Source organism: Pseudoalteromonas sp. P1-26, assembly GCF_001401795.1.
Taxonomy (GTDB): domain Bacteria; phylum Pseudomonadota; class Gammaproteobacteria; order Enterobacterales; family Alteromonadaceae; genus Pseudoalteromonas.
Genome location: NZ_LKDX01000013.1, coordinates 57672 through 99978, shown reverse-complemented (window position 1 = coordinate 99978; position 42307 = coordinate 57672). Strand labels below are relative to the sequence as shown.

Annotated in this window: 39 protein-coding genes (1 of these 39 running past the window's edge); 26 read left to right on the top strand and 13 right to left on the bottom strand. The window is 40.4% G+C overall.

Annotation, left to right across the window (positions count from 1 at the left end; translation table 11 throughout):
• The first annotated feature begins 356 nt into the window (after window positions 1–356).
• The 6 genes from AN394_RS09020 to AN394_RS08990 all read left to right on the top strand — a co-directional run bounded on the left by AN394_RS09020 (window position 357) and on the right by AN394_RS08990 (window position 7556).
• Window positions 357–1223 (top strand): hypothetical protein, encoded by an 867-nt coding sequence (locus AN394_RS09020; RefSeq protein ID WP_054560749.1) that lies wholly within the window; start codon window positions 357–359, stop codon window positions 1221–1223.
• A gap of 9 nt (window positions 1224–1232) precedes the next feature.
• Window positions 1233–2315, top strand: coding sequence for a DUF4785 domain-containing protein (locus AN394_RS09015; RefSeq protein WP_055021318.1), 1083 nt, complete (start codon window positions 1233–1235; stop codon window positions 2313–2315).
• 379 nt (window positions 2316–2694) lie between these two features.
• Window positions 2695–3441 carry a type II CAAX prenyl endopeptidase Rce1 family protein gene (locus AN394_RS09010; RefSeq protein WP_054560747.1) on the top strand — a complete coding sequence of 249 codons (747 nt, stop codon included), beginning with the start codon at window positions 2695–2697 and terminating at the stop codon, window positions 3439–3441.
• Window positions 3442–3536: 95 nt separating this feature from the next.
• Window positions 3537–4259, top strand: a complete 723-nt coding sequence (locus AN394_RS09005) for a hypothetical protein (protein WP_054560746.1) — start codon at window positions 3537–3539, stop codon at window positions 4257–4259.
• A 368-nt stretch (window positions 4260–4627) separates the two neighbouring features.
• Entirely contained in the window at window positions 4628–5212 is a 585-nt protein-coding gene (locus AN394_RS08995; protein WP_055021316.1) for an ACP phosphodiesterase, read from the top strand.
• An 805-nt stretch (window positions 5213–6017) separates the two neighbouring features.
• The gene (locus tag AN394_RS08990) at window positions 6018–7556 is read left to right on the top strand and encodes a glutamate synthase-related protein (protein ID WP_054560744.1); all 1539 of its coding nucleotides are present in this window, start codon (window positions 6018–6020) and stop codon (window positions 7554–7556) included.
• A gap of 382 nt (window positions 7557–7938) precedes the next feature.
• On the opposite strand, the gene AN394_RS08985 is transcribed toward AN394_RS08990, so the two are convergent.
• Together AN394_RS08985 and AN394_RS08980 are read right to left on the bottom strand one after the other, a co-directional pair.
• On the bottom strand, window positions 7939–8247 hold the full coding sequence (locus AN394_RS08985; RefSeq protein ID WP_054560743.1) for a hypothetical protein: 309 nt from the start codon (window positions 8245–8247) through the stop codon (window positions 7939–7941).
• 43 nt (window positions 8248–8290) lie between these two features.
• Entirely contained in the window at window positions 8291–9238 is a 948-nt protein-coding gene (locus AN394_RS08980; RefSeq protein WP_055021315.1) for a GlxA family transcriptional regulator, read from the bottom strand.
• Window positions 9239–9357: 119 nt separating this feature from the next.
• Between AN394_RS08980 and AN394_RS08975 the strand changes: the two genes are divergently transcribed.
• Window positions 9358–9894, top strand: coding sequence for a cysteine hydrolase family protein (locus AN394_RS08975; RefSeq protein WP_055021314.1), 537 nt, complete (start codon window positions 9358–9360; stop codon window positions 9892–9894).
• Here AN394_RS08975 and AN394_RS08970 read toward each other — a convergent pair.
• Window positions 9875–10774, bottom strand: coding sequence for a LysR family transcriptional regulator (locus AN394_RS08970; protein ID WP_055021313.1), 900 nt, complete (start codon window positions 10772–10774; stop codon window positions 9875–9877). The two genes, AN394_RS08975 and AN394_RS08970, sit on opposite strands and share 20 nt — an antisense overlap.
• A 106-nt stretch (window positions 10775–10880) precedes the next feature.
• Between AN394_RS08970 and AN394_RS08965 the strand changes: the two genes are divergently transcribed.
• Window positions 10881–11714 carry a type 1 glutamine amidotransferase domain-containing protein gene (locus AN394_RS08965; protein ID WP_055021312.1) on the top strand — a complete coding sequence of 278 codons (834 nt, stop codon included), beginning with the start codon at window positions 10881–10883 and terminating at the stop codon, window positions 11712–11714.
• A 43-nt stretch (window positions 11715–11757) separates the two neighbouring features.
• A complete protein-coding gene (locus AN394_RS08960) occupies window positions 11758–12912 on the top strand; it encodes an iron-containing alcohol dehydrogenase (protein WP_055021311.1) in 1155 nt (384 codons plus the stop codon).
• 178 nt (window positions 12913–13090) lie between these two features.
• Here the strand turns inward: AN394_RS08960 and AN394_RS08955 are convergent, their stop codons facing one another.
• Complete coding sequence (locus AN394_RS08955; RefSeq protein WP_054560737.1) at window positions 13091–13564, bottom strand: YqhA family protein; 474 nt, start codon at window positions 13562–13564, stop codon at window positions 13091–13093.
• Between the two features lie 199 nt (window positions 13565–13763).
• Here AN394_RS08955 and AN394_RS08950 point away from each other — a divergent pair, with 199 nt between their 5' ends.
• Window positions 13764–14477: a hypothetical protein gene (locus AN394_RS08950; RefSeq protein WP_152968923.1), complete on the top strand. Its 714-nt coding sequence runs from the start codon at window positions 13764–13766 to the stop codon at window positions 14475–14477.
• Window positions 14478–14546: 69 nt separating this feature from the next.
• On the opposite strand, the gene AN394_RS08945 is transcribed toward AN394_RS08950, so the two are convergent.
• Together AN394_RS08945 and zigA are read right to left on the bottom strand one after the other, a co-directional pair.
• Window positions 14547–15215: a DUF1826 domain-containing protein gene (locus tag AN394_RS08945; protein ID WP_055021309.1), complete on the bottom strand. Its 669-nt coding sequence runs from the start codon at window positions 15213–15215 to the stop codon at window positions 14547–14549.
• Window positions 15215–16411: a zinc metallochaperone GTPase ZigA gene (gene zigA / locus AN394_RS08940; RefSeq protein ID WP_055021308.1), complete on the bottom strand. Its 1197-nt coding sequence runs from the start codon at window positions 16409–16411 to the stop codon at window positions 15215–15217. Before zigA ends, AN394_RS08945 begins: the two co-directional genes overlap by 1 nt.
• Before the next feature lie 171 nt (window positions 16412–16582).
• Here zigA and AN394_RS08935 point away from each other — a divergent pair, with 171 nt between their 5' ends.
• The 4 genes from AN394_RS08935 (at window position 16583) to AN394_RS08920 (ending at window position 25218) form a co-directional block, all read left to right on the top strand.
• A complete protein-coding gene (locus tag AN394_RS08935; protein WP_055021307.1) occupies window positions 16583–17581 on the top strand; it encodes a kelch repeat-containing protein in 999 nt (332 codons plus the stop codon).
• 365 nt (window positions 17582–17946) lie between these two features.
• Window positions 17947–22137, top strand: a complete 4191-nt coding sequence (locus tag AN394_RS08930; RefSeq protein WP_055021306.1) for a PKD domain-containing protein — start codon at window positions 17947–17949, stop codon at window positions 22135–22137.
• Between the two features lie 480 nt (window positions 22138–22617).
• Complete coding sequence (locus tag AN394_RS08925) at window positions 22618–23994, top strand: hypothetical protein (protein ID WP_055021305.1); 1377 nt, start codon at window positions 22618–22620, stop codon at window positions 23992–23994.
• 222 nt (window positions 23995–24216) lie between these two features.
• A complete protein-coding gene (locus AN394_RS08920; protein ID WP_054560730.1) occupies window positions 24217–25218 on the top strand; it encodes a family 43 glycosylhydrolase in 1002 nt (333 codons plus the stop codon).
• A 67-nt stretch (window positions 25219–25285) separates the two neighbouring features.
• Here AN394_RS08920 and AN394_RS08915 read toward each other — a convergent pair whose 3' ends face one another.
• On the bottom strand, window positions 25286–26098 hold the full coding sequence (locus AN394_RS08915) for a DUF2306 domain-containing protein (protein WP_235576252.1): 813 nt from the start codon (window positions 26096–26098) through the stop codon (window positions 25286–25288).
• Between the two features lie 224 nt (window positions 26099–26322).
• On the opposite strand from AN394_RS08915, the gene AN394_RS08910 reads away from it, so the two are divergent.
• Window positions 26323–27459, top strand: a complete 1137-nt coding sequence (locus AN394_RS08910; protein WP_235576251.1) for a helix-turn-helix transcriptional regulator — start codon at window positions 26323–26325, stop codon at window positions 27457–27459.
• 3 nt (window positions 27460–27462) lie between these two features.
• Here the strand turns inward: AN394_RS08910 and AN394_RS08905 are convergent, their stop codons facing one another.
• Complete coding sequence (locus tag AN394_RS08905; RefSeq protein ID WP_055021303.1) at window positions 27463–29190, bottom strand: response regulator; 1728 nt, start codon at window positions 29188–29190, stop codon at window positions 27463–27465.
• 1 nt (window position 29191) lies between these two features.
• On the bottom strand, window positions 29192–29731 hold the full coding sequence (locus AN394_RS08900; RefSeq protein WP_054560727.1) for a heme NO-binding domain-containing protein: 540 nt from the start codon (window positions 29729–29731) through the stop codon (window positions 29192–29194).
• Window positions 29732–29923: 192 nt separating this feature from the next.
• On the opposite strand from AN394_RS08900, the gene AN394_RS08895 reads away from it, so the two are divergent.
• Window positions 29924–31528 (top strand): diguanylate cyclase, encoded by a 1605-nt coding sequence (locus AN394_RS08895; RefSeq protein WP_055021302.1) that lies wholly within the window; start codon window positions 29924–29926, stop codon window positions 31526–31528.
• Between the two features lie 116 nt (window positions 31529–31644).
• Entirely contained in the window at window positions 31645–33231 is a 1587-nt protein-coding gene (locus tag AN394_RS08890) for an RICIN domain-containing protein (protein WP_055021301.1), read from the top strand.
• A gap of 57 nt (window positions 33232–33288) precedes the next feature.
• On the opposite strand, the gene AN394_RS08885 is transcribed toward AN394_RS08890, so the two are convergent.
• The gene (locus tag AN394_RS08885; RefSeq protein ID WP_055021300.1) at window positions 33289–34437 is read right to left on the bottom strand and encodes a hypothetical protein; all 1149 of its coding nucleotides are present in this window, start codon (window positions 34435–34437) and stop codon (window positions 33289–33291) included.
• Window positions 34438–34701: 264 nt separating this feature from the next.
• Between AN394_RS08885 and AN394_RS08880 the strand changes: the two genes are divergently transcribed.
• The 3 genes from AN394_RS08880 (at window position 34702) to AN394_RS08870 (ending at window position 36316) form a co-directional block, all read left to right on the top strand.
• Entirely contained in the window at window positions 34702–35556 is an 855-nt protein-coding gene (locus AN394_RS08880; RefSeq protein ID WP_235576250.1) for an alpha/beta hydrolase, read from the top strand.
• 134 nt (window positions 35557–35690) lie between these two features.
• Window positions 35691–36110: a DUF2975 domain-containing protein gene (locus AN394_RS08875; protein ID WP_235576249.1), complete on the top strand. Its 420-nt coding sequence runs from the start codon at window positions 35691–35693 to the stop codon at window positions 36108–36110.
• On the top strand, window positions 36110–36316 hold the full coding sequence (locus AN394_RS08870; protein WP_054560721.1) for a helix-turn-helix transcriptional regulator: 207 nt from the start codon (window positions 36110–36112) through the stop codon (window positions 36314–36316). The genes AN394_RS08875 and AN394_RS08870 overlap by 1 nt, the downstream gene beginning before the upstream one ends.
• Here AN394_RS08870 and AN394_RS08865 read toward each other — a convergent pair.
• A complete protein-coding gene (locus tag AN394_RS08865; protein WP_055021298.1) occupies window positions 36313–37083 on the bottom strand; it encodes an AraC family transcriptional regulator in 771 nt (256 codons plus the stop codon). The two genes, AN394_RS08870 and AN394_RS08865, sit on opposite strands and share 4 nt — an antisense overlap.
• Window positions 37084–37239: 156 nt before the next feature.
• Between AN394_RS08865 and AN394_RS08860 the strand changes: the two genes are divergently transcribed.
• Window positions 37240–37488: a hypothetical protein gene (locus AN394_RS08860; protein WP_054560719.1), complete on the top strand. Its 249-nt coding sequence runs from the start codon at window positions 37240–37242 to the stop codon at window positions 37486–37488.
• 44 nt (window positions 37489–37532) lie between these two features.
• Here the strand turns inward: AN394_RS08860 and AN394_RS08855 are convergent, their stop codons facing one another.
• Window positions 37533–38183, bottom strand: a complete 651-nt coding sequence (locus tag AN394_RS08855; RefSeq protein WP_055021297.1) for a tellurite resistance TerB family protein — start codon at window positions 38181–38183, stop codon at window positions 37533–37535.
• A 182-nt stretch (window positions 38184–38365) separates the two neighbouring features.
• On the opposite strand from AN394_RS08855, the gene AN394_RS08850 reads away from it, so the two are divergent.
• The 5 genes from AN394_RS08850 (at window position 38366) to corA (ending at window position 42111) form a co-directional block, all read left to right on the top strand.
• Window positions 38366–38749: a hypothetical protein gene (locus AN394_RS08850; RefSeq protein ID WP_055021296.1), complete on the top strand. Its 384-nt coding sequence runs from the start codon at window positions 38366–38368 to the stop codon at window positions 38747–38749.
• 167 nt (window positions 38750–38916) lie between these two features.
• Window positions 38917–39129 carry a helix-turn-helix transcriptional regulator gene (locus tag AN394_RS08845; protein WP_054560716.1) on the top strand — a complete coding sequence of 71 codons (213 nt, stop codon included), beginning with the start codon at window positions 38917–38919 and terminating at the stop codon, window positions 39127–39129.
• Between the two features lie 31 nt (window positions 39130–39160).
• Window positions 39161–39775, top strand: coding sequence for a hypothetical protein (locus tag AN394_RS08840; protein WP_054560715.1), 615 nt, complete (start codon window positions 39161–39163; stop codon window positions 39773–39775).
• Window positions 39776–39803: 28 nt separating this feature from the next.
• Entirely contained in the window at window positions 39804–41033 is a 1230-nt protein-coding gene (locus AN394_RS08835) for a serine hydrolase (protein WP_055021295.1), read from the top strand.
• Between the two features lie 121 nt (window positions 41034–41154).
• Entirely contained in the window at window positions 41155–42111 is a 957-nt protein-coding gene (gene corA, locus AN394_RS08830; RefSeq protein ID WP_055021294.1) for a magnesium/cobalt transporter CorA, read from the top strand.
• A gap of 78 nt (window positions 42112–42189) precedes the next feature.
• Here corA and dps read toward each other — a convergent pair whose 3' ends face one another.
• On the bottom strand, window positions 42190–42307 hold the final stretch of the coding sequence (gene dps, locus AN394_RS08825; protein WP_054551887.1) for a DNA starvation/stationary phase protection protein Dps. The gene runs 401 nt beyond the window's last position; 118 of the gene's 519 nt are visible here — the last part of the coding sequence; its start codon lies off the right edge, out of view; it ends in the stop codon at window positions 42190–42192.

The window sequence follows — 42307 nt, the reverse complement described above, 5'->3', positions numbered from 1 at the left end:
TCGCATCTCGCATCTCGCATCTCGCATCTCGCATCTCGCATCTCGCATCTCGCATCTCGCATCTCGCATCTCGCATCTCGCATCTCGCACCTCGCACCTCGCATCTCGCATCTCGCATCTCGCATCTCGCACCTCGCACCTCGCACCTCGCACCTCGCATCTCGCATCTCGCATCTCGCATCTCGCATCTCACCTCCTCTTTTTTCTCCTAAAATCTAATAATTTGTACTTAAAAAACACACAAAAGTTAAATTAATGTAAATTTATTCTTGCTTTCGTACCTGTTTGGTCTATGTTTTTGGTCGGAGGTCACTCCTCCAACCTGATAGATAAAATGACAATCAACAGGAACACACATGAAAATAAAAACACTCTCACTAGTGCCAGCTTTAATGTTGGCAGCGGGTATCAGCCACAGTGCTTTTGCTGCGCAAGGAGTCGCATTTGTGCACGGTACAGGCCAGCAAAGCGATGCGTATAATGACTATTGGACAGGCAGTTTTGTCGACACGGTTCGTCAAGGTTTACCAAACAGTAGTAATTACACGGTCATTAATTGTGACTTTGATCAATACATGTGGGCAGACGCGGCATCTGGCTGTTTAGCAGGGCAGCTCACTACATTTATCAATAATAAAAACATCACTGATTTAACTCTGATCACTCACTCTAACGGTGGCAATGTGGTGCGTTGGATTTTATCTAACCCAACATGGGATAGCCGTTATCCAAATATTATTAGCAAAGTCACGCGTACTATTGCTCTGGCTCCTTCAAGTGGTGGCACGCCGTTGGCTGATGCGGTTATTGCGGGTAATTCGTTCGAGCAAAGCTTGGGTTGGCTTTTAGGTTACGGCAGCGATGCAGTAAAACAACAGCAAGTATCTTGGATGGAATCGTATAACGCACAGTGGCTGTATGGCACACCGAACCGCCCAAGTTTACCATCTCGATTCGAAACCGTGGTGGGCAGTGATGTTGAATCAGCGGTATGGGATAGCGACAGCTATTGTGGCGGTTATCAAAATCAAGTGGGCCTTGAAGTAACGCAAAACTGGTTAGATAGCTGCTCAGATGGCTTTTTAAATTGCAGTTCTCAGTCGTTAGCTGGGGTGGTGTGGTTTACTGATAAATCACGAACCCAAGGTGGTGAGCCTTTGAGTCATCAGCAAAGTCGACGTAACTGTTTTGGCTTGCCAAACATGCTTAAAAACCGAATTTAGGAGCTCGCTATGATTAATAAGTTAACCACAATTGCAGCTACAATAGTGCTTGTAAGCACAGCAGCGAAAGCTAATGAGCAAACGGTTTATCAGTTTCCTCAAGTTCAACCAGCATCAAGCGCTCAACTGCAAACACTTGAAAAAAACAGTGTTGAATATTGGCAGAAAGTTTCGGGTAAAGAGCTTAAGCGCGGTGTGCCTGTCTTTGTAAACCAAGCTGATAACTTTATTCGCATTGCACCAAAAGCACGCTTTGATAGTGGCGAAGTATTTAAGCCTCATGGTTTACAGCTAGATAAGCTGTCGGTGCGAGATGACAACTTTAGACAAATGCCAATGCAAGCCATGGTTGCACGTGAGCAAATGGAAAATGCAGGATTTAGCGATGGTAGTGTTGGCTTAAAGCTAGGTCAGGTAAATGGCAAAGCAATGTTAAGAACAAGCCAAGCGCTTAACGATAATGACACCTACTTGCTGCATGTGATTGAAAAAGGCTCGAGCAATGCTTTGCATGCTAAATCGCAATTTAAAGTGAAAGATCAGCAACAACGTGTTGCTATACAGCTTAGTATGGGTAAAAAGCGCTTTAAAGATAGTGATGTGAAGTTAACGCTTTCAAGCCCTGATGGCGAAAAGCTAGATGTACGCTACGAAAATGGTGAAGCTGTATTTAATTACCCGCTTGAAACCTTAGGTGCAATAAATGGTTACTATGAGCTTGAGGCCAGTGTAGACACTAAAGTGAATGGCCAAACGGTAAAACGCTCTATAAAAATGCCATTTGTACATAGCTCACAAACCATCAGTATGGATAAAGCCAAAGTCACTTCGCTTGGCAATAATAAATACCAAGCCAAGGTGCCAGTGCAAGTGACCGACTCAGGCCGCTATGCTATTCGTGCAACCTTAACAGGCAAAGGTGATAAAGGTGAGCGCATCAAACTGGCAACGGTTGAAGTAGCAAAACAGATTGATAGTTACGGCAGTTTCACCATGCCTTTTGCGGTCACTCAAGCAGCCAAAGCTCCGTTCGAGCTGGTGGATATTGAGCTTACCGACCAAACGCGAATGTTAAAGTTTGCGGGGGAGTAAAGGATAGCTCTAATTGTATGTTGGGTGGAGCGAAGCGAAGCCCAACAAGTTAGTGAGTTGCTAGGGGGAAGGAGCTATCAGCTTTCAGTCGTCAGCTATCAGATTTTAAATACCCAAGTGAGCGAGTTTCGAGGGACGAGATACGAGGTGTTTTAACGCTGAACAGGTAGTTGCGGGTTTACCCCGCGTAATTTACAGTTTTTCTCTGCGTAGCGCGAAGCGCCTCTATGTACTCTGTGGTTCAATATACTTTGAAAATAAAAATATGCTCAATGTGAATTTGAACTCAAACAAATATCTGTTTAATAGGTTGTTTTTGTGTTTATTATAGAAATTAAACAATAATAAAGTTTGGGCTGCATGCTCACCAAGGACGGTTATGCCAGATATGTATTTTGGAATGCTTGCCAATTTAGGCGTTGTTCTATTCCTCGTTTTAATTTTAAAAGTATTCAATAAAGTAACTATAAACCTAACTTGGTTGCTTGCTACTCTGTTAATTCTATTTTGCTATTTCTTAGCTTTATTTAAAGGTAAAGAACTCATTTCCCTAGATTTAATCTTTACAGATCTCAAATGGAATTGGTCAGGGAAAATAGTCGCTATTTCTCTTTGGGCTTTGGTTTTGGCTTTATTAGCAGCATTTAAAAATGACTTTAAAATCAGGGATGCTGGTTTTACTTTTAGGCAAAATAAAAGCTCTATTAAGCCTGCACTCGTTGTTTTAACCCTGTTTGTTGTGTTGCAGATTATTGTAACGCTTAGCCTAGGCGATGGACCAAATTACGATTTTGAAACGCTACTCTATCAAGCTTTTATCCCAGGACTCGATGAAGAGCCAATGTTTAGAGGTGTTTTACTATTTTGTTTTTCATTGGCTGTTGTTTCATCGCGCATCAACTTTTTTGGCTCGCCAATAAACATTGCTGGGTTACTTTTAGTTTTATTATTTGGTCTAGTTCATGGGATTATGTATATCGATGGTGAGTGGCATTTGTCTGTATTCAGAATCGTATTAACTGGGAGTTATGGATTTATTTTGCTGTGGTTAAGAGAGCGGACTGGTAGCCTTGTGTTTCCAATTGTAGCGCACAATATGGTTAACTTTGTTGGGCAGTTAGTTTAGTGCTTGAAGGTATGAGAAATGTACCATTAAGTAGACAGGTTGGCTTAATGGGAAAGTAATGGCAAAATTGTGTTTTAAAAATGGAAACTTAAATAATGGATTATAATCAGCCACTTTCGAAGCACTCCCTAGATTTAAACCTGAGCGACCGAGTTTGGTTTAGGTATTCAACTTTCTATAAAAAGCCAGTATTGCAGGCTGATTCTAATACAAAACTAACGTCGCTACCGGGCCTAGCTGTGCTGTCGGGCGGAGCTGAATTTTTATTTTTCTTTATGACTATCGCTATTGCTGTAATGAGCCTAGTGCTTCAAGAAACGATGCAGCCGATACCTGCTTTTGTAACTTGTGTGAGTTGTTATCTCTGTGTATTTGTTATCAAGCGAATTGTGATTTATAACAAATTTGGATTTGGTCGTAAGTGGGTTATGAGTATATCTAAAGATTCACTCGAAATAGATAGGCAAGCAATAGAGGGCAAAGCTTCAAAAGTTTTGCAAATCGCTAAGGACGATATCCAAGAAATCATTTTTAATTATACTTTGCATGGCAGAACTGGCCATATTGTGAACGAAAAAACGGCCAATTTACACGCTTGTGAAATTCATCAAAAAAGTGGCGATGTTGTTACGCTAGATAGTATGCGAGTAGGTCTTTTTGATGTGCTGTATCTTTTAAAACTCTACGAATACCCACTACTATTCAGAGGTACAACTTCAGGCGGTGCAGGTAATATAGTTATTTTGATTATGCGGTTAATTTCTCTTTCTGCGATCATTTCGGCTCTTGTAATGTTGGCATTTAATTTAAAGTCATAAAGGTGAGTTATTTTTATGGCTAATAGCTGGTAGGTTGGTTAGAGCGGAGTGAAACTCAACGTTTGGAGCCATCAGCTATCAGACGAAAAAGTTAGCGAGATTCGAGTTGTAGGAGGCGTTTTAACGCCGATATTCCAACCCAAAACCATCGCTATGATGTTAGCACCTAGCACTGTAGGCGTGAAATTTATTTCGCGCGATGATCTATTTAAAACGGGCATGCAAGCATAACGCTTACGAGACATTTGATTACGCGATATAAAATCGCTGCTACAATCTTGCTAACTCGCAACTCGCAACCTGTGCCCCTAGACCCTCTCACCTGTATTCTTTTACAATGCATAAAATGACTTGATTTAGAGAATGCGTTGAACTACTTGGCTCACCTTTACTTAGCACAACCGACGGCTGATTCACACTTTGGTAATCTGCTGGGGGATTTTGGTGGGCGTCGGTATTCAGGACAGTTATCTGACGCAGTTAAAAATGGCCTTGAGAATCATTATCTGGTTGATAGGTTTACCGACTCACACTCCCTTGTAAAAGAAGCTAAGCAGTACTTTTCACCAGCACGTAAACGCTTTGCAAGTGTCGCCATTGATGTGGCGTTCGATCACTTTCTTATTCAGCATTGGCAGCGCTTTAATGACCAACCATTGGCTGATTTCAAACAGCACAGTTATGGCCTTTTAAATACGCGCCAAGCCATGATGCCTTCACGCATGCAGCAGGTTGTGACCAGTATGACCAACAATGATTGGTTTAAAGAATATGAAACACTGGATGGGGTCGGCCTTGCCCTTGATAATATCGCAAGGCGTATTCGTTTTGCTAATAACTTTGCAGGAGCCGCTGACGATATAGCCCGCCACTACCAACAGTTAGACGCAGTGTTTTTAGCTTTTTTCCCCGAGCTGGTTGAGCATGTGAAGCAAAAGGGGGTGGAAAAGTAAAAGCTTTCAGACATCAGCCGGTAGGTTGGCTAGAACGGAGTGAAATCCAACAAGTTAGCGAGTTACAAGGGGAAAGAGTAAAGGGGAAAGGGGAAAGGGTAAAGGGGAAAGGGTAAAGGGTAAAGGGTAAAGGGGAAAGGGGAAAGGGGAAAGAGTAAAGGGGAAAGAGTAAAGGGGAAAGATACGAGTTTCGAGATACGAGATGTAGGAGGCGTTTTAACGCAGAACAAAAATAGAGATATTAGATATCAGTCGTTAGAAATCAGATTAAATCAAAAGAGCTTTAAGCTATAAGTTTTAGATGATTGTGCGCCATATATAGCCATCAGCTATCAGATTTAAAATCCAACAAACAAGCTGAAACTTGCCCGTAGGCGTGAAATTTATTTCGCGCGATGGTTATTATCAAAGAGGTAATTTGTAAGTCGGGCTTCAGCCCGTGAGTGTTAACGGTTGCTTTTCGCCATAAATAACGATCTACAATGGGTTATATCTGTGAAGTTTGCTTTTAATAATTCCTCTTAAGCGCAGCGCCTCTTATCCTCTTTGTGAAAATCCCCCTCACTGTGGCTTACAAACCGATTTACCTCTTTCATTAAAATACGAAATGGCTGATATCTTGGCTGCTTGTTGCGGTTATATAGTCGATTAGTGATAGCTAAGTGAACTTCTAGGCGCTTAAAAGCTCGTTATTTAACTGAGCTGAACTACCCTTTGTAAAGCAAGTAAGCCTTGAATTAATACTTACCTCAATCGCAGTACCTTGAACATAGCAATGTAATGTAGCAACCGTGAGGGAACAATAATGAGCAAACCCATAATTGCAGCCGTTTCGCCGAAAAAAGTCACCTTAGAGCAGGGGCAAGAATACTATTTTTGTGCCTGTGGGCGTTCTAAAAACCAGCCATTTTGTGATGGCTCACATGCCGGAACCGATTTCAAACCCAAAGCATTTACAGCAGAAGAGTCGGGCGATGCCTATTTATGCCAATGTAAGCACACTGCCAATGCGCCGTTTTGTGATGGCAGTCACAAACAATTTGATAAAAGCCAAGTTGGTCAAGAAGGGCCAGGCGTGCAAATTCAAGCCTCTGATTTGCCAGTTGCTACAGCAACCAAAGAGGAACCCACCGTTGAGCTTATCCATCAATTAGCACGTGAAGGATTATCTAAGCTTGGGCACCATGGCCCTATGGTGTCGATGGGCGTGCCACGATATCAATTACCTAAATGGGATGATTTACAGCTAATGGTGGCGCAAATGGCAACGCAACCTTTAATGGAAGATGTTGCTGTTAATACTGAGCTTGTGATTGGCCCGCGAGCGAAAAAGCCATTAAAGCTGGCTATTCCATTATTTGTTTCTGATATGAGTTTTGGGGCTTTATCTGAAGAAGCTAAAGTATCTTTAGCAAAAGGAGCAGAACTTGCTGGTACAGGTATTTGTTCGGGTGAAGGCGGTATGCTTCCTGAAGAGCAGCAAGCCAATTCACGGTACTTTTATGAGTTAGCAAGTGCAGGCTTTGGTTATAGCGAAGATAAATTAAAGAACGTTCAGGCCTTTCACTTTAAAGGTGGACAAGGCGCAAAAACGGGTACTGGTGGGCATTTGCCGGGCAATAAGAATGTTGGCAAAATCTCTGAGGTTAGAGGAATTGAAACGGGTACTTCGGCGATTTCACCACCAACATTTAAAGACTTACACAGTGCGGCCGATTTCAAAAAGTTTGCTGATAGAGTACGCGAGGTAACGGGCGGTATTCCAATCGGTTTTAAACTGAGTGCTAATCATATTGAGGAAGATATTCAATTTGCGCTCGATGCGAGTGCCGATTACATCATTCTTGATGGTCGTGGAGGCGGTACAGGCGCAGCCCCCGAGATTTTTAGGGATCATATTAGCGTACCGACTATTCCTGCACTTGCCAGGGCAAGAAAGTACTTAGATGAACAAGGTGCAAGTGATGTTACTTTGATCATCACTGGCGGCTTACGCTTGCCAATTGATTTTGTAAAAGCACTTGCGCTTGGTGCTGATGGGGTGGCGATTTCAAATAGTGCAATGCAAGCAATCGGCTGTGTTGCTGCGCGTATGTGTAACACCAATAACTGCCCTGCAGGGATTGCCACACAAAAGCAAGATTTACGTCAGCGCCTAAATATTGAAAAGTCGGCAAATCAATTAAAGAACTTTTTTGAAGCTTCAACTGAGTTAATGTCGGTAATGGCGAGGGCATGTGGTCATGACTCTTTAGCTAAGTTTAATGCTAATGATCTAGCAACATGGCACAAAGATATGGCGTTGTTATCTGGCGTTAAGTACGCAGGTGTTGGAATAAGTTAGCTAGTTTCTAGAGGAAAGTTAGCGAGTTAGAAAGAGTAAAGGGGAAAGGTACGAGTTCCGAGGGACGAGATGCGAGTTGTAGGAGGCGTTTTAGCGCAGAACTGGTAGCAGCGGGTTTACCCCGCGTTATCAAATAAAAATACTCAAGTTAGCGAGTTGCTAGGGGAAAGAGTAAAGGGGAAAGTTTGCGAGATACGAGGCGTTTTAACGCTGAACAAAAATGGAGCTATTAGAGATCAGTCGTTAGAAGTCAGATTAAAAACTCAACGAGTTAGCGAGTTACTTGACACAAGTGGTAGGCACTCTAGTGTTTTTAACTTGCTAACTTGCTAACTTGCTAACTTGCTAACTTGCTAACTTGCTAACTCACAACTCATTCCATTTAATCGTCTGGGCCTTTTAGGGTAAACACTAAATGCCTGCGCATGTCTTTTAAAATCACGCCTTTTTTCAGCATTGCGCCACTTAGGCGTTTTTGCCATTTTAATAGCTCTGGGGTCGCTGCATCGAGTGTTTGTTGGTTTTCAAATTGAAAACATAAAAGCAATGAACCTGGGAATAAGTGGTATTCCACATCAAACCAGCATTGCAACATGCCTTCAAGTTCTGCGCGACCTTGCTCTTCAAGGGCGTCGGCAACATTTAATACAAGGGCTTGCTGTTTTAATTGTACTTTAGAAAGCTTTTTCATTTAAAAACCAAAATCGAGTCGAAAAACAGATTATACCTAAGCTTTACGCTTGGCGGAATGCATTACGCCAGTCTCGCGGTGATAAACCAAACTGAGAGCGAAAATGATGGCGTAAAGTAACAGATGAGCCAAAGCCGCATTGCTCGGCTAAATGTTCTAATGGTAAATCAGTTGACTCAAGAAGTCGCTGTGCGTGGTTTAAACGTTGATTTAACAGCCACTGCCCAACGCTCTGACCTGTAAGCGATTGAAAGTGGCGGGTAAAGGTGCGTCGGCTCATGTGCATTTGCTCTGCGAGTGTATCAATCGTATGGTTGCTGGCTAAGCTTTCTAGCATCTGTTCAAGTAAGCTTGCTAAACGCTCATCAGCAACACTTTCGGGGACGGGTAGGGCAATAAATTGTGTCTGCCCACCAGTGCGATACGGAGCCGTTACCATCATTCTGGCAATAGCATTAGTTTGCTCGCTTCCTAAAAATTTGCGAACCAAATATAAGCAGCAATCAATAGCTGCTGCTGTTCCTGCCGATGTATAGAGCTGGTCATGTTCAAGGTAAAGTACTTGATTGTTAAGTTTCACTTTTGCAAAGCGAGCTTTAAAGTCATCGCTGTATGCCCAGTGGGTGGTTGCTTCAATATTATCTAAAAGCCCAATGTGTGCTAACGCATAAGCTCCTAAACAGAGCCCTACAATAATAGCGCCACGGCTATGAGCGTTTAGCAAACTGGTTGCTAATTCTTTAGAGGGGGCTGTTTCAGGGGATGGCCAAGACGGAATAATTATAATATCTGCCTGATCAAATTTTGTTATTGAGTGGTGCGCTTGAATATCAAACCCCGCACTTGAGGGCATTACCTGTTCACATTCGCTGCACACTGTTAAATTAAATTCTTTGATACCTGCCGAGCGAGCGCCCTCACCAAACACCATACATGGTACTGCAAGATGAAATGGGCTGATATTAGGAAATGCGAATACTGCAACATTCATGGTAAAGCCTTATTAAACACTTTGGCCCAATATTATCGATAAATGGTATTTGGGTCACTGTTTGATACGTTAAAAATTCAGCAAACTAGGGTTCAATAAAATGAAAAAGGGCTCATACAATGACAAACACAGCATTACTAATTATCGACTTACAGAATGATTATTTTGAAGATGGTGCATTTCCTTTATGGCAGGCTAAACAAGTAAAAGATCAGCTAGTAGATGTGATCAAACAAGCAATAGAACGCGGAGTTTTACCTATTCATATTCAGCATGTTGCTGATCCTTCTCTTGGTTTAGCGCCATTTTTTAATGAAGGTACAAAGGGTGTTGATATTCATTCTGATATTTTAAATGCAGCACCAGAAGCCCCTGTGGTTGTAAAACACTATGCTGACAGCTTTCATCAAACCAATTTAGAAGATGTGTTAAAGCAGCATGGTATTAAAAAACTTTTGATCGCAGGCATGATGACGCAAAACTGTGTGACTCATACAGCTATCTCAGAGCAAGCTAAAGAGTACGACGTAGAAGTTTTAACGGATGTGAGCACCACAGTATCTGAAATGCTACATTTAATCGCACTAAATGCGCTTGCCCCACGAGTAAAACTGTTAGACGCAAAGCAAGCCTTGCTTAGTTTGCAAAGTAGTTAATATTTGCAAAGGCCGAAATAACATCTTTGGCAAATGCAATACGGGGGTGCTTTAATGCCCCTTTGTTCCAAACTAAGTAAATTATGTTTTCTGGGCCTTCGGGCCCTAGTTGCACAAGCTCTCCGGCTTTTATCTGATCGCGACATAGGTAATCGGGTAATACAGAATAGCCAATGCCTGAGCGAATAATATTGCTAATAGCACGTATGTCCGGGCAAATAGCAATGACATTTGAGTGGCATTTTGCGTTGAATACAGCTTCAAAGTATTGTCTTATCAAAGGCAGCTCTTCATCATAAGCAACGACATTGTAGCTTGAGAGTAAATCTGCGGTAATGGCGCTGTCTTTGATTTCTCGGCCATGTAAACGGTTCATCACCAAAATGAGCTTTTCTTTGTCGAGCACAAGGCTATCAAATAGTGCTGGATCAGGCGCTGATGCGGCAATAGCAATATCTGCAGTACCTGATTGCAAGGCATCAAAAATTCTCACTTTATTACCAATATGCAGAACAAGATTTACATTGCCAGATTGCAGTAAGTTGGCAATTTGTGGCCCCGATACACTACTAATATATTCGGCAGGTCCTGCAATATTAACAGTGCCATGTGCGGCATCAGAACGTGCCCGTATCGACATGATCTTTTGCTCTAATATATCGATATGACCAGAAACCTGAAGTGCTAGATCATGTGCTGCTGCTGTGGGGGTAACGCCACGGGCTTTGCGCTCAAATAAAGATTTACCAACTACAGCTTCCATTGCTTGAATGTGTGAGGTCACCGAAGGCTGAGATAAGCCTAAATTAGCCGCTGCCTTCGTAATATTTTTACAACGATAAACTTCAACAAAGGTTTTTAATTGCGTGAGATAAGACATGTAAAAGTACGAGCCATAAATATTCTGATTGCTCCTCTTAATTTATCCGAATTCTACTCGCCCCGCAAACCAACTATGATGGCTGTACTTTCTTAAAGGATGAGTTATGAAAAAGATATTACAGCGACTAACGCTTGTTGCTGCATCAACTATGTCGATGTTTGCAGTGGCGGGTGAAGGCGAAGTATTGGTTATTTTATCAAGTGAAACAACCATGGACTTAGCTGACGGCCAGAGCATCGAAACAGGCTACTACCTAAATGAGTTTGGTGTGCCTGCGAAAGCATTAGTCGATGCGGGTTATGAGCTTGTACTTGCAACACCCAAAGGTAATGCGCCTCAAGTAGATAAAAAATCAGTGAGTACCGACTACTTTGATGGTAATGAAGCTAAAATGCAGAGCATTCAGCGTTTTGTAGCATCACTACCAGATATCAAAGATACCGCAAGTTTAAGCGAAATTTTAGCGGGTGACTTAAGCCAATATGAGGCTGTGTTTATCCCAGGCGGCCATGCGCCTTTAATTGATTTAGCAAACAACCCAGAAGTGGGTGAAATTTTGCGTCACTTTAATAAGCAAGGTAAACCAACAGCGGCAATTTGCCATGGCCCAATTACGTTGTTGTCGGCACAAGTTCAGCCAAATTCTTATTATCAAGCGATAAAAGATGGCGAAAAGGCATCGGCCAATAACTGGATTTATGATGGCTATAAAATGACTATTTTTTCAGACCCTGAAGAGCGTGTTTTTGAAAGCAGTTTAGAAGGTAAAAAGCTTAAGTTTTATCCTGCTATGGCAATGGAAAACGCCGGTGGAAATATGACATTCGCTAGTGAGTGGCAGCCAAACGTGGTTGTTGACCGCGAACTCATTACGGGGCAAAACCCGTTTTCAGATAAATTATTAGCAGAAAAGCTTTTAGAAATGTTAGCTAAGTAAATTAGCTAATTAGCAATTTAAACCTAATTTAAGGGGCATTTAAATGTTGAACTTTATTTATAAAAATCAAACCGAAATTTTGTTTGGTAAAGGTCAAATGAGTGAGATCACGTCACGTTTACCAGAAAACGCTAAAGTACTATTACTTTTTGGTGGTGGCTCAATAAAGAAAAATGGCGTATACGACCAAGCAATGAGTGCATTAGCCGATGTTGACGTGATTGAGTTTGGTGGTGTTGAACCTAACCCAACATACGAAACGCTGATGCAAGCTGTGGCAACTGCTAAAGAGCAGAATGTTAACTTTATTCTAGCTGTTGGCGGTGGCAGCGTTATTGATGGCGCTAAGTTTGTTGCAGCAGCTTATAACTTTGCAGGTGAGCCGTGGGATATCCTTGTTAAAGGTGCTGAGTTTAGTAACCCGCTTCCTATTGGTGCAGTTTTAACTTTACCTGCAACTGGCTCTGAGAGTAACGGTAACTCAGTGGTTACTAAAAAAGAGACGTCGCAAAAACGTGCTTTTTCATCACCGAGTGTGCAACCTGTTTTTGCAGTACTTGATCCTGAATATACTTTTTCGTTACCAGAGCGCCAAGTAAGTAATGGTGTTGTAGATGCGTTTGTACACGTTATTGAGCAGTACTTAACTTACCCAGTAAACGCGCCATTACAAGACCGCTTTGCAGAAGGTATTTTACAAACCTTGATCAGCGAAGGGCCTAAAGCACTAAATGAACCGCAAAACTATGATGTAAGAGCCAATGTTATGTGGTCGGCTACAATGGCACTGAATGGCTTGATTGGTCAGGGTGTACCGCAAGATTGGTCTACGCATATGATTGGTCATGAATTAACAGCCCTTTATAACCTTGATCACGCACAAACACTAGCGATTGTTTTACCTGCGCTAATGCATGTTCAAAAAGAGCAAAAGTCTATTAAAATACAACAACTTGGTGCGCGAGTGTTTGGTTTTAATTATAACGATGAAGCTGAGCAAATCGATAAAACGATTAAAGCAGTGCAAGACTTCTTCGAAGCAATGGCTGTGAAAACGCGCCTTGCTGATTATGACCTTGATGAACAAGCAATCGATGCGGTTGTTAAAAACTTAGAAAAGAATGAGATAACTACGCTAGGTGAACACGGTGATATTGATTTAGCGAAAGTTAAGCAAATATTAGCGCTTGCACTTTAGGACTTAAATTTAAAGGCGTAACATGAAGTGTTACGCCTTTTTAGTGCTTAAAAATCGATTTGCTAGAACTGGCTAAAGATAGCCAAAAGAGCGGTTTACTTGAGCAGTTTAATGCGTGATGAAAGAGCAATATCAGCTACGTTACCCCAATAAATAAACTAATGTAGGTGAGTGTTCACTATTTCATTGAGCGCCATGCAAAGGTCGAAGCTGCAACAACAATCGCAATAGAAATACCAAGGTAGAGGGTTTCAATTGTGCCACCAAACTCAACGGCGTGCTCTAAAAACAGAATCACCAAAATGACAGATGTTACTTGCACTAAAGTAATTTTTAAGTCATGAAAATCTTCGATATGAAAGGCGGCCAAAAACTGGCTACTCTTTGTGGTTGCAGGCGAAATGAATAGCCGGTACAGGCTGATGGTAATAACTTGAAGAGTAATACCAATGAGTAATAGATCGAGAATTTTTAAAAGCTCGACTATCATCTCTTTCCCTCCCTTAGCAGAGTCAGGCAATGATATAAGTGTCGTTTTAACAACATTAAAAACGATGTTCACACAGGTTATGTAAACAAGTAACGATGAAATTGCTGTAGTGATAATCGCGATGATGACTAAAAACCGACTATTTTGAAAAAGGCGCTCCATATCAGCTCACATATATAAATTTCTTTGTTATACCAAGCTTAGCTGGTTTTTGATTATATACAGCACGTTCATTAGCTAAGGGGGCTTAACTTATTAGTTCTTTAAGTATTTACGTGCGAGCTCTGGTTGTGTATAAATTTAAGGAACAAAAAGGTTGCTTCTATTAAGCATTAATACAAAAGGGATTTTTATGGGCTCGATGGCTAAGCACTCACTCGAACTGGATTTAAATGATAAAAAATGGTTTCGATATGCTGCCTTTAAAGGAAAATCGTCACTAACTGAAGAGTCAATAACAGAACTAGAATCTCTCCCAGGCTTAGCGACGTTATCTGGGTGGGCCGAAGTGTTTTTTGCGCTTATGGTATGCGTAATTTCGCTATCTAGTTTTTATTTAGTAGATGCTTTTAACCCATGGCTGGCTTTTTTAGTTTGTCTTACAAGTTTTTTGGTCGTGTTTATTACCAAGCGCATCATGACTTACAAGAAGTATGGCTTTGGTTCTAAATGGGCAATGAGCATAAGCAAGGATGAGCTCAAAATTGATAAATTGACTTTTAAAGAGCACCAAAATCACACTCTCACCATTGCTAAAAACGAAATCGCAGAGGTTTTGTTTCACTACACGATGGATCTAAAACGCAAACGAAAGTTTGGCGAACCACGAATTAGATTACCCACTTTGCATGTTTGTGAAATTCACTTAAAAAATGGCGATACCTATGAAATTGACGGGATGCGGGTAGGACTTTTTAACGTGTTATATGTAATGGTTTTTCATGGCTACCCATTAAGCTTTAAAGGCACTTTTGCTGGTGGCGCAAGGAATGCCTTAATTCTGTTACTAAGGATATTTGCCCTATCGGCAATTGCAAGTGCGCTCAGTATGCTTTTCATTAATTTAAAGCCTTGAGCAGTTGTAGCGTGTTCTTAAATGAAATAGCGCCTATTAGAATTAATAGACGCAGTTGGTACGCTCGTATTAAGCAATAAAGTCGAGGGTTACAAGTAGCCGTTTTTCGCCAGTAGCGAGTGCTGGTGAGCGGTGCACAAGGCCTTTGCCTTCGTTATCTTGCCAAGTTTCGCCTTTTAATAGAGCTACATCACCCACATTAAGAGAGTGAATTTTAGTATTTGCTGTCATTAATCCTGATTCTTCATCACTTAATCCTTGGTGACCTGCGCCAAGTTTAGTGCGATCAAGTCCTGCATTTTGCAACCACTGTGAGCCACTACCACAATATGTACTGACTAACCGACAAGGGACTCTGTCAACATGAAAACGTGGGCACATGGCTCGTTCAAGTACTCTTAGGCGTAATCCGGTACGTTTTAATTCGAACAAATAACAAAACATATCAACGAGCTGAGCAAGATCGGCTTTAAGCTCTTCTGCTTGAGGTAGTTTTTCAAGGGCCTTATTTATGTCAGCCACAATGGTATTTTGATTGATCATAGCGTTAATACTGAGATCTGGGTTGGCTGTAATACTCTCAGCTACTTCTGCTTGCAGCTGTTCAGTTAAGTTACGCTGCCAAATTGCAATGTTATGCTCAGGTTTATATATTTGTGAAAACACCACAGGGCTTAGCGCTGTTGCTGCCGCTGATGGTAGGTTATCAGTGTCATGTTCTAATGCGTAGGCTGTCATTATGCTTCCTCCCAAACAGGAAATGGATCGGGCAGGGTTTGCCAAAGCGCTTTGCCTGCTAATAGTTCATCGTCGCTAAGTAAGCAGCTATCGAGAGCTTGAATGATCGCTGCTTGATTGAGGTTTTGACCAATAAAAACCAGCTCTTGGCGCATATCACCAAAGGGCTCTTGCCATACTTGGTTAATTGAATCTAAGTAGTCGCTATCTGTTGGCCACTGATCTTTCGGTAAGGCTTTCCAAAATATCCCGCCAAAACCATAGCGGGCTATGCCGCCTGCTTGATTCCATTGGCAAGCAAATTGGGGTCGAGAGGCTAGCCAAAAGTAGCCTTTAGAGCGAAGTAGTTTGCCTTCGCGTTGATTGTTATGAATAAAGTTATAAAATTTTTCAGGGTGAAAAGGGCGGCGGGCCTCGTAAGTAAAGCTGCTAATACCGTATTCTTCGGTTTCTGGGGTATGCTCGCCGCGTAGCTCTTTTAGCCAGCCAGGTGCTTGCTGAGCTTTTTCAAAGTTAAACAGGCCCGTGCCGAGAACTTTATTGATATCAATTTGGCCATTTTCAATGGCAATAAGCTCTGCAGAGGTATTTAATGAGCTTAAAATGGCTTTTAAACTCTCAAGCTCATCGGCGCTAATTAAGTCTGTTTTACTAATTAAAATGACATCAGCAAACTCAACTTGATCAATGAGTAGGTCGGCCACGCTTCGCTCATCTTCATCACCTAAGTGTTCGTTGGTTTCTTGTAAAAATTTGGCTTCGTTAAAGTCGTTTAAAAAGTTAACGGCATCAACGACCGTGACCATGGTATCAAGTCTTGCAACATCAGAAAGTGACACGCCATCTTCATCGGCAAAGGTAAATGTTTCGGCAACCGGAAGGGGCTCTGAAATCCCGGTTGACTCAATAACCAAATAATCAAATTGCCCCGTTTGCGCTAAAGCGCGTACTTCAATGAGTAAGTCTTCACGCAGTGTGCAGCAGATGCAACCATTGCTCATTTCTACTAGTTTTTCTTCGCCGCGGCTCAGCGAAACATCGTTTTTAACTGTTGCTGCATCGATGTTTATTTCGCTCATATCATTGACGATTACAGCCACTTTTTTGTCTTCACGGTTATTTAAAATATGGCTGAGCACAGTGGTTTTACCTGCACCTAAAAAGCCAGAGAGCACGGTGACGGGAAGTTTGCTCATGATAGTGACCCTTAATTAGATTAAACAAAATTCTCAAATGCTTTGTTATAATATATCAATTTAATGTCATTTAGGAATAGTAATCGTTGTTCGAGTAAGACTATTTGGCAGTGTACTAATCGGTACAACTAGTTTAACTTTTTGCTAAATAACTGCTCATTAAGGATTTATATGCGCTTAGCCAAACTGTTGTTAGCATTTTCTATTACTTGTTTACCTTATACGTTATCGGCAAAAGAGCCGTTAGCACCAAAGCTCCCTGAGGCTATACAGGAAATTTACCCAACAGTTATGAATCAACAGATTTGGGTTGCGGGTGGTATCTCTACTGAGTTACCAGCATCAGCGGGTAAGATGACTGCAAAAGTTCATTTTTGGTCACCTAAGTATGCTAGTTGGCAATCAGCTCCTAGTTTGCCTGAAGGGCGTCATCACACGTATTTAATTGCAGTAGAAAACAGATTATTCGCCTTTGGTGGTTTTGTTAATAGCCAAGGCCAATGGACCAATAGCCGTGATGTGTTAATGCTAGATAAAGGCGCCAAAGCATGGCAAAAGGTGGCGAGTTTGCCTTTTGCGTTGAGTGAAACTGTGGGCGCAGTGCTTAATGGTAAAGTACATTTAGCTGGTGGCCGTAGCCCGAATAGTGAGAAAAATGGGCAATGGCAACATAGTTTAGATGTGAGTGCGCATTTAGTCTTTGATCCTAAAAACTTCACCTTCAAAGAAGCCGCGGCTTTACCTTCAGCTAGAAACAGTGCAGCGAGTGCACAAGTAAACGGCCGTTGGTTTGTGTTAGGTGGCAGAACCGTTGGCGGCGAGCCTATCACTGACATGCTCGAATACTTACCCGAAACAGACACTTGGCAAGCACATGCAGCACTCCCTAAAGCACGAGCAGGGCATGCGGCGGCAGTTATTGATAATGCTATCACTGTGTTTGGCGGTGAACATAGCCAAGGAGTTGACCGTGAGGTTTTTAGTTATGATTTAACCAAGCAGCAATGGCGCAAAACTTTCGAATGGCAAACACCTCGCCACGGTTTAGGGGCGGTTACATTAAACGGCCAAATTTGGCTATTGGGTGGTGCCACAAAGGTAGGGCTTTCTGAAACGAGCCGTGAAGTTAATAATGCACAAGTGACGATAAGCAATACCAATCCGCAATAATACTTAATCATTTTGAGGGATTAAACCTGTCGCTATCTGCGTTAAAAATTTCTGACTTACGACTGCATGGGTGCAGAAGGTAGAGCAATGCAGGTGCAATTGCCGAGAACAACTAAATAACGAAATTTTTGCCTTGCTATCAACGAGGTTTTATTGCCTCAAAATAGATCACTTAATTAAGCAGGTTGGTATAATCTGAAATAGTTTTTCAGAACACCTCACCATTCAATGGAACAAAATTAACAGTAAGACTTAGGTGCGAAAAATGAAATTTTACTGTTAACAAATGTTAAATTGCTATCGTTTTATTAGGAACAAATGTATACTAATTGGCCGATAATAATTATATAAAGTGGAATAGTTTTATGAATGGAACTCGTTCAAAAATACTCTTTTCGTTGATCTTCCCTGTTGCTTTGCTTACCGGATGTGGTGGCGGTGGTGGAGGAGACTCTAAATCAGAACAACCTACAACTGATAACCCAACAACAACGCCAGATCCAGTCTTAATGACAGGCGTTTTTTTAGATTCGGCTGTTGCAGGCCTGAACTATACAACAAGTTCAGGTGAATCTGGCGTTACTAATAGCGCTGGTGAATATCAATACAAAGAAAACGATAATGTCACATTTTCGCTTGCTAGTATTGAGTTTCCTACAATTCCCGCTGCAGCCGTAGTCACACCTCTTGATATTTTAGACAGCCGAAACTTATATAGCCCGATAGTGCTTAATACGATTCGATTGTTGCAATCTTTAGATGAAGATAAAGACCCATCAAATTCAATAACCCTTGATAGTGACCTTGTTCAACAGTTAGAAAGCGCAGGTATTTCAAATGCTGATCTAGCGTTGCCGGCTGAGGAATTTGCTCAATTATTAATACAAAAAGGCCTTTTTTCATCTATTGCTGATACTGATTTTGTAACGCAAGAATTTGCGATTTCTCACTTTTCGAGCACTTTATCTACATCTAAAGTTATCGATTCAGATGGAGATGGCATCAGCAATGCTGCCGATACAGATGATGATAATGATGGTGTTTCTGATAGGGATGATTTATTTCCATGGGATAACAGCGAGAGTGCTGATTTTGATTTAGATGGTATCGGCGATAATGCTGATGCTGATGATGACAACGATGGTATAGATGATATTAATGATGCGACGTTGAGTATGAGCCATGCCCTCGATTCATCGATCAAACATATTACTCACATGGTCTATCATAAAGTTACAAATAGAGTATTCATTACCGACCAGATCAATAAATCTTTATATATTGTTAGTCCTGATACAGGAAAGGTTATTCAGACACTGCAATATGAAAAAATGCCAAGAAGAATGGCTATTGCAAATAATACCCTTTATGTGTCGCTACTTGATCGAGACTTTGAATATTACTCAGAAGTTGACGGTAGTGGTGAAATTGTTGTTTATAATTTATCGCGAAATAAAGTCCAGCAACAAAAACGTTTTAGCGTTGCCGTAGATCCATTTGATATTGTCGCGACAAACACAGGAAAAGTGATTGTTTCATCGGGATCTAGTCAATGGACCTCAATTCTTTCATACAGTGCAGAAACAGGATATCAAACGGGGAATGAGTGGATCAGACACCAGTCTTACCTCAGCTTAGATCCTTCGCAAAATTATGTTTTTGCTGCTGATACAGATATATCGCCAGCAGATTTTGAAAAGTTTGATATTTCCGGTGAAGGTATCATTTCACGCGGTGACTCTCCATATCATGGTGATTATAGTATTGGGGGGCGTATTTGGGTTTCAGAAGACTTCGTGTTTTCTCGTTGGGGCAATATATTTAAAGTCTCTGATATGACTCACGTTTCGCAAGTATTAGGGATGTTTACTATTGATGATATTCAGTTTGATGAGAAGAACAAGGTTGCTTTTGCAAGTTCAAATGGAAATATATATTTAATAAACCTCCAGTCATTAGAAGTTTTCAGAGCGATTACTCAACCTGGAGATGTTCAGCAGGTGTTTCTTGCTGAGCAATTCACATACTCAGTGACCGAAAATGATAATACTCTTTATGTGATTAAAACACCTTATCAATGCGCTGATTGTATCGGCAATACAGCTCCTGTAGCTCAGTTTACTTATACGCCAGATACTGGTTTAACAACTGATATGTATGAATTTGATGCTTCGAGTAGCTATGATACACAGAGCTCTGAACTGCAATATCGCTGGGACTTTGATGATGATGGTCAATGGGATACTGATTTTACGACGAGCTCAGATACAAGTAAAAAGTTCATAACTGCAGGTACTCATTTCGTAACTCTACAGGTAATGGATACGGTTGGTGCTGTAGACAGCGTTACAGTTGAAATTAATGTTTCACAAGGGGAAGATTCGGGCAGTGACGTAACTGATGGCTCTGCATACGAATTACAATTTAATGTAACAGCAAAAATTACCGATGTACCTCGACAAAAGCTTTACGTAACAGATAAATCAGCTAAGCGATTATATGTTGTAGACATAGCTGATGGCGAAACTAAAAAGTACTTCGAATTTGAGTTTATGCCGGAGCGAATGACATTATCACCTGATGGTAAGCTACTTTATGTTGCTCTTCTTACTCAAGAGCACAGTTCATATTGGTGGAGTGAAGAACAAAATGGCTACATTGCGGTCTTTGATTTAGAAAAGCAAAGCCAAGTCAATTTATTTGAAATACAAACTGACCCGTATGATCTAGTCATAAATGATCAGAACAAACTTATCGTATCTTCAGGTTCTGGACAATGGACGAACATTTATGCGTTTGACGCTGAGAATGGTGACTTTCTTGGTAGCTCTTCGATTTATCAGGGTGCACGTTTAACTCTACACCCATCGGGGAATTATGTCTTTGCTGCAGATACTAACTTAACTCCATCTGATTTTGAAAAGTTTGATATTAGTGGAGCTGGCATTACCTCTGTTGGGGACTCTCCATATCATGGTGATTTCACAATAGGAGGTCGTGTTTGGATAACGCCTGATGGTAACTATCTAATTAGTCGTGGTGGTCATGTATTCCGTACCGACAATATGACTTACGTTCAAACGCTAGAAGGTTTTGAAGAAGGGGATGAGCTGATTACAGCATTGAATTTTGACTCTCAACAAAATCTAGCTTTTATTGTTACTGATAAAGGTGAAGTGCCTTATTTTAATCTGTCTACATGGTTTAAAGCTGGCAGTATTGAAGTAGAAAATGCATTCGATGTGATTGTTAATGATAACCAAGTAATAGTGTTGAGTGCAGAGTCGGCAGTAACAACTATGGTTGTGGTTGAACATCCTTGTAGCATATGTGGTACTAACATGGCGCCAGTTGCTGATTTTACTTATACACCAGAAAATGGCACAACGAGTGATAACTATGAATTTAATGCTGCAGTAAGTACTGATGCAGAAGATGGTGCAAACTTGCAATATCGCTGGGATCTTGATGGCGATAACCTATGGGATACTGACTTTAGCTCTGATCCCCTCATCAGCAAAAAGTATATTCTTTCTGGTAGCAAAAATATTACTCTGCAAGTAAAAGACTCTGCAGGTGCTTCCAATATTAAAATGATTACAATTGAGGTAGCTCAAGGCACAGACTATGGAACACAAGTGACCGATAGCACGGCCTTTGAATTGCAATTTAGAGTGACAGATACAGCTGTTGATTCGGTGAGGCAAAAGTTATATGTCACAGATAAACAAGCTAAGCGACTTTATTTAGTTGACTTATTAACAGGTGAAACCGAGAAGTATTTTGAGTTTGATTTCATGCCTGAAAATATGACGGTCTCTCAAGATAGCTCGCGACTTTATGTATCTTTGCTTAAACAAGAGCATAGTATGTATTGGTATACAGAAGATCAAAGTGGTTACATTGCTGTTTTTGACTTGGCTGAACAAGCGAAAATAAACGTGTATTCAGTGCCAACTGACCCATTTGATCTTGTTATTAATCAACAAAACAAACTCATTGTCTCATCAGGATCAGGGCAACATACTAGAATATACGCACTTAACGGGCTTAACGGTAATGTGTTCAGCTACACAGATATTTACCAAAAAGGGGTTTTAGATTTACACCCAACGGGTAATACTGTTTTCGCTGCCGATACTGGATCATACCCATCAGATTTTGAAAAGTTTGACATTAGTAGTGATGATATAGAAGCATTGGGAGACAGCCCTTATCATGGTGACTATGAAATAAATGGCCGTGTTTGGGTTACACCTAATGGTGAGTTCGTGATAAGTCGCGGCGGTGATGTGTTTTACAGTAGCGACATGACCCACGGTATGGCTATTGCAGGGTTAGATTCTGATATTATTGAAGTTGTTTTCGATGAAACACAAAACCTTGCGCTGGTTTTAACTGACTCAAAAGTCATTCGTCTAAACCTTTCTAATTTTGTTGAGCAAGACAGTATCTCTTCTCAGTCTAGCGGACATTTACTTGATGCTAATAATCAGTTTTATGGTTTAAAAAGAGATGGCATCATCACTCGTTTAATTAAACATAGTTTTGATTAAATAAGATTTACTTAGTAATAAGCCGCTACATTTGTAGCGGCTTTTTTTATAACCCAAAAAAAGCATCCAGAAGGAGGCTTTGGTTTAGGTTAATCATCTACAACATAATTATTTAGAACTTCAGCTATAAACTAAAGCGTATTGGCGACTTTTAAGACGAATTTAAATCAATATTCTATATAAAGCGCTAACATATTGTTTGTCAACGAATCAGAAAATTCACATAGTAAAAGTTTTTTTACTTTTTAAATTTCATATATTTAACCATTTTATGTTGAGTGGTGTGTTGGGTTTAATGACGATTTCCCAGAGTAATCTTATTGTTGATTAAATGTAAATAGTTAAACTCGTAACAAGTTTTAGCTTTCATCTGGTTTGGTTATTTTGAAAAGTCGGCCCTATAAAATTGTATCTGGTATAACAGTAGCAATTACTATTTTACACTCGAGTGCGTCTCTGCGAGCAAGCGAAGTTAATTGGATGCAAGATGCAAAGTGGGGGATTAGTCATCACTATCTTGCTGGTGGCACTTTAGATAATGCATGGTATCAAATCACAGACTATAACGAGTGGAATAACTATGTAAATGGTTTTGATGTTGACGATTATGCGGATAAAGCAGCCAAGCTTGGTTATGCTTATGTAATTTTTACCATTACTCAAAACCGTGGTTACCTGTCGACGATGAGTGACATTTATGATTTACACTCACCGGCATGTCCGAGCAAACAGATTGCACCAGGTTGTATTACCCAAGTTAACTCAAATCAGGCTGATTACACGCCTAACCGTGACCTTGTTTTGGATTTAGCGAAAGCACTTAAACTAAAAGGTATTAAGTTAATTGCTTACCTACCTTCGCACTCAGGGGATAGATGGACGGGTACAAAAAAGAAAGTACCTTACCCTGATTGGTTTATAACTGGTTTTGTCAGCGAAAGATCGCAGGCTTGGGGAGCTAACATCGCTGGCTGGTGGTTTGATAATTGGTTTAAAGCAGATGAATCGAAACAAAAACTCGAGGCAAAGAATGCTTACCCTGTTGCAGACCAACTTGCTCAGTCTGCTCGAAGTGGCAACCCAAATGCGACGATCAGTTTTCATGCTGGTGACGAGCATAGCTTTGTCCCCAAAGATCCACACAGTCAATATACATCAGGTAAAACTAACGAGTTACCTAAGGCTCCTTCTTCTAAAAAAGTCATAACAGCTTTGGATACAAAAGTGCAGTGGCATGGATTTACCTACACTTCTGACGGAGGATGGGGAGGCTTAAAGAGCAGCTTAAGATATTCGAACACAGATATAGCAAATAGGGTAAAACAAATTGCAGATGAAGGTGGGTTGATAACATTAGATGTGGCAATTAACCCTGACGGTAGCTGGATTGCCGATCGATTGGTGCAAATTCAGACTATCGGTAATACCCTCGGCACAACAAGTGATATAACCTATTCAGGCCTCGAGCTGATAAACGATAATGACCCTCGAATTCAATATAGTGAAAATGGCAACTGGATGAGGTCTGAGCACACAAATACTGGCGAATACCAACAAGATTTACACATGACAACCGTTAATGGTGCGTCGTTTAGTTATGACTTTAGTGGTTCAAGTATTGTTTTTGCGACTTCAAAAGGTATTAACCATGGCGATGTTGAAGTTATCTTAGATGGTAAGTCACAAGGCATATTCTCTATTTTCGATGGTAATAATTATCGCCAAGTACAAAGTATTGTGTTCGAAAAACATGACTTATCAGCTGGCTCACATACTTTAATTGTGAAGAAGGTATCGGGCGATGTTATGCCAGTTGACCTCGTTTTATCTAAAAAATCTAAGAGGGGCTTTAAATAAAGCTTGTTTTAGTGATCCCAAACAAAGGGGGGAAGCCCCCTTTTTTCCAAATGCTTTCGATAACGAGCTAGCTTTAACTCCTTTGCTTAGAACGGGTATCTTGAAACTCACAGCTCAAGCTTACATTTCTTTTCACTGTCTGTTAAAAATAATGTTATATTTGTGTTCTTGCTTAAAAGTAATAAAATAATACAAATTAAAATTTAACGATCAGGTTTCAAGATGACATTACAAACAAATAGTCCGTTAGTAGAGCAGCGTGCCGATCCATTTGTGCATAAGCACAGTGATGGTTTTTATTATTTTACAGGTTCTGTACCAACTTATGATCGCATTGAACTTCGTAAGTCTGCGACATTAGAGGGCTTAAAAGACGCTGAAACCTTTGATATTTGGTTTAAACATGACAGCGGCCCGATGAGCCGTCATATCTGGGCACCTGAAATTCATTACCTCGATGGCAAATGGTACATCTACTTCGCAGCCAGTGAAGAAGATGATATTTGGGCATTACGCCCGTATGTGCTTGAGTGTAAAGGCCAAGATCCGCTAAATGATGAGTGGGTTGAACTTGGCATGATGCAAGCCGCTGAGGGCGATGAAAAGTCGTTCACCGATTTTTCTTTAGATGCCACTATTTTTGAAAATAACGGTAAGCGTTACTTCTGCTGGGCAGAGAAAACCGGCGGTCAATTTGCTGCATCAAACCTGTATTTAGCTGAGATGGAATCTCCAATTAAGTTAAAAACAGCGCAGTTTATGCTGACTACACCTGATTACGATTGGGAACGTGTCGACTTTTGGGTAAATGAAGGCCCGGCAGTACTTAAAAATAACGGTAAAATCTTTATTGCTTTCTCTGCAAGCGCAACAGGTGCATGTTACTGCATGGGCTATATGGAAGCCGATGAAAACAGCGATTTACTTGATCGTAATTCGTGGACTAAAACACGTATGCCAGTGCTTGAAACAAGTGTTGAAAAGAAAATTTTCGGCCCAGGTCATAACTGTTTTACAGTAGCTGAAGATGGTGAAACACCACTGTGTATTTACCATGCTCGTGACTATGAGCACGCAGTTGGTGAACCAAGTGTGGTGCCAAAAACAGACACCCGTCCACTTGAAGAGATTGTAAAAGATCCGCTTTACGATCCAAACCGCCATGCTCGAGTTATGGAAGTGAAGTACGACGAAAATGGTCGTCCACTCTTTGAACTGTATTAATTTTATAGTGACGTAAATTATGTTCATAAAGCCACCAATTTAGGTGGCTTTATTGTATGAGAGTTAGTTAGCCAACAATCGCAGGGTACCAGTTTGCCAAAGTCACCCCAAATAAGCCGGTTAAGAACACGATTGATATTAGCGTCATTAAACAGGCAGTGCCGATAGTGATAAACGTAATATTTGTACGAGCTGCATAGCGAACAAGTTCGGCTATTAAAAGTGGTACTAAGTAAGAACAAAGGCTAACAGCAAACACGGCAGGCCCAGTGAATGTGGCGGTATCAACGCCTAAGGTGCCAAATACTAAAAACCATGCAAATATCAATAATCTAAAAAACAACACACCATTAGCCGCAAGATATAACCGTATAGCCCACCTTTGATGAGCATTGAAGTTACGAGCCCGTGCTGTTTTCACTGCAAATATACTTGATACAATAACCACTAAGCCGCCAAACATTGTCAGTGCATGCATCAGTGTATTACCAACGGTGCCCCTTACTATCATTAAATACATGCCAGCAAATGAAATACAGCAAGCTAAAACAACAAATACACGACCATTGTAGCGATGGAATGCGCTGTATTTTGTCCTCAGTTTTTCAATGAGTTGTAAGCTTCCGCCAAGGATCATCACTACCGCAAATAATACATGCACTGCATACATCAAATTCCCTGTGGCATCATTAGCAACATAGGCGGTGTTATTAAGTCGGTTCCAACCTGATAGACCTGTAGTTAACCCTGTCATTCCATAACCAAGAATGAGATAAACTACAAAGCAAGTTTGCGCCATTAGCAGGCTAATAAACCAAAGCTTTTTACTGTATTCGAGCGCTTTTAAAGGTGTGATTTTGCTATCTTTGTTAAACATCATCAATTCCATTACATTTTTCTAATACCGCTAATATAAAGGGCTAGAGCAAGATTTCTTCTCAAATTCGAAATTTGATCAATGAAATATTGTGTTTGTTTTTGAGATCTCACACAGAGTTTGACATATTCACTAACAAACTCTTTTTGCTATGTTGATCTTGAAAAAGTAAACTTATCTGATTGGTAAATAATTCATCAAACTCCCAATTTAAGGTATGTAGAGTTATGCAAAATACTTCCCCTTATTACTTACTCGTTTTTGTTTGTATGGGGCTCATGCTGCTAAATGGTATGAAAAAAGAGAAGCAGCTTATTCATTATCTGTTTGCAGTATTTTGCGGTTCGCTTTGCATGGTTGGGGTGCAAAAAATCAGTGCACCAAGTATTGGTGTTTACAGTTATTTAATTGGCTTATTTACCTGCGCAACCTGTAATATGTCTTGGCTTATATCACGCACTTTGTTTCGTAAGCATAAGCCTATCGCTTCGGTACATATTGCCGTGGCAGTTGCTATTGCGGGTTTAATTATGTTTAACCAAACTTGGCATTATTTGGTGAGTATTGATGTGCAAGTTTTCCCTGATAGCCAATTCATGTGGCGTTTAAAGCAAGGTATGGCCGAAATAACGGTGTTGCTATCTTCGAGTATTTTGGTGCTCTCTTTTTGGGAAGCATTACGAGGCTATAAAGAGAAAACACAAACGCAAAAGTTGCAGGCAAATATTTTTGCTAGTTGCTACTTTTTAGCGGTATTTAATGCCAGCATACTGCCTAAATTTTTATTCAGTGAAAGCGAATTTCAACAATTTGAGCCGCTTATAATTGCCTCATCTGCATTGTTGATTGTACTTGCAATGCAGTTAGTGATGTTTTTGCAAAAACGCGCCCACAACACAGTGCCTGAAGCTATTGATAGTAAAGTGGTGAACTCTGAAAAGGTAATGAAAGCTATCCATCAGGCTGAACAATCTGAAAATAAAGAGGTAGAGCCTGAGCTTATTACTGGCATAGAAGCACTCATCAATAAGCAGGTTTATTTGCAAACTAATTTGAAAATTTCTGATTTTGCTCAAGCATTAGCAGTACCTGAGTATAAGATCAGCCGGGCTATTCGTTATCATTTTAAAGCCGCAAATTTTAATTTGTTTATTAATCAGTATCGAATACAGCATGCGCAAGGGCTGTTATTAAAAGATGAAGCAAGTCATTGGAGTATACTCAGTATTGCAATGGAAAGTGGCTTTTCTTCGCTTGCTACCTTTAACCGTGTGTTTAAAAGTATCGTTGGGGTTAACCCAAATGAGTTTCGTAAGCAAAACAACTCATTAGTAGAACAAAAAATCATAGAGCTTACTGACTAGAAATTACAGCTGCTTTTGCATTAAATGCTCTGCAATGACCTCAAACATGGTTTGCACTTCAATTGGCTTGGCTATATAGCCTTGCATTCCTGATTCTTTCGCTTTTGTAAGGTCGGCTTCCATAGTGTTGGCGGTCATGGCGATAATAGGGATATGGGCAAACTTTGATTGCTGTTTAATTTTATTCGCTGCGGTATAACCATCCATTTTTGGCATTTGGCAGTCCATCAAAATACAATCGAAAGATTCTTTTTCGACAGCTTCAATCGCTGCTATGCCATCTTCGGCAATATCAACCACAAAGCCATTTGAGCGTAGTATTTGCGATGCAACTTGTTGGTTAAGCGGGTTGTCTTCAACTAGCAGTATTCTTGAGCCCGCAAGCTTTTTAAAGCATGTATTGTCGACTCTGGTCTCTTTTTTCGTAGCGATACCCATCACATGCTCGAGGGTTTTCAATAGGTTCCCTTTAATAATCGGCTTTAATAATATTTCTTCAACGGTTTTATCTAGCGTACTTAGCGTGTCTTTAACTTCTTGGTTTTCATAAGAAGCGAGGATAATGGTTTTTTTAATGTCGATAGAAAGCTGCTTTTTGAGGTTCTCTAGAATGTTATTTTGTTCGCAGTTTAATACGTGCCAGTCTAAAAAAATAAAGTCGTAGTTGTGACTAATATCAGCGTTAGAAAGCTTTTCATCCATGCAATCAATCGTCTGTACATTGATGTCTAATGCATTGAGCATGGTATTTAAAATAGCTTCAGGTTGGTCGCTTTGCTCAATAATAAGAGCGCGTTTATGTTTGAAAATATCTGTGTCGTGGCAGCTTTGCATAACCGATAGCGAAAATAACACATCAAAACTGAAGCTACTCCCTTTGTCTAATTGGCTTTTAACCTCAATATGACCTCCCATAAGCTCGATAATTTTTTTACTGATAACAAGACCAAGACCTGTGCCACCAAATTTACGAGTTGTTGAAACATCGGCTTGTGAAAAAGGCTTAAACACACTATTAACTTGCTCTTCAGACATACCAATGCCTTGGTCAATGACCTGAAAATTAATACAAATAGAGGTATCGGTTTGTGATTTTTTTGTCAGTTTCAGCGTGACATCTTGCTGGTTTGAAAACTTAATGGCATTGCTCAGTAAATTTAATAAAACTTGATTAAGCCTAAGAGCGTCACCGATTAAAAACTCTGGAATGTCATCATCAATATCAAAAATGACTTCGATGTTATTTTTCTCAATTAAACTACTGGCTAAATTAGCGAGGTTCGCAAGAAAGTCATTTAAGTTAAAATCACTGTTTTCAAGTTCAAGCTTGTTGGCTTCTATTTTAGAAAAATCGAGAATGTCATTAATAATCCCAAGCAGTGATTTGGCCGAAAGCTGAATTTTTTCAACGTAATCATATTGTTTATCGGTTAATTCAGTATCAAGGGCGAGGTGTGCCATGCCCAAAATTGCATTCATAGGGGTGCGGATTTCATGGCTCATATTGGCTAAAAACATTGATTTAGCTTGATTGGCGGCATCGGCCAACTCTTTTGCTTTATTTAAATCTTGTGTGCGAAGAATAACTTCTTTTTCTAGATTTTCGGCCGCATGTTTTAGCGTCATATTGGCTTCATATAACTCTAAAGACTTCTGTTCTAACAGGGCTTCGGCTTGTTTTCGAGCCTGGCGCTCTCGTTCTATTCTACGTTTGTAGAGTTCTTCATCCACACTAATCTTCTTTTGTTAAAGTAAAGGTTGCCGACATATGATCAGCGCTTATATCCTTTTTAATCGTAATTTTTTCATTAAATTTTTCACATGCACCTTCAATTAATCCACCTGCTAAACAGGCGAAAGGGTTTCCAGAGCGATAGAACATTTGCATTTTGCGCTCACTAATACGTTTTGTTTCAAAGCTTGGTAACTCAGCATCGCTATAAAGCTTTTTAACTTCTACATGAACATGGCGGTCGATGGTATCTAAAAAGTCAAACGTAGTTGAAACACTGGTGAAAAAGTGAGGAAAAAGGATAAAAAAACGATTTAATAAATACTTACCATAGTGCGTGGCTAATTGTTCTGCAGGCGTATTGACGTGCTTACTTAACGAAGTAATAAGCATGATCATTTCAGCGTTGTCGTAATTACCAACACTGGTATAGGCCCCATTTGAAGCAAGTGAGTTTTCTTCAATGATTTTGTCTGCCACTTCATAAGAAAATTCATTTTCGACCATGTCTAAAAACTCGGTAAAGACGATACCTTTCATACAGTAGCCCTTCAAAATTTCATACTAAAAGTTTAGATATAAACAGGGATTTTACAATTTATCAGTCACCAACTTTAGTAGAGGTTCTGCCTTTATGAGACTGATTTATTAAAGCTTGGCAAGCAAACTGAGTAAACGTGGTTATACTTTTTAATACTAATGTACTTTTTATTCTGCTTGGTTTGGTATTTTATGGTGATTGGTGCGAGGCTCAAAAAACGCTTATTACTTGCTTTCACCGCGGCGTGCTTTGCTATTTTGTTGGCGCAAACAATTATTCGGCATTTTTGGATATTGCCAACTTTTGAAGCGATGACAAAACAAAATGATCGGATTGATATTCAGCGCGTGGAGTCACAACTTCAGCAAGAGGTTGATGCGCTGTCAAAAATGGTCTTTGACAGCGCTGCTTGGGATACCATGTATGAAGCTGCACAGCAACGTGATACCCAGTGGTTTAATAGTGACTATGTTATTGCAGACGCACTACAGCGGTTAGACGTAAATGGTTGGTATTTATATGATACACAGGCAAATATTATTGGCGGTGGCAGTTTTAATAGTGATTATCAGCCTTACTCACCAACGGTTTTAGAAAGCCCCAATTTGTTGATAAAAAACGACCTAATAATCTTATCTGGCGATATAGACAATAGCCAATCTGAGTTAACTCATAAAGTCCGGTTTATTACCATAGATAAAACGCCTGCCGTCACCGTCGCTTACAATGTAACGAAGTCCGATGGCACTGGTGAATTTGTGGCGACATTATTGCTTTGGAGCTTTATTGATGAAGACTTTGTCGAAAATCTAACACCAGGGTTAGCAAATGATATTAGCTTTTATGGCATTGATGAAGCACCTAAATATAGGGATCATCTAATTAGGGTGTTTGGTGAAAAAAGGAGAGCAGTCGAGACGACTCAACACAATCGACGGCTTTACTTAGGAGTCAATGATCAAGCAGGAGACTTACTATTTGTGCTATCTATCGCATCCCGTGAACGAACTTACGACCGAAGCTTGTTTGATAGCTCTTTAATTACCGGTTTATTGATATCTGGATCTGTGTTTATTTTGTTTTATTTATATATAAATCAACAGGTTTTAAGGCCACTCAGAAAGCTTTATACATTGGTGAATTCAGCAATCAGTAATAACGATTTTAGCGCTCGGGAAGAGTATTTTGGTAATAACGAATTGCACCAGCTCGGGCGAGGTATGAATGAGTTATTTACTTTGATAGAAAATCAACGTGATGAAATACTAGAGCGCCACCAGAAGTTAAAACATATCAGTAATACCGACTCAATGACGACGCTTGCCAATCGTCGGGCATTAGATAAACATTTTGCGAAGCTTGCCAGCGATGCAGATTTAGCATCGCAACCTATCTCAATGATTGTCGCCGATATCGATCACTTTAAACTCTACAATGACTTTTATGGGCATGATCAAGGTGACAAAGCGTTATGTGAGGTCGCCAATCTTCTTAAAGAAAATACTCAGCCAAGTAATCACTTTGTTGCTCGGTATGGCGGCGAAGAGTTTGTTATTGTGCTCAGCAATACCGATAAGCATCAGGCACTCAAAGTGGCTGAAACGCTACGAAACGCCGTTGCATCAGCTCACATAACTCACCAAGGCCGTGCAGACTTAAGCTATGTTACCTTATCGATAGGTGTTGCCAGTAAGGCTGCTAATGAGGCGTTTGATTCAGATAGCTTGTTTAAAATAGCAGATGACGCGCTTTATAAAGCGAAAAAGCAAGGCCGCAACTGCTGCGTTGTTGGATGATTTTTAACATTTGTTTACATAAAGTAAACATGAATAGGTGCTTTTAGGTACGTATAAATTAAACTATCTCTTTAATAATGTAATTTTATATTACAAATATAATAGGGGAGATAGTCTTGAAGATTTTAAACCAAACTAAACTGTTAGCATTATGCCTACTAGCAGTTGCGTGTTTTGCTCAGAATGCTGTTCATGCACAACAGTGTAGTGCTATGCCTGAATCTGGCACTGTATATTCCATTATTAATAGAGGCTCTGGCCTTGCACTTGATGTAAATACCAGTGATTCTAGCTCAGCCCCGAATATTATTAGCTACGAATACTGGGGTGGAAATAACCAAAAGTTTCAGCTTATTCAAGAAGCAGATGGCTATTGGATTATACGCTCTAAATTTAACAATAAAGTTATTGATGTGTTGAACTCATCGCAATCAAATGGTGCAAATATAATTGCTTATGATGATTGGCAAGGGGCTAATCAACGTTGGTTGTTAAAAGCATCTTCATCGGGCGGCTTTAATATCGTCAATAAGTTAACTGGTAAATCTTTGACAGTTGCAGGCTCAAATAATACTGCAAATGTTTATCAAAATGATGATGCTGGGATCAGTTCACAAAGATGGTTTATTAATCCAGTAAATGGCGACTGTGGGACTACCGGAACCACTCCCAGTGACTTAATAGGCTTTGCATCTCAAGCAGGTCAAGATGGATTAAGCACAACGACCGGTGGTGGTAATAACACTGCCATCACAGTATATAGCTGTGATGATTTAAGTACTGCATTGAGTTCTGGCTCTGCTGCGGTTATTCAAGTTCCTGATAACACAGTGATTGATTGTCGAACCGCCAATAGAACGGTACCAGCTTGTCCACTTGATTGTGGTCAATGGGGAGATTACGGTAAGACGTGGTACAGAATTCCCGTTGGTAATCAAAGTTGTAGTGAGTTGGGAAGCAGCTCAAACTCAACCGTGAATGTTACCCGAAATGATAGACGTATCATTGTGCAATCAAATAAAACGCTGCAAGGGTTGGGTAAAAACTCGAAAATAATCGGTGCCAGCCTCGTCATCAGTAAGCAACGAAATATTATTATTAAGAACATTATGCTTGAGGATATTAACCCTGCGCTTGTTGAAGCAGGTGATGCTATTTCAATAGATGATAGCAGTCATGTATGGGTTGATCACATGGCATTTAATAAAATAAGTGATGGATATATTGATGTCGACAATAGTCAAAACGTTACTTTAAGTTGGAACCGTTTTTATGGATATAACCCTCAAGTTTGCGCTAACCAGCATTGGTATACCCATTTATTTAGAAACTCTCAAATAACAGCGCATCACAATTTTTGGGATACAGCTGCAGGGCGAAACCCTAAAGTAGACGGCTATAACTCTCGTGTGCATATGTTTAATAATTACTGGAAGAACATTACTTATTTTTCAATTAGTGCGGGGAATGGCGCAGAGGTTTTAGTGGAAAATAATTACTTTGAAAATTCAGCGAAACCTCACTGGAATCAAGGCTCTGGTTATTTTAGTGCCTCAGGAAATGTTTACACTGGAAGTTCTGCAACTGATCAATATCGTGATAGCGGGGCAACAGTATTCGGTGATATTCAACTTTACCCATATCGATTAGATGATCCAAGTTCTTTGGGCAGTAAAGTGAATGGCGGAACAGGTCCACAATAAGTATCAATTGTGAATTGGAAAAAGCTCAGCTATTGCTTTATAGCTGAGCTTAACGCTTTAAATTGCAACCAAGCTCTGCTCAAGCATTGCTTTAATTTGCTTAACAATTTTCGCTTCTGTTTCTGGCTCAAATTGTTGAATACGTGGGGTGTGAATATGCCCCGTTGGGATGTCTGAATTAAGCTCATCACGCAGGCGAATACTACGGTACGAGATTTCATTAGATAAGTAGCCTCCGCCACCACCTTTTACTGCAATCGCACCTTCTAACTCTTTAAGTGATTTTGGCTCAAATGCTTTTTCAAGCGTAACGACTTTATGATTGTCGTTGATTGGGAATGGCCCTTTGGCTTGTTGCATTTGCTTAACTGGTAAGCTGTACGTTACAAACTCATTGCCCGGAAGAGGGCGGTCGTTAAGGCTCGAAATTTTCGGTGCAGTTGCTGTGCCGCCATACACAATATTGGCGTTATCGGGCGCCGTTACACTGCGGCGTTTACCCGGAAAGCGTTCAAGGTCAAAGTCTTTGCTGCCCATACTGATAGTGGCAATCATATCGACATTGTTAAGTGCATAATATGGCGCAAGTAATGATTCGATAATACCCTGGTCAAAGTCTTCGTAGCGTACTGGCACCATCACCGTATTGATCTCGGCGCTAATGCCATTGTAATTAATTACTTGGCCATCAAGTAATAATGCTGCAACACCGGATGGGTTACTTTGATTAATATTTCTATCTAATAAGAATGGATCAAAACCTGTAATTAAAATGCGTTTGTCGGTTTTTTTACTGTAATCAAGGTCGGTGCGGCCACGGCTGCCATTTTCGAGCATTGTTAATAACGCGGTTTGTTCGCTGTCGGTCATTGCAAACTGGGGTTTGCTGGTACGAATAATCTTGCTTGAAAGTAAACGTGCCCAATATAGCTCTCGGTCGTCGAAGCTGTTGGTTTTAATTATACGTGTTTTGGCATCGCGCCATAATTGTTTGGCGTAATCATCAATAAGGTCACTTGCTTGCTGATAACTAGCAGCCGCTTGCCACTGTTTTTCAAATTGGTTTACTTCATTAGAAAAAGCATTTAACACCTTTGGCATGGCTTTGCTGGCTTTTTCAATACGCAGTTCTTCAACGGTTAAATTGGCTGCAAATGCAGTAAATGACGAGGCGATTAAGCCGGTGGCAAGTAAAACTTTTTTCATGATTATCCTATTTAGTTACAGCTCGTTTAGTAGGCTTGCGTTAACTATCCTATGGATAAATGCCGAGCGCAAATAAAATCGCTCAACACAGAATTTGAAAAATAATGAATTAAAGGAGATAGCGCTTTTGATCAAAGCTATTTTTCAAAGGAAGGGCTTTTAATGTTCGATATTGAATAATTAATTATCGTTTTTCGGTAATTTTAGTTTGTTTTTTAACTTATCTAGTGCCATAGTAGTTTTTTTACTAGAAGGATCGTGAAAATGAAATTTGGTTCTATTGCAGTGGTTTCGCTGATTGTGCTGTTATTAACTGGTTGTACGACAATTAAAGTTGAGGAATCTCACTTTTTATATCCGGATAAAAAAATAACGATGCAGGAAATACAAAGTGTTAATGCCACCGCCAAAACGCAGGAGATAACTTTAAACACCGATGAGGGTACTAAACTTAAGGGTACCCTTATTAAAGTTGCAGATGCTCGTGCGACGGTAATTTACTTCGGTGGTAACCAGTTTCGCGTTAGTGCCGCAGGTGGGGAACCAGCCAAGCTACTTTTACCTTTTCAAGTTAATATTTTAATGATGGATCATCGTGGTTATGGGCTTAGTTCTGGAGTACCTAGCGTAGCTAATCTGCAAGCTGATGCATTACAGGTATTTGATTATGTAAAAGGCAGATCAGACCTAAATACTTTGCCTGTGGTGATCCATGGTCATTCTTTAGGAAGTATGATTGCAGGTTATCTTGCCAGTCAGCGTAACATTGATGCTCTGGTACTCGAAGGGAGTGTGACAAATGTTGAACAGATGACAGCTGCACGAATTCCGTGGTTTGCTAAACCGTTTGTTAGTGTTGAGTTTAGTGAAGAGATTAAACAAGTCGATAATTTAAAAGCGTTACAAGTTTATCAAGCACCGCTATTAATAATCACCGGTGAAAAAGACACTCAAACTCCACCTGAGTTAGCTAAATCACTATATCAATATGCAAAATCTCAGCAAAAGCAGATTTACATTGCAAAAGGGAAGCACCATTCTAATGCGTTAACAGGTAAGCAGTTAGCGACTCATTATGAGCAACTTCTAAAACAAATAACACTGAGTAAATCGTCATGAAAAAAATTGTTTGGATGAGTTCGTTTATCCTAAGTCTGCTAATTTTTACGCTTATTAGCTTGTTAGTAACAAGCATTATTGTGCTTTTCAGTGACAGTAATATTTTAAGTTTTACATAAAGTAATGGTGCGCATATGTGGATTGGTCTTGAAGTCAGCGGCTCTTGGCAAGGAGTAGCACAAACATTAAATGAGCATGGTTTTGATAGTGTTTTATGGCTTGGTCTTGTGCAATTGCTACCGTTTATTCTGATCAACATAATTTTGATTCGGTTATTTTTGCTTTACCGACGTGGATCCTTCTTCGCTATTGAAAATATACAATGTTTTAAATGGTTAGGTGGCGTATTATTGGCGCAATTTGCACTAGTTGTGTGCTACCCGTCACTACTTATAACTCTTCTTAACTTGGCAACAGGATCAGATATCGGAAGGGTCGTGGCTATACAAGATACTGATATTATAGGCTTAGTGATGGGATTAATTATTTATGTTATTGGTTGGATCATGGGTCAAGCGCAGCAGCTACAAAAAGAGCAAGAGTTAGTGATTTAATGGCGATTATTATTGATTTAGATGTAGTGTTAGCTAAGCGAAAAATGAAGTCTGCAGAATTAGCTGAAGCGATAGGTATTACGCCACAAAACTTATCAGTTCTTAGAGCTGGACGAGCTAAAGCTGTGCGCTTTACGACTTTAGATGCAATTTGTAAGCACTTAGGCTGTCAGCCTGGTGATATTCTGCGTTTTGAGGATGACTAACGAAAAATAAGCTTTGTTTGTTTAGTTTGAGAGTCTTTCAATAACTTGCGGTATTTTGCTGGGGTGATGTGCATTATTGCTTTGAATTCTTTGATTAAATGAGGCTGATCGGTAAAGCCACATTCAAGTGCAATATCTGCAAAGCTCATTTCAGGGTTATCTTTAATTGCTTGTTTAGCAAGTTTTACTCGGTAGATACGCTCAAAATACTTAGGGGTAACGCCGCATTGATCCTTAACTTGTCTTTCGAGCTGTCGTTGACTGAGTGGGGCAAGTTGGTAAGCAGTTTCGAGTGGCGTTAACTCTATAAGGTTACGGATTAGGTGTTTTGAGTGCCTGTTGCTGTGGTTAATGTTTTTATTATCAGTAAAGTGGTGGCTAATAAGTGCAACAAACGCGGCTAAGCTGGCATCATTTTGCAGATCTTCGGCAATTTCACATAGTGACTGCTCTGCAATGAGTGGGTGAGCATTACGCTTTAGTTCAGACAATACGGTTGGGTTAAAACGAATACCACAAAACTGCGCATCGTGTGAAAATGTGACTTTAGATGCTTGAGTCGATGTTTCTTGCACTGCATAAGGGGCAGCAAGCGGCTTGTCATCAAGTAAAACTTCACCAGCAACAGGAAACACAAGCCCTGTGGCACCATCGCAGGCAAGCCATTGCTCTCCTTGAGAGTGCGCTGTGGCATACCAAATAGCTTGTATGCTATCGGCAAGATTGCCCTTTGGAGTCATTAATTCGAGCGTTAAATGGTTACTCATTAAACTTCACTGCCTCTATCGATAGCGAAAGTATCATCAATTGAATAGCGTTGTGTCAATTTTTAGTCCAAAAGTAAGCTACTTTAAGGGCTGTTATTCGCACCCTGTTTTTAATCCTGCTATGCTACGCCCATTAGCAATCACTGAGTATTTGAGATGATTAACGATAACGATGTAATTGAAACATTAGACGAGTTAGAAACATTTTTACGCCTAGTTGAAACTGGCGGTTTAGGGCTAGAGAATGTAACAGGTGTAGCCCTTGCAACCAATAATAGTGATGGCCGCCCATTTATTGCGGTACTTGATGATAAACATCAACTTTTACTTGGCCGTTACGTGACAAGTGAAGTGTATGAAAACGGTAAAGATATGGTGCGTTACGGCACTAAAAAGCCGCATTAATCATCACTGTTTACCAATAAAAATAGGGCGAAGACGCCCCATTTTTATTGGTATTCGGCAAGCTCTCTGTGAATGCTCATTACCAGTTCATTAGGAATGCATAATTGGTTAGCGAGCGTGTCTAAGTAGTGTTTAGAAATAGCTTGGTTTAAATCAATTGCGCTGGCACTAGCTGCATATACTTCAATACCCATTTGTGCGTTAGGCACAGCGGCAACTAACTCTGATAGTTGCATTGGTTTTCTTAGCTCATCGAACAGCATGGCCTTTTCTTGCACAGACAATTGCATTGTTTCTACTTGTGCGAAGATTTTTTGTCTTTCCGTTTCATCAATGTGGCCATCAGCATAGGCGGCTGCAATCATAGCGCGCATGAGTAATAATTGCCCATCATTATGGTTATCGTCGATTACATCAGTAAATGACTGCTCAGATAGCGTGGCGGGGGTAATATCAAAACCACGAGAACTAGTTTGCTGTACTGGAGCCGCTTTTTGTTCTGAGTATTGTTTATAGGCTTTCCAAGCAAGGCCACCGACAGCAGCAAGTGCACCATATTTTACGGCTTTTTTACTGCTCTTTTTACTTTTTCCGCCCATTAAGCTCGTTAGTCCGCCCCCAGCAACACCCCCTAAAAAACCACTCAGCGCACCTGATTTATTTAAATTACCCACTAACTTTTGTAAGTCTTTCATTGTTCTCTCCTTGCAGTTATGTGCCCAGATTAGGTGATTTAAAATGAAAAGGAAACGAGATAAATGTTACAAAACACATCAGGTAACAATTATCTGCTTTAGGTACTTATCTTTAGCTTGCTTAAAATACACCCAGTACTATAAGTTAGGGTTTCTGTTTAATTAATAATAAGGAAAAACTCATGGCAGATAATTACACACCACCTGAAGCAAGCCTTCAGATGGCATCTGAAAATAACTCAGGGCAGGGGAAGGTAGACGATTTACCCGAGGGCATTAAAGGCTTTAGTTGGGGCGCTTTCTTGCTAAGTTGGATTTGGGCAATTGGCAACAGCACTTGGATTGGCTTATTGGCCTTAGTGCCTTATGTTGGTTTTATTGTGTCGATTTATCTGGGCTTTAAAGGCCGAGAAATGGCATGGCAAAATAAACGTTGGGATAGTGTTGAGCATTTTCAACGAGTACAAAAACAATGGTCATTTTGGGGCGTGTTGATCATTGGTGGCATATTTTTATTGGGTATTGTAGCGGCGATAGCTATCCCTGCTTACCAAGCCAATGTCTAACTTATAAACAGAGCGAAAAGCCAGTATTTACTGGCTTTTTTTATGCCTGAAATGGTCAAAATATGGGTTTAATTACTTACTGAGTTATTATGTTTTTCATTCTTTATTTTATGATAATCGTAAAATAAAGTTTGACAATCATAAATCCGCTGTGTACTTTTTAGACTATGAAAATACGAATCAACCTAGATATAGAATTGGCAAAGAACAAAATGCAGCTGAAAGAGCTATCTCAGCGCATTGATATTTCTATGACCAATTTATCATTACTAAAAAACGGAAAAGTGAAAGCGATCCGCTTTAGTACCCTTGAAGCTATTTGTGAAGAGCTTAATTGCCAACCCGGCGATATTTTGGTGTACGAACGCGATAGCGAATAACTTTACAACGCAACAGGATTTTGGAGGGCATATGCTCAACCGTGATTATTTACTACCCGGCATAGCAGCGGGGTTACTTGCCATAATTTTTCCTATGTACTGGATTTCAGTATTTGGCGAAACACTTGATGGCTTAGGCGAGGCGCTTAAGCTCGATTTGCAAAGCTTAAACTTTTCAGACCTTGTGTTTGTACTCATTGGTGCACTTGAAATCTATGTGTACCTGAGTTTACGCAAGGCACTAAAAGATATGTTCGATGTTGAAGGTGTACGCATACTGTTATGTGTGTTGGCGGTGTTGGTATTAGCTTTTCATGCCACTGTGTTATGCGATGTTTATCTTGCTGTTGCAGGTGATAAAGCATCGAATGATGTAGTAGAAAGTATTTCAATTATTGCCATGGTGGTCTCGGCTGGGAGTTTAGGCTTGTATGCGTTAGTGGGTTTGATCACAGCCGCATTATTACTAACAAAGCGCCATGGAATGTCATCGTTGCTAACGGTGTTTTCTATCCTATTGTTGCTAATGTGCATCTTACAGCTAACGGTGATTTTTGCTTATTTGAATGTGTTTTTATTCCCAGCAGCATTATTAATTTTAATGGTGTTCTTTATCAAAAAACCTGAGCAAATCGAAGTGATTTAACAGCGCTTTGTAACACAAGGAATAGGGTATGAGCTGGTTTAAAACGATTCTGTTAACGCTATTTTTGTCATTTGTTTGGGCTGCTACCTGTGTATATGGTGGTGTCAGTGGTTGGTTTTTAAAACCCATTGCCGAAACGGGCAACACTGAGCAATTTATTGCTAATAGTCAGGCGCTGATTGCCAACAATCAAGCAAACATCGCTTATGTTTTGATTGAAAATGGCCAAGTGGTTTTTCAAGATTACTCAAAAAGCAAAGATGAAATAACTGCAAATACTTTGTTCCCAGTGGCATCGCTCAGTAAATTTATTACCGCCTATGGTGTGATGAGTCTGGCAGAGCAGCAGCAAGTCCTTTTAGATCACGCTATTAATGAGCAACTGACGGGTTGGCAGTTACCTGAATCAGAGTTTGATAATCAAACTGTTAGCCTTGCACATCTGTTATCGCATACTGCGGGGCTTGGTGATGGCTTAGGCTTTGCTGATATTCCTCTAAATGAAACCGTACCAAGCTTGCTTGAGTCGCTCAACAAGCCGCTATCATCAACGGGTGTGCGTGAAATAAAAGTCACCAAGCCTGTGGGCGATTTTAAGTATTCTGGGGGCGGCTATTTAATGCTAGAGCTGCTGGTAGAAGAAAAAACGAATCAACGTTTTGCAACTTGGATGGCTGATAACGTCTTTAAGCCAGTCAATATGACTGATGCCAGTTACGATGTACTCACTGAGTTAGACAACATCGCACCTGCTTATGATAAAAGCGGGCAAGCTGCGGGGCATTTTCAATACGCATCGGCAGCAGCAACAGGTTTACTGGCAAGTAGCCATGACTTAATCGCTTTAGTGCAAGCATTGACATCACCTAAAACAGGGCAGTTAAGCCTGCAAATGATCAGCTCCATGCGAGCGCCTTTGGCAATTAGCTTAGGCGCACCAATTTGGGGGCTAGGTACCATGCTTTATGCACCAACAGCATCGGGAGATTTTGTGTTTGGCCATGATGGCGCGAATGAGCCAGCAATAAATAGCACACTTCGCATCAACCCAGATAACAATGATGCAATCATCGTACTTAGTAGCGGCGGTGAACATATTGCATCAAAGCTCGGTTATGAATGGACGCTTTGGCAAACCGGTTACCCCGACTTTTTAGCGTTTGATGTTGCCTTGCAAAGTGCTTTTGTACCTTGCTTAATAGGCCTTGGCATCATCTTGATAGGTATGCTTTTGGTGCGCTTCAAAAAAGCGAAATAAGCAATTGATGTTAGGTTTAAATTATTTTTCTGCTTTACCCGGTAATTAGTAGCATTGTCATTGTTCATTAACGTGAACAGCTATAGTATTTGCTATACATTGATTATTCAGGGTAGGGCGCATGTTACGATTTTTTTCTATAGACCAAGGTGTGATCACAGAAACTGAGCCAGCTGCTGATACACCGCTTGTTACTTCTATTAAAAATGCCCACTGGATTGATACCATAAATCCGACTGAAGAAGAACGACAAGCGCTGGCAAGCACGCTTAATATCACCTTACCTGGTGCTGATGATGTTGAAGAAATCGAGGCCTCTTCCCGTTGTTTTATTGACCATGAAGGTTTGCATGTGCATGCGCTTTTCATGTCACCAAATGAAGGGCGCTTTAATACGGTAACCGTGGCTTGTTTGCTACAAGACAACTGCTTGCTGACAATCCGCGATGATGAACTAGCCGATTTTCGTCTTTTACGACTGCGTGCTCGGAAAGGGCAGGTAGCGTGTGATAATCCAAAGCAACTTTTGGTGACTTTATTTGATCAAAAAGTCGAAAACCACGCTGATATGCTTGAAGACATGCATCACCAGTTAGAAAAACTCAGTGCCTATGTACTTGAAGAGGATGACTCAGACTTAGAAGAAGCTGTTAGTCGAATTTCGCGCCTTGAAGATAATAACGGTAAAGTGCGTTTATGTTTGATGGATACGCGCCGGAATATCTCGTTTTTACTGCGCCACCTAGGAGCGCCGACAGAAGACCGCGAGTCACTTCGTGAAATTGTACTCGATATTGATACCCTTATGTCTCACTGTACATTTTTGTTTGATAAGGTGAATTTCTTAATGGACTCGACTCAGGGTTTTATTAACATCGAACAAAACCAAATTATAAAAACCTTTTCTATTGCCTCTGTGGTGTTTTTACCGCCGACCGTTGTCGCCAGTATCTATGGGATGAATTTTAACAGCATGCCTGAACTGCAATGGGCATGGGGTTACCCGTTTGCAATTGGCATTATGTTGCTGTCTGGCTTTGCACCTTACTTGTTCTTTAAACATAAAGGTTGGTTGTAACAAAGCATAAAAAAGCCCAGCAAATGCTGGGCAAGGGGTCTTCGGATAGACCTAGGGGGTTTAACCTTTAAATGGGGTTTAACCTTTCAATTCGCCGGTAGACGATTCGATATGTGCACGAACAAACCATTGGAATTGTTCTAAGTCAGCCAGTTGGCCGGTGATCATATCTTCAGAAACTGGGTCTAGCTCACCA

What these genes read in the sequence shown, in the direction of transcription:
- AN394_RS09020 (WP_054560749.1), top strand. Translation starts at nt 357, where the DNA reads ATGAAAATAAAAACACTCTCACTAGTGCCAGCTTTAATGTTGGCAGCG.
- AN394_RS09015 (WP_055021318.1), top strand. Translation starts at nt 1,233, where the DNA reads ATGATTAATAAGTTAACCACAATTGCAGCTACAATAGTGCTTGTAAGC.
- AN394_RS09010 (WP_054560747.1), top strand. Translation starts at nt 2,695, where the DNA reads ATGCCAGATATGTATTTTGGAATGCTTGCCAATTTAGGCGTTGTTCTA.
- AN394_RS09005 (WP_054560746.1), top strand. Translation starts at nt 3,537, where the DNA reads ATGGATTATAATCAGCCACTTTCGAAGCACTCCCTAGATTTAAACCTG.
- AN394_RS08990 (WP_054560744.1), top strand. Translation starts at nt 6,018, where the DNA reads ATGAGCAAACCCATAATTGCAGCCGTTTCGCCGAAAAAAGTCACCTTA.
- AN394_RS08985 (WP_054560743.1), bottom strand. Translation starts at nt 8,247, where the DNA reads ATGAAAAAGCTTTCTAAAGTACAATTAAAACAGCAAGCCCTTGTATTA.
- AN394_RS08980 (WP_055021315.1), bottom strand. Translation starts at nt 9,238, where the DNA reads ATGAATGTTGCAGTATTCGCATTTCCTAATATCAGCCCATTTCATCTT.
- AN394_RS08975 (WP_055021314.1), top strand. Translation starts at nt 9,358, where the DNA reads ATGACAAACACAGCATTACTAATTATCGACTTACAGAATGATTATTTT.
- AN394_RS08970 (WP_055021313.1), bottom strand. Translation starts at nt 10,774, where the DNA reads ATGTCTTATCTCACGCAATTAAAAACCTTTGTTGAAGTTTATCGTTGT.
- AN394_RS08965 (WP_055021312.1), top strand. Translation starts at nt 10,881, where the DNA reads ATGAAAAAGATATTACAGCGACTAACGCTTGTTGCTGCATCAACTATG.
- AN394_RS08960 (WP_055021311.1), top strand. Translation starts at nt 11,758, where the DNA reads ATGTTGAACTTTATTTATAAAAATCAAACCGAAATTTTGTTTGGTAAA.
- AN394_RS08955 (WP_054560737.1), bottom strand. Translation starts at nt 13,564, where the DNA reads ATGGAGCGCCTTTTTCAAAATAGTCGGTTTTTAGTCATCATCGCGATT.
- AN394_RS08950 (WP_152968923.1), top strand. Translation starts at nt 13,764, where the DNA reads ATGGCTAAGCACTCACTCGAACTGGATTTAAATGATAAAAAATGGTTT.
- AN394_RS08945 (WP_055021309.1), bottom strand. Translation starts at nt 15,215, where the DNA reads ATGACAGCCTACGCATTAGAACATGACACTGATAACCTACCATCAGCG.
- zigA (WP_055021308.1), bottom strand. Translation starts at nt 16,411, where the DNA reads ATGAGCAAACTTCCCGTCACCGTGCTCTCTGGCTTTTTAGGTGCAGGT.
- AN394_RS08935 (WP_055021307.1), top strand. Translation starts at nt 16,583, where the DNA reads ATGCGCTTAGCCAAACTGTTGTTAGCATTTTCTATTACTTGTTTACCT.
- AN394_RS08930 (WP_055021306.1), top strand. Translation starts at nt 17,947, where the DNA reads ATGAATGGAACTCGTTCAAAAATACTCTTTTCGTTGATCTTCCCTGTT.
- AN394_RS08925 (WP_055021305.1), top strand. Translation starts at nt 22,618, where the DNA reads ATGCAAGATGCAAAGTGGGGGATTAGTCATCACTATCTTGCTGGTGGC.
- AN394_RS08920 (WP_054560730.1), top strand. Translation starts at nt 24,217, where the DNA reads ATGACATTACAAACAAATAGTCCGTTAGTAGAGCAGCGTGCCGATCCA.
- AN394_RS08915 (WP_235576252.1), bottom strand. Translation starts at nt 26,098, where the DNA reads ATGATGTTTAACAAAGATAGCAAAATCACACCTTTAAAAGCGCTCGAA.
- AN394_RS08910 (WP_235576251.1), top strand. Translation starts at nt 26,323, where the DNA reads ATGCAAAATACTTCCCCTTATTACTTACTCGTTTTTGTTTGTATGGGG.
- AN394_RS08900 (WP_054560727.1), bottom strand. Translation starts at nt 29,731, where the DNA reads ATGAAAGGTATCGTCTTTACCGAGTTTTTAGACATGGTCGAAAATGAA.
- AN394_RS08895 (WP_055021302.1), top strand. Translation starts at nt 29,924, where the DNA reads ATGGTGATTGGTGCGAGGCTCAAAAAACGCTTATTACTTGCTTTCACC.
- AN394_RS08885 (WP_055021300.1), bottom strand. Translation starts at nt 34,437, where the DNA reads ATGAAAAAAGTTTTACTTGCCACCGGCTTAATCGCCTCGTCATTTACT.
- AN394_RS08880 (WP_235576250.1), top strand. Translation starts at nt 34,702, where the DNA reads ATGAAATTTGGTTCTATTGCAGTGGTTTCGCTGATTGTGCTGTTATTA.
- AN394_RS08875 (WP_235576249.1), top strand. Translation starts at nt 35,691, where the DNA reads ATGTGGATTGGTCTTGAAGTCAGCGGCTCTTGGCAAGGAGTAGCACAA.
- AN394_RS08870 (WP_054560721.1), top strand. Translation starts at nt 36,110, where the DNA reads ATGGCGATTATTATTGATTTAGATGTAGTGTTAGCTAAGCGAAAAATG.
- AN394_RS08865 (WP_055021298.1), bottom strand. Translation starts at nt 37,083, where the DNA reads ATGAGTAACCATTTAACGCTCGAATTAATGACTCCAAAGGGCAATCTT.
- AN394_RS08860 (WP_054560719.1), top strand. Translation starts at nt 37,240, where the DNA reads ATGATTAACGATAACGATGTAATTGAAACATTAGACGAGTTAGAAACA.
- AN394_RS08855 (WP_055021297.1), bottom strand. Translation starts at nt 38,183, where the DNA reads ATGAAAGACTTACAAAAGTTAGTGGGTAATTTAAATAAATCAGGTGCG.
- AN394_RS08850 (WP_055021296.1), top strand. Translation starts at nt 38,366, where the DNA reads ATGGCAGATAATTACACACCACCTGAAGCAAGCCTTCAGATGGCATCT.
- AN394_RS08845 (WP_054560716.1), top strand. Translation starts at nt 38,917, where the DNA reads ATGAAAATACGAATCAACCTAGATATAGAATTGGCAAAGAACAAAATG.
- AN394_RS08840 (WP_054560715.1), top strand. Translation starts at nt 39,161, where the DNA reads ATGCTCAACCGTGATTATTTACTACCCGGCATAGCAGCGGGGTTACTT.
- AN394_RS08835 (WP_055021295.1), top strand. Translation starts at nt 39,804, where the DNA reads ATGAGCTGGTTTAAAACGATTCTGTTAACGCTATTTTTGTCATTTGTT.
- corA (WP_055021294.1), top strand. Translation starts at nt 41,155, where the DNA reads ATGTTACGATTTTTTTCTATAGACCAAGGTGTGATCACAGAAACTGAG.